The 57,671-nt window shown below is 43.3% G+C and carries 53 protein-coding genes (1 of these 53 running past the window's edge); 31 read left to right on the forward strand and 22 right to left on the reverse strand.

Features of this window, described 5'->3' with window-relative positions; translation table 11 throughout:
- Window positions 1-245: 245 nt before the first annotated feature.
- The 6 genes from HZC34_03390 (at window position 246) to eno (ending at window position 11,184) form a co-directional block, all read left to right on the forward strand.
- Window positions 246-2,915, forward strand: a complete 2,670-nt coding sequence (locus tag HZC34_03390; GenBank protein ID MBI5700876.1) for a hypothetical protein — start codon at window positions 246-248, stop codon at window positions 2,913-2,915.
- 11 nt (window positions 2,916-2,926) lie between these two features.
- Window positions 2,927-4,897: an S-layer homology domain-containing protein gene (locus tag HZC34_03395; protein ID MBI5700877.1), complete on the forward strand. Its 1,971-nt coding sequence runs from the start codon at window positions 2,927-2,929 to the stop codon at window positions 4,895-4,897.
- A 96-nt stretch (window positions 4,898-4,993) separates the two neighbouring features.
- Complete coding sequence (locus HZC34_03400; protein MBI5700878.1) at window positions 4,994-5,767, forward strand: hypothetical protein; 774 nt, start codon at window positions 4,994-4,996, stop codon at window positions 5,765-5,767.
- 18 nt (window positions 5,768-5,785) lie between these two features.
- A complete protein-coding gene (locus tag HZC34_03405) occupies window positions 5,786-8,674 on the forward strand; it encodes a hypothetical protein (GenBank protein ID MBI5700879.1) in 2,889 nt (962 codons plus the stop codon).
- A 352-nt stretch (window positions 8,675-9,026) separates the two neighbouring features.
- On the forward strand, window positions 9,027-9,905 hold the full coding sequence (locus HZC34_03410) for a hypothetical protein (protein MBI5700880.1): 879 nt from the start codon (window positions 9,027-9,029) through the stop codon (window positions 9,903-9,905).
- 4 nt (window positions 9,906-9,909) lie between these two features.
- On the forward strand, window positions 9,910-11,184 hold the full coding sequence (gene eno / locus HZC34_03415; protein MBI5700881.1) for a phosphopyruvate hydratase: 1,275 nt from the start codon (window positions 9,910-9,912) through the stop codon (window positions 11,182-11,184).
- Window positions 11,185-11,240: 56 nt separating this feature from the next.
- Here the strand turns inward: eno and HZC34_03420 are convergent, their stop codons facing one another.
- From HZC34_03420 to HZC34_03435, 4 genes are read right to left on the reverse strand one after another with little or no spacing between them, the layout of a single operon-like run.
- Window positions 11,241-11,690, reverse strand: coding sequence for a GatB/YqeY domain-containing protein (locus HZC34_03420; protein ID MBI5700882.1), 450 nt, complete (start codon window positions 11,688-11,690; stop codon window positions 11,241-11,243).
- Between the two features lie 5 nt (window positions 11,691-11,695).
- Complete coding sequence (locus HZC34_03425) at window positions 11,696-12,028, reverse strand: nucleotidyltransferase domain-containing protein (protein MBI5700883.1); 333 nt, start codon at window positions 12,026-12,028, stop codon at window positions 11,696-11,698.
- Complete coding sequence (locus HZC34_03430) at window positions 12,001-12,399, reverse strand: HEPN domain-containing protein (protein MBI5700884.1); 399 nt, start codon at window positions 12,397-12,399, stop codon at window positions 12,001-12,003. The genes HZC34_03425 and HZC34_03430 overlap by 28 nt, the downstream gene beginning before the upstream one ends.
- A 36-nt stretch (window positions 12,400-12,435) precedes the next feature.
- Window positions 12,436-14,112 (reverse strand): hypothetical protein, encoded by a 1,677-nt coding sequence (locus HZC34_03435; GenBank protein ID MBI5700885.1) that lies wholly within the window; start codon window positions 14,110-14,112, stop codon window positions 12,436-12,438.
- A gap of 110 nt (window positions 14,113-14,222) precedes the next feature.
- On the opposite strand from HZC34_03435, the gene HZC34_03440 reads away from it, so the two are divergent.
- Window positions 14,223-14,837: a hypothetical protein gene (locus tag HZC34_03440; protein MBI5700886.1), complete on the forward strand. Its 615-nt coding sequence runs from the start codon at window positions 14,223-14,225 to the stop codon at window positions 14,835-14,837.
- A gap of 10 nt (window positions 14,838-14,847) precedes the next feature.
- Window positions 14,848-15,834, forward strand: coding sequence for a hypothetical protein (locus HZC34_03445; GenBank protein MBI5700887.1), 987 nt, complete (start codon window positions 14,848-14,850; stop codon window positions 15,832-15,834).
- A 1-nt stretch (window position 15,835) separates the two neighbouring features.
- Here the strand turns inward: HZC34_03445 and HZC34_03450 are convergent, their stop codons facing one another.
- From HZC34_03450 to HZC34_03460, 3 genes are read right to left on the reverse strand one after another with little or no spacing between them, the layout of a single operon-like run.
- Window positions 15,836-16,915 carry an isocitrate/isopropylmalate dehydrogenase family protein gene (locus tag HZC34_03450; protein ID MBI5700888.1) on the reverse strand — a complete coding sequence of 360 codons (1,080 nt, stop codon included), beginning with the start codon at window positions 16,913-16,915 and terminating at the stop codon, window positions 15,836-15,838.
- A 2-nt stretch (window positions 16,916-16,917) separates the two neighbouring features.
- Window positions 16,918-17,151: a DUF2283 domain-containing protein gene (locus HZC34_03455; protein ID MBI5700889.1), complete on the reverse strand. Its 234-nt coding sequence runs from the start codon at window positions 17,149-17,151 to the stop codon at window positions 16,918-16,920.
- On the reverse strand, window positions 17,135-17,410 hold the full coding sequence (locus tag HZC34_03460; GenBank protein ID MBI5700890.1) for a DUF4258 domain-containing protein: 276 nt from the start codon (window positions 17,408-17,410) through the stop codon (window positions 17,135-17,137). Before HZC34_03460 ends, HZC34_03455 begins: the two co-directional genes overlap by 17 nt.
- A 101-nt stretch (window positions 17,411-17,511) precedes the next feature.
- On the opposite strand from HZC34_03460, the gene HZC34_03465 reads away from it, so the two are divergent.
- The 9 genes from HZC34_03465 to HZC34_03505 all read left to right on the forward strand — a co-directional run bounded on the left by HZC34_03465 (window position 17,512) and on the right by HZC34_03505 (window position 29,927).
- Complete coding sequence (locus tag HZC34_03465) at window positions 17,512-18,447, forward strand: D-alanine--D-alanine ligase (protein MBI5700891.1); 936 nt, start codon at window positions 17,512-17,514, stop codon at window positions 18,445-18,447.
- A 43-nt stretch (window positions 18,448-18,490) separates the two neighbouring features.
- Window positions 18,491-19,204 carry an FtsQ-type POTRA domain-containing protein gene (locus HZC34_03470; GenBank protein ID MBI5700892.1) on the forward strand — a complete coding sequence of 238 codons (714 nt, stop codon included), beginning with the start codon at window positions 18,491-18,493 and terminating at the stop codon, window positions 19,202-19,204.
- Window positions 19,205-19,236: 32 nt separating this feature from the next.
- Window positions 19,237-20,283, forward strand: coding sequence for a cell division protein FtsZ (gene ftsZ / locus HZC34_03475; protein MBI5700893.1), 1,047 nt, complete (start codon window positions 19,237-19,239; stop codon window positions 20,281-20,283).
- A 3-nt stretch (window positions 20,284-20,286) separates the two neighbouring features.
- Complete coding sequence (locus HZC34_03480; GenBank protein MBI5700894.1) at window positions 20,287-20,949, forward strand: energy-coupling factor ABC transporter permease; 663 nt, start codon at window positions 20,287-20,289, stop codon at window positions 20,947-20,949.
- A gap of 36 nt (window positions 20,950-20,985) precedes the next feature.
- On the forward strand, window positions 20,986-22,323 hold the full coding sequence (locus tag HZC34_03485) for a radical SAM protein (protein MBI5700895.1): 1,338 nt from the start codon (window positions 20,986-20,988) through the stop codon (window positions 22,321-22,323).
- On the forward strand, window positions 22,316-23,260 hold the full coding sequence (locus tag HZC34_03490) for a ribose-phosphate pyrophosphokinase (GenBank protein MBI5700896.1): 945 nt from the start codon (window positions 22,316-22,318) through the stop codon (window positions 23,258-23,260). The genes HZC34_03485 and HZC34_03490 overlap by 8 nt, the downstream gene beginning before the upstream one ends.
- Window positions 23,256-24,533: a homoserine dehydrogenase gene (locus HZC34_03495; GenBank protein ID MBI5700897.1), complete on the forward strand. Its 1,278-nt coding sequence runs from the start codon at window positions 23,256-23,258 to the stop codon at window positions 24,531-24,533. The genes HZC34_03490 and HZC34_03495 overlap by 5 nt, the downstream gene beginning before the upstream one ends.
- A 220-nt stretch (window positions 24,534-24,753) precedes the next feature.
- Window positions 24,754-27,417: an ATP-dependent Clp protease ATP-binding subunit gene (locus HZC34_03500; protein ID MBI5700898.1), complete on the forward strand. Its 2,664-nt coding sequence runs from the start codon at window positions 24,754-24,756 to the stop codon at window positions 27,415-27,417.
- Window positions 27,414-29,927 carry a leucine--tRNA ligase gene (locus tag HZC34_03505; GenBank protein MBI5700899.1) on the forward strand — a complete coding sequence of 838 codons (2,514 nt, stop codon included), beginning with the start codon at window positions 27,414-27,416 and terminating at the stop codon, window positions 29,925-29,927. Before HZC34_03500 ends, HZC34_03505 begins: the two co-directional genes overlap by 4 nt.
- Here the strand turns inward: HZC34_03505 and HZC34_03510 are convergent, their stop codons facing one another.
- The 14 genes from HZC34_03510 to HZC34_03575 form a co-directional block, all read right to left on the reverse strand.
- Window positions 29,928-30,263 carry a hypothetical protein gene (locus HZC34_03510; GenBank protein MBI5700900.1) on the reverse strand — a complete coding sequence of 112 codons (336 nt, stop codon included), beginning with the start codon at window positions 30,261-30,263 and terminating at the stop codon, window positions 29,928-29,930.
- Window positions 30,264-30,303: 40 nt separating this feature from the next.
- Window positions 30,304-31,179, reverse strand: a complete 876-nt coding sequence (locus HZC34_03515) for a glycosyltransferase family 2 protein (GenBank protein MBI5700901.1) — start codon at window positions 31,177-31,179, stop codon at window positions 30,304-30,306.
- Window positions 31,172-31,849, reverse strand: a complete 678-nt coding sequence (locus tag HZC34_03520) for a glycosyltransferase family 2 protein (protein MBI5700902.1) — start codon at window positions 31,847-31,849, stop codon at window positions 31,172-31,174. The genes HZC34_03515 and HZC34_03520 overlap by 8 nt, the downstream gene beginning before the upstream one ends.
- 23 nt (window positions 31,850-31,872) lie before the next feature.
- Window positions 31,873-33,240: a glycosyltransferase family 9 protein gene (locus tag HZC34_03525; GenBank protein ID MBI5700903.1), complete on the reverse strand. Its 1,368-nt coding sequence runs from the start codon at window positions 33,238-33,240 to the stop codon at window positions 31,873-31,875.
- Between the two features lie 2 nt (window positions 33,241-33,242).
- On the reverse strand, window positions 33,243-33,644 hold the full coding sequence (locus HZC34_03530; protein MBI5700904.1) for a putative toxin-antitoxin system toxin component, PIN family: 402 nt from the start codon (window positions 33,642-33,644) through the stop codon (window positions 33,243-33,245).
- On the reverse strand, window positions 33,644-33,889 hold the full coding sequence (locus HZC34_03535; GenBank protein ID MBI5700905.1) for a hypothetical protein: 246 nt from the start codon (window positions 33,887-33,889) through the stop codon (window positions 33,644-33,646). The genes HZC34_03530 and HZC34_03535 overlap by 1 nt, the downstream gene beginning before the upstream one ends.
- A gap of 111 nt (window positions 33,890-34,000) precedes the next feature.
- Window positions 34,001-35,251, reverse strand: coding sequence for a hypothetical protein (locus HZC34_03540; protein MBI5700906.1), 1,251 nt, complete (start codon window positions 35,249-35,251; stop codon window positions 34,001-34,003).
- A gap of 1 nt (window position 35,252) precedes the next feature.
- Complete coding sequence (locus tag HZC34_03545) at window positions 35,253-36,422, reverse strand: glycosyltransferase family 4 protein (protein ID MBI5700907.1); 1,170 nt, start codon at window positions 36,420-36,422, stop codon at window positions 35,253-35,255.
- Window positions 36,419-37,435, reverse strand: a complete 1,017-nt coding sequence (locus HZC34_03550) for a glycosyltransferase family 9 protein (protein MBI5700908.1) — start codon at window positions 37,433-37,435, stop codon at window positions 36,419-36,421. The genes HZC34_03545 and HZC34_03550 overlap by 4 nt, the downstream gene beginning before the upstream one ends.
- On the reverse strand, window positions 37,410-38,513 hold the full coding sequence (locus tag HZC34_03555; protein ID MBI5700909.1) for a glycosyltransferase family 4 protein: 1,104 nt from the start codon (window positions 38,511-38,513) through the stop codon (window positions 37,410-37,412). The genes HZC34_03550 and HZC34_03555 overlap by 26 nt, the downstream gene beginning before the upstream one ends.
- A complete protein-coding gene (locus HZC34_03560) occupies window positions 38,510-39,622 on the reverse strand; it encodes a hypothetical protein (GenBank protein MBI5700910.1) in 1,113 nt (370 codons plus the stop codon). The genes HZC34_03555 and HZC34_03560 overlap by 4 nt, the downstream gene beginning before the upstream one ends.
- The gene (locus HZC34_03565; GenBank protein MBI5700911.1) at window positions 39,597-41,336 is read right to left on the reverse strand and encodes an ABC transporter ATP-binding protein; all 1,740 of its coding nucleotides are present in this window, start codon (window positions 41,334-41,336) and stop codon (window positions 39,597-39,599) included. Before HZC34_03565 ends, HZC34_03560 begins: the two co-directional genes overlap by 26 nt.
- Entirely contained in the window at window positions 41,323-42,465 is a 1,143-nt protein-coding gene (locus HZC34_03570) for a hypothetical protein (GenBank protein MBI5700912.1), read from the reverse strand. Before HZC34_03570 ends, HZC34_03565 begins: the two co-directional genes overlap by 14 nt.
- Before the next feature lie 36 nt (window positions 42,466-42,501).
- A complete protein-coding gene (locus HZC34_03575; GenBank protein MBI5700913.1) occupies window positions 42,502-43,554 on the reverse strand; it encodes a threonine synthase in 1,053 nt (350 codons plus the stop codon).
- Window positions 43,555-43,636: 82 nt separating this feature from the next.
- Between HZC34_03575 and HZC34_03580 the strand changes: the two genes are divergently transcribed.
- Genes HZC34_03580 through aspS form a run of 4 tightly spaced genes read left to right on the forward strand, consistent with a single transcriptional unit; the run spans window position 43,637 to window position 47,170 of the window.
- Window positions 43,637-43,930, forward strand: a complete 294-nt coding sequence (locus HZC34_03580; protein ID MBI5700914.1) for a hypothetical protein — start codon at window positions 43,637-43,639, stop codon at window positions 43,928-43,930.
- The gene (locus tag HZC34_03585) at window positions 43,927-44,133 is read left to right on the forward strand and encodes a DUF2283 domain-containing protein (GenBank protein ID MBI5700915.1); all 207 of its coding nucleotides are present in this window, start codon (window positions 43,927-43,929) and stop codon (window positions 44,131-44,133) included. Before HZC34_03580 ends, HZC34_03585 begins: the two co-directional genes overlap by 4 nt.
- Window positions 44,133-45,410: a histidine--tRNA ligase gene (locus tag HZC34_03590; protein MBI5700916.1), complete on the forward strand. Its 1,278-nt coding sequence runs from the start codon at window positions 44,133-44,135 to the stop codon at window positions 45,408-45,410. Before HZC34_03585 ends, HZC34_03590 begins: the two co-directional genes overlap by 1 nt.
- Entirely contained in the window at window positions 45,407-47,170 is a 1,764-nt protein-coding gene (aspS, locus tag HZC34_03595; GenBank protein MBI5700917.1) for an aspartate--tRNA ligase, read from the forward strand. The genes HZC34_03590 and aspS overlap by 4 nt, the downstream gene beginning before the upstream one ends.
- 113 nt (window positions 47,171-47,283) lie before the next feature.
- Here the strand turns inward: aspS and HZC34_03600 are convergent, their stop codons facing one another.
- The gene (locus HZC34_03600; GenBank protein MBI5700918.1) at window positions 47,284-48,693 is read right to left on the reverse strand and encodes an alpha/beta fold hydrolase; all 1,410 of its coding nucleotides are present in this window, start codon (window positions 48,691-48,693) and stop codon (window positions 47,284-47,286) included.
- Between the two features lie 69 nt (window positions 48,694-48,762).
- On the opposite strand from HZC34_03600, the gene HZC34_03605 reads away from it, so the two are divergent.
- From HZC34_03605 to HZC34_03650, 10 genes are all read left to right on the forward strand, one after another.
- Window positions 48,763-50,040, forward strand: a complete 1,278-nt coding sequence (locus HZC34_03605; GenBank protein MBI5700919.1) for an adenylosuccinate synthase — start codon at window positions 48,763-48,765, stop codon at window positions 50,038-50,040.
- A 227-nt stretch (window positions 50,041-50,267) separates the two neighbouring features.
- Complete coding sequence (queC, locus tag HZC34_03610; GenBank protein MBI5700920.1) at window positions 50,268-50,906, forward strand: 7-cyano-7-deazaguanine synthase QueC; 639 nt, start codon at window positions 50,268-50,270, stop codon at window positions 50,904-50,906.
- A gap of 62 nt (window positions 50,907-50,968) precedes the next feature.
- Window positions 50,969-51,211 (forward strand): ribbon-helix-helix protein, CopG family, encoded by a 243-nt coding sequence (locus HZC34_03615; protein ID MBI5700921.1) that lies wholly within the window; start codon window positions 50,969-50,971, stop codon window positions 51,209-51,211.
- Window positions 51,208-51,621, forward strand: coding sequence for a type II toxin-antitoxin system VapC family toxin (locus HZC34_03620; protein MBI5700922.1), 414 nt, complete (start codon window positions 51,208-51,210; stop codon window positions 51,619-51,621). The genes HZC34_03615 and HZC34_03620 overlap by 4 nt, the downstream gene beginning before the upstream one ends.
- 159 nt (window positions 51,622-51,780) lie before the next feature.
- Window positions 51,781-52,536, forward strand: coding sequence for a hypothetical protein (locus HZC34_03625; protein MBI5700923.1), 756 nt, complete (start codon window positions 51,781-51,783; stop codon window positions 52,534-52,536).
- Window positions 52,533-53,525: a hypothetical protein gene (locus tag HZC34_03630; protein MBI5700924.1), complete on the forward strand. Its 993-nt coding sequence runs from the start codon at window positions 52,533-52,535 to the stop codon at window positions 53,523-53,525. Before HZC34_03625 ends, HZC34_03630 begins: the two co-directional genes overlap by 4 nt.
- A 68-nt stretch (window positions 53,526-53,593) precedes the next feature.
- Entirely contained in the window at window positions 53,594-54,412 is an 819-nt protein-coding gene (locus HZC34_03635; GenBank protein ID MBI5700925.1) for a lipid II flippase Amj family protein, read from the forward strand.
- A 1-nt stretch (window position 54,413) separates the two neighbouring features.
- On the forward strand, window positions 54,414-55,286 hold the full coding sequence (ribF, locus tag HZC34_03640; GenBank protein ID MBI5700926.1) for a riboflavin biosynthesis protein RibF: 873 nt from the start codon (window positions 54,414-54,416) through the stop codon (window positions 55,284-55,286).
- Window positions 55,287-55,339: 53 nt separating this feature from the next.
- Entirely contained in the window at window positions 55,340-55,606 is a 267-nt protein-coding gene (rpsO, locus tag HZC34_03645; GenBank protein ID MBI5700927.1) for a 30S ribosomal protein S15, read from the forward strand.
- On the forward strand, window positions 55,603-57,671 hold the 5' portion of the coding sequence (locus HZC34_03650) for a polyribonucleotide nucleotidyltransferase (GenBank protein ID MBI5700928.1). It continues 82 nt past the right edge of the window; 2,069 of the gene's 2,151 nt are visible here — the first part of the coding sequence; the start codon lies at window positions 55,603-55,605; the stop codon falls past the right edge of the window. Before rpsO ends, HZC34_03650 begins: the two co-directional genes overlap by 4 nt.

Here is a 57,671-nt window from a genome sequence, read left to right on the forward strand (position 1 = left end):
CTTACGACGCCTCCGACAGTCTGTGATTATATTGCGCGATTCAATCCTGCTACGCAAAAGTATGAGTCTGTATATTGGAGCCCGTTTGACCCAAGCGACATTTCGAAGGGTGTCTGGAGTTCGGATACTGATGATCCCAATACCGACCCATTGGAAGTCTCTTCGGTTATTATGGGCGAGGGATATGAGATATCTATATTAAAAAATACGGCTTGGAAGCCGTTGATTAAGTGAGGAGGAATAAAATGAAAAAGAAAAAAATATTTGGTTTGTTGTTGGCGGGGGTGAGTATATTATTGTTTGCGAGTGCGGCTCTTGCTGCGGGCGGCAGCCATCCTGTCAAAGGATATATTTTGCCGTTGAACACAAACTATACTCCCGCGACTTACAAAATGTGGCTTTCAACCGATGCAACAAAAACAAGCTCGGGCAATTGTTCGTATAATAACGCAATAACAAGAACGCAATATCAGGATAACATTGGCAATTGGTATGGCAGTTGGAGCAATGGCCAAGTTCTTCTTTCATTGATTGAAAAAGCTGATGCCGCAGAAGCAGGGGCGGGCCTATATGGCAAAAGTTCATTAACTTTGTCTGATGCGACACCTTCTCAAAACTTCGCGGATATCGCTTCATTAGCAGCTATTCCAAAGCCTACGGCTGCAGCTAATGCTGGGACGGGAACCGTTGATCTTTCAGGCCTTCCAGCTCCTGCCGGAACAATTACTGGATACAATATTTATCGCAGCACCGATGGTACAACTTATACAAAAATCGGCAGTACAAATTCAACAACTTTTTCTGATACAACTGGCATAGTCGCAGCAAATTATACATATGCAGTTAAAATAGTATTTACCGGCGGAGTTGAGACGACAAACCGTTCACAAAAATCGAATCAAGTAACTTATCCCGCAAAGCCAGTAGCCCCAGTTTTGACGCTTAATAAATCAAGCGTTGCTTTTAATTTCCAAATTGGCGGATCGGCCCCGGCAAGCCAAACAATCGGCATAAGCAATACAGGGACCGGAACATTGAATTGGACCGCAGCAAAAACGGCGGCTTGGCTCACGATTAATCCAACAAGCGGCTCTCAAACGTCATCAATGACAGTTTCTGTCAATACAACAGGGCTTACAGCAGGGACATATAATGACACAATATCGTTTACATCAAATGGCGGAAGCGGATCGGTTGCAGTATCATTAACAGTTTCTTCATTGCCAGTACCGACGATCGCAATAGCTCCAAGCACGGTCAACGCCGCATGGAAACATTCGGATATGACGATCACGGGCAGCAATACGAATTTTACGAGTTCAAGCACAGTTGTCTTTGATTCAACTGACATTACAATGACTTTAGGAACTTTAAAAATTGATGTTGCCAAACAAATAATTACATTTGGGATTGATTACCCAACAACGTTGAGCGGAGATAAGATTGTTACAGTCAAAACAGCGGGCCAGCCTGATGTTTCGACAACACTAAAAGTTACGGCAGCGGCGCCTGTTATTTCATTACTCTCCGCAACCCCGTCATCCGGCACTCAAGGCCAAACTTTGGCATCAGTTGCTATTGTCGGTTCAAATACCAATTTTACAAATGCATCAGTAGTTGACTTCGGAGCGGGAATTACGGGTGGAACTGTTTCCGTAACCGACGCAACACATATAACTGTTCCAAATGTCGCGATATCCGCAACTGCAACAGAAGGCCTTCGAACTGTTAAAGTTACAACAGGCACAGAAGTCGCTGCGGGCGATGTGTTCACTGTAATTAAATATGCCGCTCCTCCTGCCACAAATGAAGTGGTCATAGACGACATCGAAGGGACTTTGGCTTCAGGCTATTACCAGTTCGGGCCTACGGAAACTTCGAAACCGATAACAACTGTTATCACAACAGATAAATATGAAGGCACAAAATCTATACAGACAACTTATCCATCTGTCACAGACGGATGGAGAGGATGGGGCGCAACGCTTTCAAGCACGAAAGATGTCCTATCCATGGATGACATTTCATTCCGAATGAAAGGCGACGGCTCATCGAATAAAGTTAAACTGCAGGTGAAAGATGCCGACGGCACAAACTTCGCGATGTCGGATACCGATGCATTTGCGCTCACCGGAAATACTTGGGCTGAATATAAGCTTCAAAACTTCAGATCAAAGATGGCTCGCGTTGTAGGTTCTACAACAGGCGACGCCGCTATTGATTGGAGCAAAATAACCGAGTATCAGTTCGTATTTACAGGGCCTTCACAGACAAATACCGGCGGCATCTTGATCGACTATGTCGTCGCAAAGAAAGCGTCCACTGCGGCGGCTGATCCGACGATCATCCAGGTAAGCCCCGCGGAAGCGGTACCAGGCGCGAAAATAACCGTTGCAGGAACATCTTTTGGCTTAAGCGGATCGGTCGGCTTCAATGACGGGTTCACTGATGTTTATACAATAAAGAGTTCCGGAACAGGCGAAGTTACAACGCAATGGATCGATACAAGCGTAACATTTACCCTTCCAAAAGCTCTTCTGCCAGGCAAGAAGAACGTGAAGATCGTAAGGGACGATGGAAAAACAAGCAACCAAATAGTGTTCACGGTCTTGGCGCCGACAGTCACAAGCTCTTCATATAATTACCCGAACCCGTTCAACGCATTGGCCGGCGGCACGACAAAGATCGTGTTCGCGACAAACGGCGCAACCTCCGCCACAGCTTACATCTTTGATACGATCGCACGCGCCGCGGCAAAATTAAGCTGGACTGGAACCGGAGCTAACGGCGAAATATCGTGGGACGGAAAAAATTCTCTCTCTGAAATAGTTGGAGACGGCGCATATTTGTATCGCGTAGTCGACGCGGGCAATAAGACTCTCGGCAAGGGAAAGATACTTGTCGTCAATAAATAGGAGGCCAGCAAATGAAATTCCTAAACAGAATTGACGATAATAGTATAGAGGGCAATAGAATGTCAAATGTCAAATGTCAAATGTTAAATGATTTAAAAGCTGCGAGGAAACCGCGAAGTTTATCTGCCCGTCTGGCAGGCGGGTTCGCAGGTTTCCGAGCTATATTTGCTGTCAGCTGTTTGCTGTTAGCTGTTAGTTCTCCAGTATTTGCCGCCGATAATCTCGTAGTCGTCGACCCCATGTACATAGGCGTAGGCGCCAGGCCATTAGGGATGGGCAAGGCTTATGTAGCAGTAGCCGAAGACGGCGATGCGTTATTTATAAATCCAGCAGGGCTTGGGAAAGCCACAACCCCAAAACTGACCAGCATGTACACAAATCTTTTGGGTGATGTCAATTATATGGTGCTAGGCGGAGTTTATCCGCAAACCCAGAACAGCGCTATCGGCGCGGGAGCCGTCATAAGCTCGATATCAGGCATCGATTTGAGGGATTCAAGCGGCGCATCATCCGGGACTGGCAGTTGGGGGAACAGCGTTTTCTTCCTATCGTACGGCGTCAACCTCGAAGAATCAAATCTACAATTAGGCGGAAGCTTCAAATATTTCTCACAGGGCGGGGCAGGAGCCGCAACAATTGAATCAGCATCGGCATCCGGCATGGGATTTGACCTCGGAGCGGTGTATTCCCCTTCAGAGAATTTATCGCTCGGCGTATCGGCCCAAAACCCGATCGGCACCAAGATGCAGTCGAGCAATAGGATCGAAAATACTATCCCTTCATTATTTAAGGTCGGCGGAAGCTTAAAATTAAAGCCGGCTGAAAGCCAAAAACTTATCATTGCAGCGGATATGGACCTCGCACGCGGCGCGCAATCCGCGATGCATGCAGGGGCGGAATACCAGGCAACCCCGAATATTTCACTCCGCGCCGGGCTCGACCAAAACCCAGTGGCGGGAGGCGTTGAAACAAACCCAACAATGGGGATAGGTATTACGTCTGGCGGCATGCAGTTTAATTATGCGTTCCATCCATACGGGGCGATCGCCGAAAACACAACCCATTATTTTTCAGTATCTTATGTAGGCGTGCCAAAACAAGCCGCAGCTGAAGAAGCTTCTTTGAATATAACCTTAAAAGAACCATCCGACAAAGCCGTGGTTTATGCCGATGCGGTGAAAGTCTCGGGTCTTGCTAAAGGCGCGGCTGTTGTAACTGTCAATGGCGCCAATGTTTTGGTTGAAAAAGACGGGTCATTTACAGCCTCTGTCCCAATCTCAAAGATCGGAAAGAAACTGGTTCTCGTTGAAGCAAAGAATGCGCAAGGAAAATCGGTACAGGAAGCAAGGCGAGTGCTTCGCTTGCTCAATTTTGCCGATGTTCCCGACGGGCACTGGGCAAAACAGCCTATCGAAGGCTCGAGCACGGCAGGATTGGTCCAAGGATATCCCGACGGCACATTCAAGCCTGAAAGGGTTCTTACAAGGGCCGAAATAGCGACGCTTCTTGTGCGCGCAAAAGGTAAAGAATTAACCGAGCGCCCGGCGTCCTCCGTATTCAAGGATGTTAAGGGTGATTTCTGGGCCGCGGCTTATATCAAAGAAGCTGTCGATATGGGGCTTGTCAAAGGATATCCTGACGGCAAATTCCGCCCCAACAAAAGGCTGACAAAAGCGGAAGCGATAACTGTATTGGTCCGCTACGACAAACTGCCGGTATCGGTCGCCATGGAGAACCCATACAGGGATGTTAAGGCGAAACACTGGGCGGCAAAATATGTCCAGGCGGCAAAAGACAATGGGATGCTCTCATACATCGAAGGCGATAAGTTAGGGCTTGGGAATGCCGTAAGCCGCGCCGAATCGGTTGAAATGATGAGCAAGACGACAGTTGCAGGAAAACTTATAAAAGATCTCCTTTCTTTTGAGAAAGGATATGAATATGAGAAGTCAGCGCCTATTATCAAAGCGAGTATCAATTAGTGAAATTAGGGAAGGGTATCAGAGGATCAGGAAATCAGGGCAACAGAGGAAGAAAGTAGAAAAATAACATGATAGATATAATTGGAGGGGAGTAAAATGTTTGGAGTGGGAAAAGTATTTGGATTCGTAACAAGTTTTGCCAGAAAGTATCCTGCCTCCTTTGCTTTGGGCGGGGCATTAGGCGTGCTTGGGGGCTTTGGCGCAGGGTTAACAGCTCTTAAATTAACTTCCCCTACTATTGGTGAAACAAGAACAATGCCAAGTATTGTTGCCCATCAATTGCCAAATCCAGATGCTGATTGGAAGACAGCCGCCGCAATAGTTATGCGCTTTCAGTGCGGAATGCTTACAAATGATCAAGGTACAAATTCTGCTGTTTATGAGAGAATGGGCGAAGAGCTAAGAGAAATGAACTTGGCTGCAGCTAAAAGATTTCCATTTTTATCAAAAGGTGCAGAACGTCCCGATGATGTTGTGCCTCCAATTCTTGAATATTTGAATGGCAGGGAATTTATGGGAGGAAATGATGAAATAGTATTATTTACCCCAGCTTTTTGCGCAAAAGCTCAAGCCGTCATTGATGAAGCTCGTTCCACTAAAGCGCCTGTAGTTCCGCCTCAAGCAACATGTCCGCCAGTGGCTCCAGCAGCTCCAGCTGCGGCGGCACCGCCTCCAATTCCCGTAGAGAGATATAAAGCGAAGACAGAACTGGTCCCAGTTGCTGCCAAATCGAAGCCGAAAGCTCCAGTCAAACCGAAAAAGCCTGCGCCTAAACCGGCGAAGGATGAAGCTAAACCAGGCAAAGCGGATGCTCCGCCTCCGCCACCAAAGAAAAAACCAAGTATCGATTTTGATCCAGGACAGTTTTAATCTGGAGGAACAAATAAAATGTCTGATGTAAAAGCAAGTTTAATAAGGCCGAATTTAGCAGAACATGTTTATCCTAAAATTTCTGCTAGAGCCAAGGATGTCAAAATTGAGGACAAGCCGCTAACTGATCAAGAAGTGGAAATTGTTAAAGCGGTTTTAACTGCGATGATAGATGCGGCAAGTAAGGCGCCACGCGAAGTAATACTTAGAGCAGCAAGAGAAGTCCTTTCACGAGCAATTTATGAGAATAAAATTACAGCGGAAAGAGCGCAACAGGTATTAAGAGCCATTTTCCCAGCTTTATATGATGAAGTCGAAAAACAAGCAATGCAATCTGCTTGCGAAAAGAAAGACAAAAGACCAACTCTAGCCGATAAGATTTACCCTGGTATTTCCGATAAAATAAAAGATATAAAAATTGGGGACAAGCCGCTAACTGATCAAGAAGTGGAAATTGTTAAAGCGGTTTTAACTGCGATGATAGATGCGGCAAGTAAGGCGCCACGCGAAGTAATACTTAGAGCAGCAAGAGAAGTCCTTTCACGAGCAATTGATGAGAATAAAATTATAGTGGAAAGAGCGCAACAGGTATTAAGAGCCATTTTCCCAGCTTTATATGATGAAGTCGAAGCCAATCTGATGGCAGAAGCCTGCAAAGCTGAACCGGCAAGATCGAAATTCGAACTTGCCGCAGCCGTTAAAGCATACCTAAGGACAAAAAGTGACGCAAGGATCGCGGAAGCTACAAAAGAACCCGATACTTGGGGCGATAATTGGGATAAAACTCTTGTGAGAAATCCTGGAATACCAAGACCGTATGTAAGCGTGGGCTTGAGCGGGGCTTTCGCGGGACAAGAATTGCGGGATGCAAGATTAAGGATCGGCGAGTCCGTGAGTTCCGACCTTCCTATACAGCCGGGCGCTACGGCAACTGTTGGCGCTAGGTGGCATGGACGTTCCGGGAATAATATTGTCGAAGTAATGCCTTATTATTCGCATTCATACAATGGCCTCTTTGGCGCGGAAGCATCTGCTCCAAAGGTAAATGGCTATGGCCATGAAAATAGGCTCGGATTGTCGTTATCTTCCACTAACTTCGATCGCCGCAGTTTTATGCCAAGCTTAAGCTTGCGAGCCGAATATTACGATTATTCCACAAATGTTCCCAATTTTCCAAACTATAACCAAGAAAGCTTTAGATTGTCAGCGGGAGCTAACGAATTGATCTCTTCTGGCGAGTATGGAAGATTGTCCGCTAATATCTCAAACGATCTGGGAGCCGGCGATCTTAGCGGCTTGGGATGGACCATGGGATGGACCAGAAATGTATTGAGCGCGGGCGTAAGGTGGAACAGGGGCAATGCATACGCTTTATTAGGCTACAGGAATACCTACGAATCAAACGAGCTTCGCTTTGATCCGTTTACTCCTGAAGGCCAAAGGCAGTATAACAGAGGCCATGGAGTTTACGCAGGCGGCGGATATGATCTTGGCAAGTATGGATCGATAGATTTTGTCGTATATGCGGATTTTATGAGCAAATTCCGAAATCCTGCTTCAGTTGTTTTGCGCTATTCAAGGTCCGAATATTTTGGAACGCCTTACGCTTTATTGAGAGCCGGACAGCAGAATCTAAATAACGGCGTAAGCAGGTTTGCAATGTTTGAAGCCGGGGTGAGGGATATCAGGCTTTCCGGAAGCGAAAAAGACGGATCGGCAGTAATGCTTGATGTTTCAGCTTATGCCGGACAACAATCAATCGAGCGTCCATTCAATTCCGGCAGTGGAGCTGTTGGAGGGGTTAATGTTGCCTTTAGATTTGGGTCAAGGCCTCAAAGCCCAACAGTTAGGGGAAGCATAAGCGATGTTGTCCCAGATTCCGATGCCCATCAAGCCGAATTGAGATTGAGCCGCGCGAGAGTATTGACAGGCAGTGAATCGGCGATTTTTTCCGATCCTCTTGTTGGGACATTGGTCCCGGACTATCCGCTTGACGCGCATGTGATAGCGGCGTATCTTACGGCATTTAAATTAGGCAAATTAGAGCCTAATTATTCTTTGCCGAAAGATCATGGTCTTTCAAATATAATTCTATTGTCAAGAAAAGCGGACGAATCGAAATTCGGTTATGTGCCAGCTGCATCGGACAAAGTTAAATTGGGAGATGTCGCGCCAGTAGCATTTTTTGTGGGCGAGCAAAGTTCGCTTGCAAAACCAGCTGACGAATTGGAAACAGCGAACGATAAAGACATATACAGAATGACGCCAAGCAAAAGGCGCGTTCTAGAAATTGCAGCTTTAAGGAAGACTTTTGCGTTCATTGCCTCTTCGAATGCGGGCACTGAAATCGCAAAAGACCTGCTTGATGCAGTTGAGGCGATACTTGTAAAAGGAGACATGTTCATTCCACCGGATAAAATTTCGGTTGAGGGCCTTAAGAGCGAACTAAAAGCTCAAGTTGTTGGACCAAATGTCATGGCTTATGCAAGAATTGTTTTGGCCGATGTTGCTAAGAAAGTCAAAGCTGACGCAAGCATACAAGATCCTTTATCTGAATTAAACAAGGCGGCAGTTGATGTAATTCGAGCTAGCGCTTATAACGCAAGCAAAAATGATTCCGATCCTAAACAGGAACTTCCTTCTGCAGAAGAAATGAAAGAGATCTTGAGTGGATTGAAGACTGACCCAGTAGAGCCACCTAAGGCTGAGCCACCAAAGGCAGAGCCACCAAAGGCAGAGCCACCAAAGGCAGAGCCACCAGCTAAACCAGGAGCAGCGCCAGCAGACAAACCAGCACCAGCGGACAAGCCGGCAGATGATGCCGCTAGAGGACTAGAAGGCGTTGATCCTAATAAAGGCAAGGGTGGAGCAGGCAATGGGCCGCAAATAGTACCGTCGCCGAAATAATGACCAAATCCCAATGACCAATGACCAACATGGTATTCCGCCTTCGGCGGTTTTATAATTACCAAATTATAACAACCAACTTCCGCAAATGACGAGTTAACAAATCTTTGAAATTAACCTATTTTTCCGCTATAATTACATTAGAATAATCTCACTTTTCTTCAGTGTTGTTTTTAATATAATTTTGGCGAAGCCAAACATTGTTGGTCATTGGGACCTGCCTGCCGGCAGGCAGGTTTGCGTCATTAGTAATTTTTCATATGAAAGGGTGTAAATAAATGGCAAAAATAAAAGCGATAATCGGACGAGAAGGATTGGACTCGAGAGGAAACTCTCAGGAAAGAGAATAAGCATGACGGAGAAGTCATTGGCTATTTTTGAAAACTTTAAAATTCGCCGGCATTACGACGAAAAAACCGAAACTTGGTATTTTTCGGTAATCGATATTATTGCGGCATTAATAGAACAAACCGATTTTAAAAAAGCAAAAAGTTACTGGACAACATTAAAAAATCGCTTAAAACAAGAAGGCAGTGAGTTGGTCACATTTTGTGACCAACTGAAAATGCAATCCGCTGATGGCAAGTTCTACAAAACCGATGTGGCAAAAGTGGAAACTATTCTTCGCCTCATACAATCAGTGCCAAGTAAAAAAGCTGAACCAATTAAATTATGGCTGGCAAAGGTGGGATATGAACGATTGCAGGATATGGGCGATCCTGTCCGTTCACTTGATCGCGCCCGTGAATACTGGCAAAAGCACGGTCGAAGCGAAAAGTGGGTTCAGCAGCGGATGATGGGGCAAGAAATCAGAAATAAATTGACCGATTATTGGAAAGATAATGAGGTGAAAGAGCAAGATGAATACGCAATATTAACAAATATCATCCATGAAGAATGGAGCAGCTTATCGGTGAAAAAACATAAGAACTTAAAGGGTCTTAAAGCTCAAAATCTGCGAGATCACATGTCCGATGCTGAATTGATTTTTACAGCTTTAGCGGAGCTTTCCACTCGGCAAATAGCTGAAACAATGCAAACTAAAGGCTTGGAAGAAAATAAAATTCCGGCTAAAAAGGGCGGTAAAATAGCGAAAAATGCCCGCTTAGAGCTGGAAGCGAAAACAGGGAAAAACGTAATTACATCTGAAAACTATCTTTCGCCAGTGAAGAAACAAGTGCAGATAAAACAAAAATCGGTCAATAGCGGGGATGAAGGAGGGGTGATGTAAAATAATGGCAAAAATAAAAGCGATCATAGGACGAGAAGTATTGGACTCGAGAGGAAATCCCACAGTTGAAGTCGATGTAATATTAAATAACGGGATAAAAGGGAGTGCAATAGTACCTTCAGGCGCATCGACCGGAAGCCGCGAAGCACTTGAGCTGCGCGATGGAAACAAATCAAGATATTTAGGCAAAGGGGTCCTTAAAGCCGTAAAGAACGTTTCGATACTTGCAAAAAAATTGATAGGATTGAATCCAACCAAGCAAGAAAAGATCGATCGCCTCATGATCGAGCTTGACGGGACCGAGAACAAAAGCAAATATGGAGCAAATGCTCTTCTTGGGATATCAATGGCTGTTGCCCATGCGGCGGCTAATTCAGAAGGCTTGCCATTATTCAAATACTTAGGCGGAACAAAAGCAATAACACTTCCAGTGCCTATGATGAATGTGTTGAATGGCGGAGCTCATGCAGGCTGGTCAACAGAGATGCAGGAATATATGATAGCGCCTGTTGGAGCCAAGACATTCCGTGAAGCGTTAAGGATCGGGACCGAAGTTTATCATGCACTAAAAGCCGTGGTCAAAGAAAAGGGATACCCAACAACTGTCGGCGACGAAGGCGGCTTTGCTCCAAAGACCGGATCGAACGAAGGCAATCTTAAGCTCATTATGGAAGCGATCGAGAAGACCGGATATAAGCCTGGAGCCGATATTTGCATTTGCATGGACCCGGCTTCATCGGAATTTTTCAAGAACGGAAAGTATGAATTAAAGACAGAGAGGAAAAACTTATCTTCTGCCGAAATGGTTGACCTTTATGCATCATGGATCGAGAAATATCCCATCGTTTCAATCGAGGACGGATTGGCAGAAGGCGATTGGGAAGGGTGGAAACTATTAACCGATAGGCTCGGAAAGAAGATCCAGCTAGTAGGGGATGACTTATTTGTTACAAACCCTAAGATATTAAAAGAAGGCATACAAAAAGGCGTCGCCAATTCGATCTTGATCAAAGTAAACCAGATCGGGACATTGACCGAAACGATCGAAGCCATAAATATGGCAAAAAAAGCCGGATATACTGCCGTTACATCGCATAGATCGGGTGAAACCGAAGATGCGACTATCGCTGACCTAGCGGTTGCTCTAAACACGGGACAGATTAAGACAGGAGCTCCTGCAAGGACTGATCGCGTTGCAAAATATAACCAGCTTTTGAGGATCGAAGAAGCTTTGGGCAAGAAAGCCAAGTATTTGGGCATCAAAGCCTACGCGAAATGACCTCACCCCCTGTCCCCCTCTCTACGAAGTAGAATAGAAGCCCGACTATTTCCATTTTATTTTAAAAGCTCACGGACAAATTGATTGACGATCTTGCCGTCGATGCCGGGATGCTTTGCCGACACGGCTTTCATGACACTGCCCATATCTTTGATAGTTGTGGCGCCCAATTCGGATATTGCGGCAATAACCGTGTTTTTTATTTCTTCAGGTGAGAGCTGTTTTGGAAGATATTCTAAAACGATCTCGTTCTCTCTGGTTGATTTTGAAGCATCCTGTACGCGGCCGACTTTATTGGCTTCAACGGCCGCTTCCGTTAATTCTTTCGAATATTTTGAGACGATCTTTATGACTTCAGCGTCTGTTAGTTCTCCTCGCGCATTGACATAAAGCACTTTGCTTTTCATCATGCGGAGGACGGAGAGGCGGAATTCATCCCGCACTTTCATTGCCTTCATGAGATCAGAGTTTATTTTAGCTAATAGTTCGCTTTTTGTCTCGGTCATGACTATTAACCCCTATACACTATTTTGCCGTTTTTTTGTATTTCGCTTAAAAAATCTAGTTTCGATGCGGATAGTACTTCTTTTGGCGTAAACCCGATCGCCTCGATCTCGGTTGTTTTTGCTTTCCATGCGAGCTTCCCTAAAAAAACAAGCCGATCGAAAAACCCCTGGTTTTTAAATGAATCGGATATTATGGCAAGATCAATATCGCTCCATTGTTTTTGGGATCCTTTTGCATAGGAGCCGAAAAGAATGGCTTCCTTGATATCGATCGCCTTTCCAGCTTCGGCGATAAACCGGTTGATTATATTTATAGCTTTAGATTTTCTATAAACCATTTGTAAATCCTTTTTGCGTTCTCGTATATGCCTTCCGCTTTTTTAAGATTTTTGATATTTACCGCTTCCTTGTAAGTTGGATATCTTGTGGCAATGTAGTATTTATCGGTTTCAATGAGCTTGTCTAGAATATCCTGCGGCGGGGTTAATTCCAAAAGCTGGCAGAGCCGTTCAAGCTTATGGAGATAAGGCGGTATTTCTTTATGTATTTTTACATATCCCGCCTTGAGGCATTTTTCCAGAGCCTGCTGGCAGATGAACGCGCACCATGTGTACCTATGCGCATCAAGCAAAGCTTTCGCGGATTTTAGGTCTTCTTTTGAAAAATCAAGCCAATATTCCGCGAGCTCTTCGGGATTTTTTGTCATCATATTACAAGCAATTATACAATGTTTAACAGTAAATATCTATGTTTTTCTAAAGTAAATAAGTTGTGATGCGTTACCCCCGCCATTAGCCGGACTTTCGGCCTTAACATCTACCTTGAAATATGAATATGCTGCAGTTGTTGGAGTAAAGATATATGTATATGTCGGCCCAAAAGTTGCATCGGAACTGGATATTAGAGTTGAAGCAGCAGGCCTTAATGCGCCCGCTTGTATCAAAACCGCACCTGTTGCATCGTAATAATTGATCCCGTCAAGGTTATAGTTCATGCCTGTTATTGGGTTTCCCGCGTCATCGCGCGGGACCGTCCAAGTAAATGTGACGGAAGTCCCTTCAAACGTGAATTTGTTCGAGTTGAGCTGGTATACATTCAAATTTAAAGCAGAGCCTTCCTTTGTGGTATATGCGCCGCCGGTAGTATATTTATACGAGGTAAGCCTTGGGATGGAGTGGAATACGTAATTTATTGTAGATATGAATTCTTGCGTGGTGCCGCTTGTCGATGTCACTCTGAATTTAATGATATCCCCAGCTTCGGGGGTGCCGACAGGGATCACATGGACTGTCCACCTGTCGTTGTTCGTACCTTTATATAATTTATAAGAATTGGCGCTCCATAATGTGCCGCTGCTGCCAGCCGGCCCGTCGCCCGAAATTGTCGCGGTTCCGATCCAGGCGGGACCATCAATGACGCGGATTTCCGAAAAATCGTTCGCCGTGTAACCTGTTGCCATGACGACTTCGATCGCCATATTTGTTTTAGCGCCTACAGAAACCGAGCTTGAGTTGACCGCGCCGCTAATATAGGTTGGGTATTCTTCGTAAATTAACGGGAGATTCGAAAAGGCATTAGTATTACTGACGCCCGCAACCTTTACTTCAACTGCCCCTGTTTTTCTCGGGGTGCTGTCAAGCCCATCGACAGAGCCGTCGCCATCGTCATCAACATCGATGACATCGGGTATCCCGTCGCTGTCTTCATCGACAGCGTCTTTTAATGTGCCAGTAAAAGCGGCTTCTCCGGTCCCTCGCCCCAATATTCCCGCACCGACAGGAATAAAAGTTTCGGTGCTTTTCTTTGTCGCAGTGCTTCCGGTATCCAGTTTAGTTGACGCAATTTCCGCCGTCGGGACCGCGGCGCCTTTTGCGCTCTCGTAAACAATTTTTCCAAGATCGATCGGCCCGCCTGTTGATTCCGGGGTTATAGCCATGTATACGCTAGTGGCTGTTCCTCCAAAAGAAACAGGCGCCACGAATTTTTTGCCGCTGTCTATTAGTTCCAGGTAAAAAGATTCGCCCGAAGGGACCGATATCGAAAATGCCCCATCGGTTGCGGCAGTTGTTGTATCAGGGAAATAGACTTTTTTATCGACAGTACCAACAGCTACGACCGTATAACCCGAAAGAGGAGCGGTCGGGTCAGCCATGATCCTGACGCCTGACGCCAACGAACTTAAGGCTGATGTCCTTACAGCGCCGGAATATATATTTCCTTTAATTGAAACAGCCGATGATGTAGTGCCGGCGATCGTTGTGGTCGTAGTTGACGATGTGGTAGTTGTCGTTGTGGCAGCAGTTGTGGACTGCGTGGTACCGCATCCAGCAATTAGCGTTACTGCAAATCCCAATGACGCAAACCTGCCTGCCGGCAGGCAGGTCCCAATGACCAACAATGAAATAATTATATTATTTTTCATGTCCCCCCCATTAATATATTGGAATGATAGTTTTTGGGGAGATAATTGTCAAGAGCGTTTGAAATTTATTATGCCGTGTATTATACTGCTTGGTACTTCAAGGAGGTTCTATGATAAAAAAGACCTTAGCGGCGTTTTTTATTACTGTTCTTGTATTTGCCACCCAATCCTTTGCGGCATTCCATAATTTATTCTTGGAACAAAACCAAAAAGATATAAGTTATTTCGTGCTTCCGCATCTTTCGGGTGGGACGACGGCATCCTCAATTAATTTTGATTATTCGCCGGAAAAAGACAGGAGCGCCGAGATATTTATTATGGGGCTCAACAGCCTGTTAGGCTTCAGTCCTAATTCCGTAACCCAGATTGGATTGCTTGGGAAACAAAAATTGCTGACTGGAGGAAGCTTTTTTTTCTCCGGCATAATCGGTATGGGCGGCCTTTATACTCCGCAATCAGGCTTTGGAATGGCCGGGAACCTGGGCGGAGCTCTTGGATATGCGGTTACGCCCGGCATTAAGATCTCTATTCCAGTTGTCGCTTCTATATTCAAGGACGGAGGATTGATCGATTATTCGGCCGGCCTTTCGCTTTCGATTCCCGGGCAAGGTAATAAGGAGATCGTTGTTGGCGCAAAAGGGACGGCTATGATCGTTTTAACCTCAAGTCTTGCCGCCCTTCAAAATTCGCTGTTTGGCCTTGCCGGGTTCCGCGCATACTTCTAGGAGGGAAATAATGGGAAATAAATTCAGTAATATTAGGATTTTATGGCTTGTGCTTGCGATTTGTTTTGGATTTGGGATTTTGATTTTTGGATTTATGAATATCGGCTGCAGTTCGATCCAGTCGTTCTTAAACCAGGCGAATACAGATATGAAGAGCTCGACTTTTTCGGCCCTTGCGGCTCTCGGATTGAAAACTACAGGCATTGTAACTGTAGGAGGCGCATCCTATTGGGGTGTAACGCCTTCCAAGATCACCGGAAAAGTTGCAACTGTTTTTTTTCCCATAAACAATACCGAAGATGAAGGGGTTGTAGTTTTCGGCTTTTATCGTCCTGACCTTGCGACAAGTCTGACGGAACTCAAGGATTTTGACCTGTCCCAGACTACAAGGTTAAAAGGCATAATGAGCAAAAAGCCCGGCTATATTGGAGGGCCCGCATCAATGATACTTATGATGTACGGGTATTTCAACGTCTACTTCAACCAAGGGTCGCCTGAAGCCGAGCGCGTGTTAAGGTATGCCTATGCTACAACAGGCGATTATACCAAAGGCGATATATTATTAAAAAATTCGACAACAGGAAACTTTGAATGGCTTAATTCGTCGACGGGATCGCTTGATTCAACCCGCCCGTCATCGCCTGTTGCAAATTCGACGATCAAGAATTGGACCGATTCAACGCATCCGACAATGGTATTTTTCCCTCTTTTAGCAAAGGTCACTCCTGAAGCGGCAACTTTTACCGCCGCATTGATCGATAATAACAATTTGACGATCACTTTGGACTTTAATTATGCGAATTCACTTTTGTTCGATGGCGTTACGACCGAAGCGCAATTCAATAGTTTGGCCCCGCGGGACCTTATAGGCAAGTCTTCCAGTTCAACTTGGACCGACAGGTGTTTTATGAGGCAGATGAGGACTGCATGGAATGGGCCTTCAACAACAGACCCCGGGGTTTATGTGACAGTAAGCGTTGAAGCGACGCCAAGATAATTTATAAAGCCGCTATTATCGCGTCGGCCATTTTGGAGGTTGAAACCGCTGACTTGTCGTTTCGATCAGGCTTTAGATCATAGGTAACGCTCTTTCCTTCGGCTATTACTTTTTCTACAGCTTTTTCCAATCTCTTTGCCGCATCTTTTTCACCGATATAATCGAGCATTAGTACAGCTGAAAGTATCATTGCTGTTGGGTTGACTTTGTTCTGTCCCGCGTATTTCGGGGCTGATCCGTGTATCGCTTCAAATACCGCGATCCCATTGCCAAGATTTGCCCCGGGCGCTATGCCTAATCCGCCGATAAGACCGGCGCAAAGGTCGGAGAGGATATCTCCGTATAGATTCGGCAAGCATAATACATCATATAGTTCAGGTTTCTGCACCAACTGCATGCACATGTTGTCGATCAATCTTTCTTCGTATTCGATCTTGCCCGCGTATTCTTTGGCAACTTCGCGGGCAGAGGCAAAGAATAGGCCGTCAGTATATTTCATAATGTTAGCTTTAGAAATAGCTGTTACTTTCTTTCTATTATTCTTGACCGCGTATTCGAACGCGTATTTTGCAATTCTTTTAGAATTGGTTGCCGATATTGGTTTGATCGAAATGCCGGAATCTTTTAAGATATTTTTTTTCGAAAGCTTTTCAATTTCCGAAATTAAAGCCTTAGTTTCAGGTTTCCCTTCTTCGAACTCTATCCCCGCATAAAGGTCTTCGGTGTTTTCACGTACAACAACGAGATCGATGTCGGCAAACCTTGATCTGACGCCTTTAAACGATTTGCATGGCCTCAAGCACGCGTAAAGGTCAAGTTCTTTTCTTATGGCGACGTTTACACTTCGAAATCCTGTCCCAATAGGGGTCGTTAGCGGACCTTTAAGGGCGATCTTGTTTTTTCTTATAGATTCAAGTGTTTCTTTTGGGAGAGGGGTTTTGTATTTTGAAATGATGTCAGCGCCTGCTTCAACGATTTCCCAATCGATCTTAACGCCTGTCGCGTCAACGCAGCGCCTAGCGGCGCCTGATACTTCAGGGCCTATGCCGTCTCCCGGGATCAAGCTTATTTTGTAGGCCATAGTTATTTTGATGCCTTTTTTGTATTTGGCCTTAAAATTTCAAAATTGATGCTTAATAATTTGCTTTTTGGGGCCGGCAGGTTTTTTGAAGCATCTAATATCTCAATTCCAATGACCTTTCCCGACCTATTATAATCAAGGATGATCCCATCTTTGGTTTCATCGCTTTCAAAATATGGTGAATCATTGAAACGTATGTACATTGCGTCCAGTTTTTCGTCATAATTTATTTTCATTCAACTCCCCCTCCCAATATTTTTCAATTTTTGTTGTCCTATAAGCCGTAATGACCAAAAAATCATGCCCTTCTTTCACATAAACCACTCGATATAGAAATTTTATCTTCGAACGGAAAATGATTTTTTGAGCTATTTTTCGCCCTTTTGTTTTGGCGGAAACCAGTTGATCGGGTTTGTTTATAACACTTTCAATATCCTTAAGCGACAAATCCCTTTCATTTAGCTGCCGGTCCGCATGCAATGATAACTTTATCACAAATTGATTATAAATCTTTTTGATGATAAAATCAAATCACCCCCACTTGCCTTACTGTGTTCGGCATTCTCCCTCTTATAAGGGGGGGAGGGGGTTTAGATATGGAAAAAGATCTCAAAAAATTAAAAATAGCAGTTCTTTGCGGAGGCCGGTCTGGCGAGAGAGAAGTATCATTGCGTTCCGGCAAGCGCGTTTTTGAATCTCTAAAGAACCAAGGGTTCAATGTCATCCAATCCGATATCGATGACGATCTCGTGTCGCGACTCAAAAAAAACAAGATCGATGTCGCATATCTTGTTCTTCATGGAAAATACGGCGAAGACGGAACTATCCAAGGGTTATTGGAAATAACGCAGATCCCTTATACGGGGTCTGGAGTTTTAGCATCTGCGCTTGCGATAAATAAAGTGGCGTCAAAAAGGATTTTCCAAGCGATCGGTATCCCAACCCCCAAATTCATCGAAGTCGATCCGCAAGCCGACTTAAAAAATGAGGCAGGAAAAATTTCCGGCATTTTCGCTTATCCTTTAGTCGTGAAGCCATTGAGCGAAGGTTCAAGCTTAGGCGTCACGATTGTGAAAAAAGAAGACGATCTTGAAAAAATATTAAAAGAAACGATCAAAAAACATGGCAACGCTTTCGTCGAAGAATTCATCAAAGGCAAAGAAGTCACAGTTGGAATTCTGGGGAATGAAGCCTTGCCAATACTTGAGCTTGTGCCAAAGTCTGAGTTCTATGATTTTAAGGCGAAGTATACCGAGGGAGGGACCGAGTTTATATTGCCCGCACGGTTATCCCCGCAGCTTGCGAAAAAAGTCCAAGAAATTGCTTTAACCGCGCATCGCGCGTTAGGATGCAGAGCAGTGTCCAGGGTTGATATGATAATCGGGGCCGACAACGTCCCATATGTCCATGATGTTAATACTATCCCAGGGATGACTGAAAACTCCGATCTTCCCGCAGAAGCAAAGCATATCGGGTTAACTTTTGATGAACTCGTCGTAAAAATCCTCGAGATATCGTTAAATGCGGAATAGGCCGAAGAAAAAAACCAAAAAAAGAAGCAGGATGATCCTAAGAATGCTATTGCTTGCTTTATTTCTTGGCGCCATATTGACTTTGATCGCGCTCCTGCCGGTTTTTAAGCTTGAAGAAGTCCAAATATCCGGCACACGCCTTCTTCTGCCGGAAGAAGTGATACGCGAAGCAAAGGTCCCGCTCGGCGGCAGCATCTTTTTTACAAGCCTTTTAAACGCCAAAAAGAATCTCTCAAGAATCGCTATAGTAAAGAAATTAAGATTCAAAAGGGTCCCACCGTCAAAAATATTAATTGTGATAGAAGAGCGGAAAGAAGCCGTGATATGCGTCCTAAAAAATAAGCAGTCCCTTATTTTAGACAAGGACGGCGTGGTGTTGAACCCGCAAATTGCTTCAAACTCTGCCATAGAGTTCCCCGACATCACCAATCTTCCTGTCATGAACGGCCTTGATGAAGCCTGGCTTGAACAAGGCAGGTACATCCGCTCGGATGTGGGTCGCGATGTCCTCAAATTGCTGGCGGAATTTGAAACTTTCATCGCCCCTCAAAAATTGCAGATCGATGTTGCCGACCTGAACGACATAAAATTGCTCGTTGACGACATTTTAAGGGTCAGGATAGGGTCGGTCCAGGATCTCAATTTAAAAATGCGGAACTTCGAGGCTATTTATTCGAAGAACAGGGACCGTAAGAACGAAATTGAGTATATAGATGTCAGCTCGTATTCCTTTCCAGCGGTCAAATACAAGCATTGACATTTAAAGTTTGGATAGGGTAAAATGGCGTCATGATGATGTCAAGCAACGGCAAGAATTTCGCGACCATCAAGGTCTTCGGAATAGGCGGCGGCGGGACCAATGCCGTGAACCGCATGATAGGGTCAGGGGTCAAGGGCGTTGAGTTTTGGGGAGTTAACACCGATCTTCAGGCTCTCTCCGTTTCTCTCGCGGACAACAAGCTTCAAATAGGCGCAAAATTAACGCGCGGACTAGGAGCTGGATCAAACCCTGAAGTCGGACAAAAAGCCGCGGAAGAATCAAGAGAAGAGATCAAGAGCGCGCTAACAGGCGCCGACATGGTATTTATCACAGCCGGCATGGGCGGCGGTACTGGCACAGGCGCCTCATCAGTGATCGCCGAAGTTTCAAAAGAATTAGGCATTTTAACTATCGCAGTGGTCACAAAACCATTCAGGTTCGAAGGTCCGGTTAGGATCTCGCAAGCCGAATCCGGCGTATCACTCCTTAAAGAAAAAGTTGACGCATTAATTGTTATCCCTAACGATAAACTTCTTCAAGTTGTTGAAAGAAAAACTTCAATAATTGAAGCATTTAAAGTTGCGGACGATGTCCTGCGCCAAGGCGTTAAGGGAATATCGGATCTTATAACTGTCCCGGGACTCATCAATCTTGATTTCGCCGATGTTAGGACGATCATGTATGAAGCAGGATCTGCGATGATGGGGATTGGCACTGGATCCGGCGAGAATCGCGCAGTTGAAGCTGCGGAGCAAGCCATCTCGAGCCCTCTGCTTGAAGAAACAATAACCGGCGCCAAAGGCGTCATATTCAATGTCACAGGCGGATCGGATCTAACCCTCTATGAAGTGAACGATGCGGCGGAAGTTATATACAACGCCGTTGATCCCGACGCAAATATTATTTTTGGTGCTGTTATCGACGAAAACCTAAAAGGCGATGTTGTTGTGACAGTTATCGCAACTGGCTTCAGGCCGGGAGCCAAAAAAGAAAAAGAATCAATGCCAACGACATTCCACAGGACGGCATCCCACGGAAAAGAACACATAGAACTGCCGCCATTCATGAGGGTGTGATCCGTGCACATACCAGACGGGTTTCTCGATCCAAAAGTTTCATCGGGGCTAATTGCCGCCGCAGCTGCGGCCCTATCTTATAGCATCTCAAAAGTCAGGGAAGCCGCAACAGTTCTTAAAACTTCAGAAGCTTATGCCTTAGCCGGCAATGCCGCTCAAAATATTTCAAGCAATGCCAAAAAAATATTATCCCGCGACGGGCAAAGATTATTTATTAAAATGGGGATGGTCGCTTCACTGATATTTATCGCGCAAATGATCGATTTCCGCATAGGACAATCGTCATCGGGGCATCTCTTTGGCGGAGTTTTTGCTTCGATCTTGCTTGGTCCATATGCCGGATCGATCGTAATGTCTTTGGTCCTGGCTATACAGGCGATATTTTTACACGATGGCGGACTAATTTCGCTTGGGGCAAATATTATAAATATGGCAGTAATTGGCGCAATGCTTGGTTACGGCATCTATTTTGTTCTCAAAAAAATAATTCCAGAATGGACTGCTATATTAATTGCAGGTTGGGCTTCTGTTGTTATGATGTCTATTGCCGGCGCGATTGAAACAGGAATTTATAGTATAGTCCGAGTTCATTTGGTGATCGGGATCGCCGAAGCGCTGATAACACTTGCGCTTGTAAATATTTTCCGTGCGAAAACCTCGGACTGAATGCCCAAATATTTCATTAAGACGTACGGATGCCAAATGAACAAGAACGATAGTGAACGGCTGGCGGGCGTTTTCGAGTTTGCGGGCTACGCGCCAACCGATGCCATAAAGACGGCTGACCTTGTTCTGGTCAACACTTGTGCCGTTCGCGAAAATGCAGAAAATGTCGCAATGTCTTATCTGATGTCTCTTAAAGGCGACAAGAAGAAAAATCCAAATTTGAAAGTTGTCGCTTCTGGATGTGTGGTAGCAATTCCCGAAGGAAATCTGAAAAAACAATTATCCCATGTCGATCTTTTCATAACACCCTCCGAGTATCAAAAACTTGCCGATTTCTTGGGAGTATCGCCATGTACATTTTCTCCCAAAAGAAGCGGCTCGATAACCGCATGGATCACGATCATGAATGGCTGTGATAACTTTTGCTCATATTGTATCGTTCCATATGTCCGCGGGCGCGAAAGAAGCATTCCTGCAGAGGATATCCTATCGGAAATCAAACAGCTGGGCCCACAATATAGAGAAATTTTCTTGCTTGGGCAGAATGTGAATTCATATAAGTATGGATTCGCTGATCTGATGAAAAGGATAGAGGCAATTATTGAACCTGCGGCTGAACGCCGCGGTTATGTTGGTGAGGAACCGCGAGCCGTGCCTGCCGGCAGGCAGGGTTTACTCGCAGGTTCCGTCAAAATTGATAGAATCCGCTTCATGACATCGCATCCAAAAGATATGTCTGATGAAATTATAGACGCGGTGCACGATCTGCCCCATGTTTGCGAATATTTCCATTTGCCCATCCAGCACGGCGATGATGAAATATTAAAAAGCATGAATAGGGGATACACAGTTTCTGATTATAAAAAAATAGTTGATAAGATCAGGAATAAGATACCTAATGCTGCGATCACTTCAGATATAATAGTCGGGTATCCCGATGAAAATGATAGCCAATTTCAGAATTCCCTAAATATAATAAAAGATATCGGTTTCGACGCTGTAAATACTGCGGTTTATTCTCCACGAGCAGGTGCTAAGTCCTCAAAACTAACAGATAATGTTCCCGCCGATATAAAAGTCCAAAGGCTAGGCGAAATAATGGAAGTTGTCGATGCAGTAGCGCTTGAAAGGAACAGTAAATTAATTGGCTCTGTTCAGGAAATTCTCGTTGAGCCCCCCTCTCTTTCTCCCCCTTATCAAGGGGGAGATGTCCCGAGCTCTGTCGAGGGGCAGAGGGGGTATAAAGGCCGCACCAGGACAAATAAGATAGTAAAACTATTTTCGGATCATTCGGACTTGATAGGCAACCTAGTCAATGTTAAAATAAAATCAGCAAAGAGCTGGATATTACAAGGAGAATTGACAAATGGCTAATTCTGAATTAAACGTTTTCTACGGAACGTCCCATCCCGAGCTTGGCGAGAAAATAACAAAGTATTTGGGTATAAACGCGGGGAAGATCAAGCTTTCGAGGTTTTCCGGCGGAGAAAATTATGTCCGGTTGCTCGACAATGTCCGGGGCCAATCAGCCGTAATAATCCAAACCTGCACCCAAAATGTGAACGACGATCTTATAGAGCTTTTCATTATAATCGACGCGATGAAGAGAGCTTCCGCGAAATCAATTACTGTTGTGATGCCGCAATTTGGATACGCAAGGCAAGACCGGAAAGCGGCTTCCCGCGAACCGGTCTCCGCAAGGCTTGTCGCCAATCTTTTGGAAACCGCGGGCGCCGATAGAATTATCGCAATGGATCTCCATTCGGACCAAATTCAGGGATTTTTTAATATCCCGGTGGATACATTGACCGCAATGCCGCTTTTTACAACATATCTTAAAGAAAAAAATCTTAAAGATATGGTGGTTGTAGCACCCGATACCGGCCGCGCAAAAGTAGCCAAAAAACTTGCCGACCGAATAGGCGCAAATCTCGCTATCCTCCATAAAGTCAGGGCCGAACACCATCAATCCGCCGTAACCCATGTTGTCGGTGAAGTTAAAGGAAAAACAGTGATCATTACGGACGATATGATAGATACAGCCGGAACGATTACAAACGGAGTTGCGGCGCTCAAAGCGGAAGGGTGCAACAAAGATATTTATGTCGTAGCGACACACGGGATATTTTCGGGGCCTGCGGTCGAGAGAATGGAAAAAGCAGGCTTTGCGGAAGTTGTCGTTACCGATTCGGTCCCAATATCCAAAGAAAAGCAATTCAAAGGTTTAAAAATACTGTCTTCTGCAGAGATATTAGGAGAGGCCATCAGGCGCAATTACGAACACAAGTCCATCAGCAGCCTTTTTGATTAATATGAAAAAAGTAAATATCGGAATATTAGGATACGGCACAATCGGTTCGTCCGTTGATAAGTTGGTAAAAGATAACCACGATCTTATCGCTCAAAGGACCGGTCTTGATCTGGAAGTCCTAAATATCTGTGATGTATCGCCAAAACTAAAACACCCCAAACTTGTCCGCGATGCCGGAAAGATCACAAGAAATCCTGAAATTTCCGTCGTGGTCGAATCGATCGGCGGGACAAAACCGGCCTTGGATTTCATATTAACCGCAATTGAAAATGGAAAACACGTTGTAACATCAAACAAAGAAGTTATGGCTCTTTTTGGCGATAAGATAATGGCAGCTGCGGCAAAACATGGAGTAGCGGTCCTCTTTGAAGCGTCCGTTGGTGGTGGTATTCCAATAATTGGTTCGCTTTCTTCGGATCTTGTCGCTAACGATGTGACCGAAGTTTACGGCATTGTAAATGGGACCACAAATTATATTCTCTCCAAAATGGAAAAAGAGGGCAGTGAATTTAGCGATGCCCTTAAAGAAGCCCAAAGCTTGGGGTTTGCCGAAGCTAATCCTAAAAAAGATATTGAAGGGTATGACGCGTCATATAAAGCAGCGATATTAGCTAGCGTAGCATTCCGAAAGATCATTAATTGGAAAGATGTTTATTTTGAGGGTATTACAAAAATAACCAAAGAAGATATAAGCTATGCCAAAGATATCGGATATGTAATCAAGCTTTTGGCAATAGCAAAAAAGACCGGCAATGAGCTTGAGGTCCGCGTCCATCCGACGCTTATACCAATTGATCATGCTCTTGCTTCCGTAAATGGCCCTATGAACGCTATTTATGTTAAAGGAAGTGCGGTCGGGGAGCTTATGTTCTATGGGCAAGGAGCTGGTGGCTTGCCAACTGCCTCTGCGGTGGTTTCAGATATTATAGCGGCCGTCGCAAATGACAAATGTCAAATGGCAAATGTCAAATTATTGAAAGCTAGAATTAAAAATATTGAAGAGATAAGCAGCAGGTATTATATCCGCATGATAACGCCTGACCACCCGGGTGTTCTTGCCCAAATATCAAAGGCATTCGCCGACAATAATGTTTCGATAGCCGCTGTTGTCCAGAAAGAGAATGCCGTGCCTGCCGGCAGGCAGGTTGGATATCTCGCAACTATTGTTATTACGACGCATGAGTCAAAAGATAAAGACCTGAATAACGCACTCGATAAGATCAAAAGATCAAAAATAGTAAAAACTGTATGCAATGTGTTAAGGATAATCTAGAAGGGAGAAATAATAAATGGCTATGATCTGCGACGAATGTCATATAAATCCGGCGACGGTGCATGTTACAAGGATTGTTAACGGAAAAAAAATAGTTAGGCACTTGTGCGCATCATGCGCCGAAAAGCTTGGCTTTATGCCGACAGAGTTCGGATTCCCGGGATTTTTCGAAATACCGGATATTTTTGCATCTCTTTTTAAACGCAGGCCGTCCGAGAGAATTTACGATTATTTCTCCGAATCCGCCCAAAAAGTCGTCCATTTGGCATCGGAGGAAGCTGGCAGGTTAAAACATGACCACCTTACTCCCGAACATTTGCTTTTAGGAATCATAAAAGAAGAGGGATTTGCTTCAAAGATATTGGCTGATCTCGGAATCAATAGTGTTAATCTTTTTTCCGACATTGAATCGCTTATCGGCCATGGCGAGGGCGGTAAAAAAGAAATAAGCTTGTCTCCTCGTTCAAAAAAAGTATTGGAGCTTGCTTATAACGCGGCTCGCGAATTGGGATTTAGCTTTGTAGGTTCGGAACATATACTTTTGGGGATAATCCGTGAAGGCGAATCAATTGCGGCGCAAGCATTGCACAAGAGGAAGATCAATTTTGATAAAGTTGTTACAAAGATAATCGAGAATATCGAAAAAGAACAAAAAGAAGAACCGCCGCAAAGAGAGATAGAGCCATTTGCCCAAGAGTTTGAAAGTCCTGAAGAGCCGGAAGAAGGGGAAGGCGGTCCCGGAATGTTCGGATTCCCCGGATTTGGCGGCGGAATGCCGGGCACTATGATGCAGCCTCCACCGCGAAAAGCTGCTCTTGCATCATTTGGGCGCGACCTGACAGAGGACGCAAAAAATGGAAAACTCGATCCGGTTATAGGCCGTGAAAAAGAGATAGAGCGCATTATCAGGATATTATCCCGAAGGACAAAAAATAATCCCGCACTCCTGGGCGATCCGGGCGTAGGTAAGACCGCGATCGTTGAAGGCCTTGCCGAGCGGATCATAAAAGGCGATGTACCTGATGTCCTAAAAGACAAAAAAGTATTTTCCTTGGACCTTGGCGGTATGGTCGCGGGGACCAAGTATAGAGGCGAATTTGAATCAAGGGTTAAAAAAGTCCTTGATGAAATATTGGCAAAAAAGAGGCAGATAATACTTTTCATAGATGAGCTTCATACTTTAGTCGGCGCCGGCGCCGCAGAGGGTGCGATAGATGCCGCCAATATGTTAAAGCCGGCCCTTGCCAGAGGAGAGCTTCAGGTAATTGGGGCAACAACAGTTGACGAATACCGTAAAAATATCGAAAAAGATGCCGCACTTGAGCGGCGCTTTCAGCCTGTAATGATAACCGAGCCTTCACAAGAATTAACGATCGAAATATTAAAAGGCATCAGGTCTAAATATGAAGAGCATCATGGAGTTAGGATCCCTGATCAAGCAATAATTTCTGCGGTTTCTTTATCCGATCGCTATATTTCCGATAGGTTCCTTCCCGATAAGGCGATCGATGTCATGGATGAGGCGGCAGCAAAAGTTAGGTTGCGATTAATTGCGAAATCTCCAGAATTAAAAGAGATCCAGAAAAAACTCTATGCGCTAAAAAATAAACAGCATGACAGCGTCGGCAAACAAAAATTTGAAGAAGCGGCAACCGACCGAGATGAAATAAAAAATCTGGAGAAGAAACAAAAAGAGCTCGAAGTTGATTGGAATGCGGAGAGAGTAAAACTTCCCGCGATAGTTACAGATGATGATATCGCAGAAGTCGTATCCGATTGGACAGGGATCCCTGTCGTTAAATTAACTCAAGCCGAAACGGAAAAGCTTATTCACATGGAAGAAACTCTCCATAAGAGAATTATCGGCCAAGAGGATGCTGTTGTATCGATCGCTCAAGCGATCAGGCGTGGAAGAGCGGGGCTCAAGCAGCCGGAGCGGCCCGTCGGATCGTTTATTTTTGCCGGACCAACGGGGGTAGGAAAAACAGAGGTCGCAAGGCGTCTTGCAGAATTTATGTTCGGCACAATGGACGCGATGATCCGCATCGATATGTCGGAATACATGGAAAAACATACGGTCTCCAGATTGATCGGAGCGCCTCCCGGATATGTCGGATACGAAGAGGGTGGGACATTGACCGAAGCTGTTAGGCGCAAACCGTACTCTGTTGTTCTTTTTGACGAGATCGAAAAAGCCCATCCGGATGTTTTCAATGTCCTATTGCAAGTACTCGATGACGGCAGATTGACCGATTCAAAAGGCAAAACTATCGATTTTAAAAATACCGTTATCATTATGACAACAAATATCGGGCAGAGAATGATAATTGAACGCGGTGCGATCGGCTTCCTGCCTCAAGAAGACCGCGAGCAGGATTACGAAAAGATGAGGGATATGGTGCTCGATGAGATGAAGAAAGAATTCCGTCCGGAGTTCTTGAACCGTGTCGATGAAACTATAGTTTTCCATCCGTTGTCGGACGAGGAATTAAAGAAGATCGCTTCGTTAATTATTGCCGATGTCGAAAAGCAGATGGAAGGACAGGGCATGCAGCTTGAAATAAATGACGAGGTAAAAGCGCAGATCGTGAAAGAAGGGTACGAACCGAAATTCGGAGCTAGGCCGCTGCGGCGTGCGGTCCAAAAGCTTATTGAGAATCCTTTGAGCAATCAAATTATCGAAGGTAAATTCAAGATCGGAGATAAGATAGGCGCAAAAGTATCCGACGGCAAGATCGTATTCGAAAGAATAGGAACTGCCGACATCAAGCCTAAGGCGAAGAAATCTGAAACGAAAGGCGATTTTCCCGAACCAAAAGTTGAAGAAACCAAAGAAGTTTCCGGCGAAGAGCGCGCAAAAAAGGGCCGAAAAAAGAGCAAATGAGCTCATATAACCCGTTAGATATCGAACCACGTATCCAGGAATTGTGGGAGAAAAATCAATCATACACAGTTTTGGACTCTTCCGATAAGCCAAAGTACTACGATCTAGTCATGTTCCCTTACCCGTCCGGCAATCTCCATATGGGCCATGTCAGGAATTATGCGATAGGCGATGTGATCGCGCGCTATAAAACAATGAAAGGCTTTAATGTCCTTCATCCGATCGGATGGGACGCGTTTGGAATGCCCGCCGAAAATGCCGCCATCAAAAATAATACTCATCCCGAACCATGGACCGACCAGTGTATCGCGCGCATGAAAAAGCAATTGAAACGACTGGGCCTATCATATGATTGGAGCCGCGAAGTCAACACAAGCAAACCGGAATATTATAAATGGACTCAATGGATGTTCCTTTTGATGTATGAGAGGGGCTTGGCGTACAGGAAAGAGGCCGTGGTCAACTGGTGCCCAAAATGTGAAACTGTTTTGGCCAATGAACAAGTAAAAGAAGGAGCTTGCTGGAGATGCGATTCTATAGTTGAAGAAAAACAGCTAAAGCAATGGTTCTTTAAAATTACCGAATATGCAGACAAACTTTTAACCGATATCGATAAATTAAAGGGGTGGCCCGAGCCTGTTAAGATCATGCAAACTAATTGGATCGGGAAATCGGAAGGCTTAGAGATATCTTTTGCCATCACCCCCAGCCCCTCTCCCAATGGGAGAGGGGGGGCCGCGAGCGGAAGCGAGCGGTGGGTGAGGGTTTATACAACAAGACCAGATACGATATTTGGCGTTACTTATATGGTTCTAGCGCCGGAACACCCTATGGTTTCGGACTTATCCAATGGAACCCCATTTGAAAAAGCTGTAAAAGAATATCAAGAAAAAGTTAAACATGAATCTGTCCATGATAGGACCATAAAAGCTGAAAAAGACGGGGTCTTCACTGGAGCTTACGCTATTAATCCCGCGAATAACGAACAGATCCCGATCTGGATATCAGATTATGTTTTGATGGGGTATGGAACCGGAGCCGTTATGGCTGTCCCAGCTCATGACCAAAGGGATTTCGATTTTGCGAAAAAGAATAAACTGCCAATGAAAATCGTGATTTGCCCAAATTATCCCAACCCTATCTGCCCCGTTCTAACCGAAGCTTTTGAAGGGGAAGGGCACATGGTTGACTCAAAACAATTTGATGGGCAGAAAAGCTCGGAAACTCTTGATAAAATTGGGGACTGGTTGGTTGAGAAATGGATCGCTTCTTGGAAAACAAATTATAAGCTTCGTGATTGGCTTATTTCCCGCCAGAGATATTGGGGCGCCCCAATTCCTGTAGTTTACTGCGATAAATGTGCTTCGACAGGCTCAGCACAAGCTGGGATAGTTCCTGTTCCTATTAAAGATCTGCCGGTCAAGCTTCCAATAGACGTAAAGTTTACAGGAGAGGGCGGGTCGCCTTTAAAGAATTCGAAATCGTTCATTGAGACTACGTGTCCGAGATGCGGGACGCGGGATGCGAGACGCGAGACTGATACATTGGATACCTTCAATTGTTCATCCTGGTATTATTTCAGATATTGCGATCCCAAAAATAGCAGTGAGCCATTTAGCCGCGAGCTGTCAGCTAAATGGATGCCGGTTGACCAGTATATTGGCGGTATTGAACATGCCATACTCCATCTCTTATATTCGAGATTTTTTACAAAAGTCCTTTATGACGCGGGCTATTCGAGTACAAATGAGCCATTTACAAATCTTTTGACCCAAGGAATGGTCGTAAAAGACGGCGCCAAGATGAGCAAATCAAAGGGCAATGTTGTAGATCCGGATTATATTATAGAAAAATATGGTGCGGATACCGCGCGTTTATTTATTTTATTCGCATCACCGGCTGAACGCGAGCTGGAGTGGTCTGACGCCGGGGTAGAGGGGAGCTTTAGATTTCTGTCGAGAGTTTGGAGGCTCATAACTGAATTGACCCCATCTGTCCCTCGACAGAACTCGGGACATCTCCCCCTTGGTAAGGGGGAGAATGAGAGGGGGGCAAAAAAGACCCATCAAACGATCAAAGCTATCACTGAAGATATCGAGCGATTTTCTTTCAATACTGCAATTGCAAAACTTATGGAGCTCACGAATTCTTTTTACGAAAACTCTGCAACAGTTACAAAATGGGAACTGGAACAACTTATTTTGATGTTGTTCCCTTTTGCGCCGCATATTTCAGAAGAGTTGTGGAAGATAATGGGACATAGCGACATAGCAACAAAGCAACAGTGGCCTAAATATGACCCAGAGTTAATTATAGATTCGGAGATCACGATCCCAGTCCAAGTTAACGGTAAACTACGAGATACAATTACTTTGACAATTGAAGCATCCGAATCAGATGTTAAAGCGTTGGCCCAAAAGAGCGAAAAAGCGCAGATATTCCTTAAAGATAAGACTATTATAAAAGTGATCTATGTGCAAAAAAAATTAATTAATTTTGTTGTCAAGTAATTAAGCGGGGACTTTTGTTTCCAGGGTTTTGATCCTAACCTCATGATTTTCTATCTTTTCATCATGCCTTTTATATTGGGCATAAGCCATTTTTTGCTCAATAGACATATCTTCGAGCTTTTTAATGATTTTATCTTGGCCGGTAAGCATTTCATTTCTTAACTTTGAAAGGTCATCTTTGGTTGCAAAAGCCTTCAGATCCTCTTTAGTTGCGAAGACGTCCGAGAGTTTTTCAATATCTTTTTTTGTTGCGAAGACGTCCGAGAGTTTTTCAATATCTTTTTTTGTCGCGAAGACGTCCGAGAGTTTTTCAATATCTTTTTTTGTGATCGCCATGTTGCTTATAATTTTAACAACTTAAAAAGTTGTTTGCAAGCTATTTATTGTCTTCCAATCCCTTTCTATACTGAAACTCTTCCCAAATATATCCATAAAAGTTTGATTTCTCGGCTTTTTCTTCTATAAATTTCTGAAGCGTTGGGTGTCTCTTTATTAATCTGTATATTCCCTGCGCCAGCGGGTTCATCCCTAAAAATAACTTAATTTCCGTATTTGGATGCTTTTTGTAAAAGACCGCTGCTGACTTGCCCATGTGGTATTTTCTCTGGAACATTTCTCCTTGTGAGACAGGGTGCATATGGTGATTGACCGCTGTCGGCAAATAATACAATGGAACACCCAGTTTGCTTAAACGATACCCAAGCTCAATATCTTCCCATCCGTATCCCGCGAAATCGGCATCAAACACACCCGCATTTTTTATTATTGATCGAGGGATTGATAAATTACCCGTTAAAAAGTATGAAAACTTTAGTTTCTGCATAGGTTTGATCTTCTCTTTGATATATGGCTTGTTATCCGGATTTATTGTTATGCCTTCAAAGGCAGAATTGGGTTTCTTCCCATGGACTTTCAAATGTTCTTGCAGCAAATTCGCATCGGCGAGCATGTCCGCGTCGGTTAGAAATATTATTTTGCCCTTTGCTTCGTTAATACCTCGATTCCTAGCGCCTGGACGGCCAGTGTTTTCTTGTCTAATGTAAAGTAACGCGGGATGCGAGACGCGAGATGCGCGTGAAGAGTTGATTTCTTCTATCATTATATCTGTGCCGTCGGAGGACATGCTGTCGACAACTATTATTTCATAGAAGTAAGGGGAGAGGGTTTGTTTGAAAAGCGACTCGAGAACTTTTTTTAGATTGTCTTTTTGGTTGTAGGTACCAATAACAACGCTTAACTTTATTTCAGTCATTAAACTTATACCAAATAAGGGTCAAAATTGCGGAGAAGGCATCTTTCCACGAGATCTTTTTCCCTTCAGAAAAAGCCCTTCCTTGATATGAAATCGGCACTTCAAGTATTTTGTAATTTCTTTTTAATATTTTTGCGGTAATTTCCGGTTCCATGTCGAATTTCTTTGATTTGATATCAAGTTTCTTGGCAACATCAGCCGGCATCAGCTTATAGCAAGTTTCCATATCGGTTATTGTGCTTCCATATAGAATGTTTGTAAGTGTTGTCAAAAATTTATTTCCCAAGAAGTGCGATAGCGTCGAAAACGAGTGTTTGCCTAAGAAGCGAGACCCATAAACTACTTTTGCGCGGCCTTCAATTATCGGAAGCATTATTTTTAAGTATTCTTGAGGATCGTATTCGAGGTCAGCGTCTTGGATTATTATATAGTCTCCGGTGGCTTCTGCTATCCCTCGGCTTACGGCAGACCCTTTGCCCTGGTTTTTTTCTTGAAGGATGATCCTAATATCCTCTCCTTGAATCTGAGGATAAATGTCGCGTGTTCCGTCTGTTGAATAATCATCGACAATTATTATTTCTTTCTCAAGATTTACAGCTACTACGCGGTCGATGAGCGTTTTTATGGTATTCTTTTCGTTGTAAACCGGAATTATGACGGATAATTTCATGGTTCAATTATACCATTTCCTCATCATTGGAATCTCCTTTTATATAATTCTATAAGCGAGTTCGTTGAATAGTCGTATCTTGTTCTTTCGTTTATGAGTAATGGGGGAATTGAAAGCGATGGTGTTGCCAATATCTTTGCGATATTAATAGTGTATGGCATATTAAGCCCAACAAAATGGATAATGTTGATATCTTCTTTAATCAGCTGGTTATAAAGCTTGGGTATCGATGTCGCGAGGCCAATATCGACCACGTGATATCCATTTAGTGTCAGCTCTCGGAGGATCTCTTCTTTATTTGTAAAGATATTGACAGATTTCTTGAACCAATCGGCTCTTGATTCGGCAAGCGTATTGTTTCCTTTGCTTTCGATAAGATTTGAAATGGCGTCCAATACTTCTTCCGCCGATATTTCTTTTAAACAGTCATCGAATGGGCAATTTAAGGGGCGGCATTTTTGAGAACAATTAACAGCTTTTCTAATAATTATATGAGGCGTTTGCCATGGGCCCCATTCCGTCGGCTTTACAAATTTTGTTGGGAAAAGTGCAACCGTCGGAACATCGAGCGCTGCCGCAATATGCAATGGCCCTGTATCAACTCCAAGATATATATTGTAGCGCGAGATTATTGCGATCAATTCCGAAAGGGTCGTCCTTTCAACTAGATCGATAGGTTTATTTTTACAGATGCGGAGTATCTGCCTTACCGCTTGAGCTTCATTCTTTGAACCGGTCAAAATCATCTTGATGTTGTTGTATTTTTCGTACAGATGATCGATGACTTTCGCGTATCTTTCGGGAAGCCAAGCTTTGTTCCCGCGTCCGGTGCCCACATGAATGCCCAAAACAAAATCACTTGGACCGATATTGTATTCGCTTATGAATTTATCGACAATCTCTTTCTTAGGCGTTAAAGACATCGGGGGAGGGGTTTGGGGAAGCTCAATTCCCAATGGTTTTAACAATAAAATATTATGTTCAATCTCGTGAAGCGTCAAATCGCCCCATTTGCAATCGCCTCTCAAATTGTAAAATGGCGCAAGGAGCGGCTTTGAAATGTCTCCAACTCGTTGCTTAATGCCTGCGAATCTCGCAAGCAGGGCGTAGGGCAGTTCGTTGTAAAAATGTATGGAACAATCGAAGTTTTTTGATCTTATAAGATCAATATATCTCCTGAAATTATTTATCGATCCTATTTTGTTCAAGGCGAACCAATCTTCGATCACTTCGTCGACATTCTTGTTGCCGAGGAATATTTCTTTTGTATATGGCCTGCAAAGAACGGTTATCTTGGCTTCAGGATATTTCTTTTTTAGAAGATCAATGGCAGGCGTAATAAGAAGGCAGTCGCCGATCATATCGGGGCGGATTATCAGGATGTTTTTCATTGCTATTCGATTTTTGTTAGAAACTGATAAGCTGTTAGGATGTGGATATTTCCTTGTTTCTTCAGGATTAGGATGTGTTTGTCGCCGGTAATTAGGACATCTGCTTTGCCATCAATCGCACAAGCAACAATTAGATTGTCAGCCGGATGTTCCGTAACGAGGTCTACAACAGAAGAAACTTCAACAATTTTGGATAAAGCCAGGATATCCCGTTCGATAATATTTAATCTGGAGTCGGGAATTTTGAATTTATATTTTAGAATCTTCCTAATTTCCCAAAGAATGTATTCTGATATTAAAAGTTCGATCTTTTCGTTTCTAGCCAGTTCTATTATTTCTTTGAGTTTGCCACCAAAAAGAATTGCGGAAATATAAATATTGGTATCAAGCAAAATTCGCTTCATTATCTGGATCTTATTTCTTGGAGTGCCTTAAGGATGTCCTTTGGTTTTATTCTTTTTACTTTAGCAAATTCTTTTCCCCAAGCAAAGTTTTCCTCCCAGTAATCCTCTTTAGGCTTTTCTAATATAAGTTCTTTGCCATTTAATAACCGCACTACAAGCCAATCGCCATTTTTAATAGAAAAATTTCTCAATGTTTCTTTCGGTAATTCTATTATAAACCCTTCTTTAATGCTTGCTTTTTTCATGATATTATCTTAATTCATCTTCTTTGGAAAATCAAGGGCAAAAACCGAATCAAGGAAGCAAACATGCGTTTTATGTCAACAAATAACTCAATCCATTGAGTTATTTGTTCTTCATGCGTGGAGGTGAACGATCGGCAGTGCGCCTTCTATTCTGATCGGCGATTCCGATTTTTGGCGGATCAGAATGAATTGGTTCAACAGGAATATCATGAAAATAATCGCCATAAATATCTTAAATCTTTTCCTGTCGAATAATTTTGAAAAGATCCCGATGAATTGCGGGATCATCGCGCCCAAAAACAGCGTAAAGAAGAACATCGGCAGATAATGATATCTCCCCCAATTCAAAAAGGCATCCGCTTCGATCGCGGCCCGCCCGACAGCAAGCGCGATATAGCATATAATTATTGACGTCGAAGAAAAGGCGATCAGCCCTCTTTCCTTTAAAAGAGGGATTCTATCTTCTTTTTTGTTCAAAATAAAATACAGGAAAATAAAGAGCAAAAAAAACGCCAGCATAAATGCCAAAAAAGCGGCCATGCCTGTGGTATAAGGAAAAACGAGCGTCGAAAAGCCCAAGTTCTTAAAAACAAGTCCCAAAAATCCGAAAACGGCGTAAGAGGCCAGCCTTCCGGCGTCAAATGTCAAATGAGGCGCAGTTCCGGGGCTTAATAGATTGGAAAGGGAAAAAGTAAGATACACGGCAAGATAAGACAGCCAAACTAAAACATACGGCAGAAAAAATAATATTTTTTCTTTTAACGCTTTTTCTTTATCTAAAACTAAAAAGTAGTACAAAAAAATGAACACAATGCCAAGGAACCCGCTCATATAATTCATCGGCATGAAAAAAGAAACGGCGATCGATGCGAAATAAAACCCTTTTTTCTTTTTAATCGCGCTGTGATGAAGCAGCAGGAAAGTGGCCAAGATCGCCAAAAAAGGATATGCCTGTCCCAGAGCCGAGGGCCAATGCAGTATCTCGAAATAGGCCGTATTTAGCGCGTAAAACAAGGTAAGTAAAAAAGCCATGACCGGCCTTGAAGAAAAGACGGCTTTAAGAAAATATAGTACAAGCAGGGAAGCGATCGCATGCATTATTATTGAAAAGCACATAAATGTGAAAATATTGGCACCAAAGATCTTCAGCATCGCGAAATAAACAGCTTTGCCGATCGGGGCAAAATGCCCGTTATCGGGAACAAATAAAGACCCGAAAGAGAAGCTCCCGCTTTGTACCTTGTTTATAAATGTCCAATCATCCATGAAAAAATCGTTGTTAAAAAGGATCGGCCACCAAAATAGTACGATTAAAAAGACGATCGATATAATTTGGAAATAACGATTTGAGAAAACTTTCATATTAGCTAGTATACTCTTTCTTGCAAAATTTATTAATAGAGTCAATGATATTGCCCCAATATAAGTCTGGGCCAAAATCTTTGATGTTTTGTTTTATTTTGTTATAATCTTCCGAATTATCAAGCAATGACAATATTGCGGAAGCATATGCTTGCAGAGCATTTGCGGGAACAACTTTTCCCAAATGATTGTCTTTTACCAATTGGCTTATCGGGTCCCCATCGGTTGTTATAATTGGAAGTCCAGCCCAAATATAATCAAGCGCTCTCGTTCTCCATGCATATCTTGTTTCAATATTATTTTGATGCGATACGATGCCTATATCAGACTCCAGCAGCCAATTTGCTCTTTCGGAATATGGCGTCAATTCGTTAATAAAAAATATTTGTTTATTGAACAATCCAAGCTCTTTTGCCAATTGGATGGCTTTTAGTGCTGATCTTGAAGGGCCTTTAAACACTAATTTGATATCGGATCTAGTTTTCGAAATGATCTTTAAAGCTTTGATCGGAGTTAAAGGATCCAGCCATTCCCATATTCCGCCCCACCAGAGAACAACTTTGTCGCTTTCACTTATTCCGGGAATAATGCCTTTTATTGCTTTTTTTGTTTGATTGGGAGCATCTTTGGGAATACCAATGGGAACGATGCCAACTTTATCGTCCAAGTTCGCGTCGGCAATTCCTGCCATAAGCATCATGCCGATATACATGTCTTTTTGTTTTTCGTTGGCGCAAATAAAGTACTCTCCTGCGAGGAGAAGGTCTTTTATCCCTCTCATACTTTGTTTGTGGTCGATCTTTTTTCCTGAGGCAATATCTTCGATAAACCATGGGCCATAAAGATCGATAATTAGAGGTGTTTTGATCTTAGATAAACCTATTGCGCGCAAAATCCTGCCGTGGGTGATGATAAAGTCATATTGATTTAGCGCTTCAATAAACTCAGGATTGGGAATGGATGCTTTCAGAATAAAATTAATATACTTGAAAGCTGCAATCTTTAAAACTTTGACAGCGGAAGGAGGCGTGAAATCTTTTTCAACATATTCTCCCGACAACGTCACATCGTGGAATTTTGATAATGCTTTTGAAAGTTCATAATATCGAAGGATCGGCCCCGACATGTTATTGCTCAAAGGGAAGTCCACTAATAATAATATTTTACTCATTTTAATAATTCTTTCGCTGCGGCAACAAGTTCTTCTGGTTTAATTACCTCTAGGCAATAGTTTTTTGTGCATTCCCTGTGCGAACATTTCAGCTTACAATCGTTTTTGCTTCTTATAATTATATTCCGATCCATCCAAGGGGACCATCTTATCGGCTTCACGTCGTTTGCGGTATAAATAGCGGCAACAGGAACTTTTAGAGCCGCCGCCGCGTGCATTGGCCCCGAATCAACACCAATAAAAACGTCCATCTTGCTTATTGCAGAGAATAATTCTTGGATCGACAGGTTTGCCACAAGATCAATATGGGGATCCTTTGTGTAATTCTTAATTGTTGTTAGCATCTCCTTTTCTCTTTCTCCGCCGAATAAGAATACTTTGCAGGATAATTTTTCTTGTAATAGGTCGGATATCTTGGCATAAGTTTCGGGAAGCAAGGCTCGATTGCCGCCGCCAGTACCTATGTGAATGCCTATAAACTTTTCATCTATGTCTTTTGGCGGCAATAAGCTTGATATTTTGCTGTCAGCCGATTTGTCGAGATCGATCCTAAGCGGGAAATCGCATTCTGTTATCCCAAGCGAACCTAATAATCTTGAATAAAGTTCGATATGGTGTTTCGTATCATTCCCGGAATTAATATATACGCCATAATTATATATCCATCCGTACAGAAGCCTGTTTTTGTCGCCTATCCTATGAGGGATCCCGGCGAGAAGCATCAATAATGCGTATTCCGGCCTTGGATTGTCCTCGAAATTTATTGCAAGATCAAATGCCTCTTTCTTGACTTCGTTAAGCATAGGAATAAAATCTTGCTTTAACATGAACCCGTCAAAATCGCTGTTATTCTTGATTATTTCCTCCATTGGATGCTGTAAAAGGATATAGACCTTCGTCTTTGGGAATTTTGATTTTATGGCGGAAGCGATAGGGGTTAAAAGGATCGTATCGCCCATCATTTCAGGGCGAATAAGAAGTATTTTTTTAGGATAGGCTTTTATAAGCTTCATATACCTTGTCTGCAACTATCTTCCAGTCAAAAATCTTGCCGCGAGATAGGCCGTTTGTTGTAAGAGAACGCGCTAGTCCCGGATCTTGCCTGATGCTTGTGATCTTTAATGCAAGATCGTTTGGATCTTTCTCTTTGAAGACAAGCCCTGCATTGCCTATTACTTTTGGGATCTCGCCTGACGATGAGCCGATCACGGGAACTCCGCAAAGCATGGCTTCAACCAATACTCTTCCAAATTGCTCTTTCCAATTTTTTGTAGTTCTTGATGGCAATACAAAAACATCCAATGCGGAATAGTATTCGTTGATCTCGTTTGGCGTTACGGCATCGATAAAAGTTGCGTTTTGAGCTATGCTCTTGAAATATTCTCGGTCGGGGCCGTTGCCGATGAACATAAGTTTATAATGGAAAGCAAGTTTTTTGCATGCTGCGATAAGGTCTTCAATTCCTTTTTCTTTGATCATTCTGCCAAAATATCCGATAGTGAATTCTTTTAGCCCAAGTTTATCCTTTATACGAGCAGGGTCTTGCGGTGAGAATAATTTTGTTTCTATCCCGGGATATACCACATGGATAGGTTTTTTGTATCCCCAATGGAGAAGCACATCTTTCATTTCTTCCGCACATGCAATGGCTGCCGACGATCTTTTAAAAGTCCAATTTTGCGTCCGAATCCAGCTTTTTTGGTATTCTTCAACTTGGTTTTGGAATGTTTGGAAAATTAATTTTGCCTTGGGGCATATAATGCTTGACCATAAGTCCATATAGGCCGCTATATTGTGCCATGGCTCTTCGAACATATGGATTATGTCGGGTTTGACCTTGAACAGATAGTAGGGCAGAAGGGGATAGAATCCGATCAAGATATCTTTGGGATAAAAAAGATATCCCACTATGATCTTGTATTTCGCATTTTTTGGGATGAAAGCCTCGACATATCGGCTGCCTTCGACATTTCCTTTCGGCATGAGGAGGGTTATTTCCAGGTCGTTATGCTCGGCAAGTTCCGCGATATATTTTTGATAAGTTTCAACGACCGCGGCATGCCAGATAAATAGTACTTTTGTTTCCCTCACTTTAACATATCCGATATGTCATGAGATATTTTTATAACCGATCCCACAACCCCCATGCGCTTTTGCCCCGTATTCGCCATATATTCCTGCCGCTGTTTGTCGTTTAGTATTTCCCAAACCTCTTCAGCGACTTTTACAGGCTCCCTTTTTGTTAAAGCTAGCGCCTCGCCTAGCAATTGTTTTTGTGCTCGGGCAAATTTCTTGTTGTATTGTGATCCACGACCGACAAATGCCACGACTGGTTTTCCGATCCCTGCCGCTTGTTCGTTCCCCGTCCCTGATAGCCCAATAACTACATCGGAGCTATAAATTACGTCTTCAAAAGGCTTTATGTCAAAACCTGCGACTAAATCCCGATGTGGGAATCGGGACAAGCGTCGCGGTTTCGAGCTTGTTAAAGCCAGCAGAAAGTTGAGCTTATTGTCGATTTTTTTTAATTCAATCAAGATTTTTTCAAAATCTTCAATATTCCTGTCAATATCGGCTTCCCTTGTACCTGGGAGGAATCCAATTACCCTCTCTCTTCTCTCCCCCTTAGCAAGGGGGAGATGTCCCGAAGGGGCAGTGGGGGTAAGCCCATCCATAAGAGGATTTCCCGCATAAATAGCGTTTATTCCATATTTCTTTAGGCTTTCGGCTGTTATTTCATCTCGAGCGTAAACTTTTTTCGCATATTTCTTCAAAATATATTTTTCGAAAAAAGTGTAATTGAATCCCAGAGAGTGATAGTATTCGGATTTGTTGACGCCGACAAAGATAAATGGAGTTCTCGTAAGAAGCGCTCCGACAATTGGGACAAAATCCCCGATCGACACAACAAGGTCGAATTCTCCTCTTAGAGAGATAAGTTTCTTTATTTGCGAATGGAATAAAGTGAAAAGCCCATTAATTAGATCTTTTGGCAGGGCGAAGAAATTCCTTAAAGAAAACCCTCCACCAGGAAGAGCTCGCCTTGGTTCGAGAATTTTCACATTTAGATCTTTGAATTCTAACCCTTCACCTACAAGAGGGTAAACTGAAATATCAAATCCCTGGGGCAGGTTTTTTATTATCCTTGCCGCAGTTTGGTCTTCACCGTGTCCGTTAGTGAGAAATAGAATTTTTTTCATCTTTAAATTGGAGGTCGTAGAGCTTTTTGTAAAGCCCGCCACCTGCTATCAATTCGGAGTGTGTCCCCGATTCAATTATCCTTCCCGAATCCAGAACGATGATCTTGTCGGCATGCTGGACAGTGGACAGCCTATGGGCTATGACAAAAGTCGTGCGGTTTTTCATGAGCTTGTCTATGGCGTCCTGGACAAGCTTTTCAGATTCCGTGTCAAGGGAGGAGGTTGCTTCGTCGAATATAAGTATCCTCGGATCCCTCAAAAGTGCTCGCGCTATTGCGATCCTTTGCTTTTCTCCGCCGGATAGCCTAACTCCTCTTTCTCCGACCAATGTCTCATATTTTTCCTGAAGGGCGCTTATAAAGTCGTGTGCATTGGCCATTTTAGCCGCTTGTTCTATTTCTCTGTCCGTCGCGTCGATCTTTGCATAGAGAATATTGTCCTTTATCGACCCAGAAAATAATATCGTTTCCTGCGGCACAAGGCCCATAAACCTGCGTATATCGAAAATTTTCAGGTCTCGGACATCGTTGCCGTCGATCAATATTTGGCCGGAAATTACATCGTAAAATCTCGGGAGAAGGTTTACCATTGTCGATTTCCCGGATCCGGACCTTCCCACGAGGGCTATTATTTCTCCGGCGTTCATCTTGAAGCTGATATCTTTTAAAACGGGAACTTTGTCGTCATATGAAAAATAAACATTTTTAAATTCGACATTTCCGTCGATGTTTTCGAGATGTTTTGCGTCGGCTTTTTCCACTACTGTCGGCTTGATGTCGATAACCTCAAAAACCCTTTCGGCCGATGCCATTGCCGATTGAATGGATGTTGAAATAGACCCAAGGCGGGAAACTGGATCAGCTAGAAGTGCGATCCCCGTGAAAAAAGCTATTAAGTTCGCGCTTGAAAGTCGTCCTGCGACAACCTCAAGTCCCCCGTACCAGATCAATGTTAGTATCACGAACATTTGGATAAAGGACAGGAGAGGCGTTTGGGTCGCGTATATTTGCGCCTGTTTCATCAGTATCCAGAAATTATTTTCGTTCTCGAGCCTGAATTTTTCGACCTCATGTTTTTCCATCGCGAAAGATTTTACAACTCTAATTCCTGAAACTTTTTCCTGAAGTATAGATGAGACATCGGCCACTTTGCTTTGCGCGCTATGGGAAACTTTGTGCATTTGGTTGCCAAAATGGGTTATGAATAATCCCAAGATCGGGATCACGGTAATTGTAATAAGAGTTAAATGCCAATTTAGGTAGCACAAATATGCCAATACGCCAAAAAGCGTCAAGATATTCGGGGTCATTTCGGTTATAGTGTTAACGATGACTGATTGTATGTTTTGGATGTCGGACAATAGCCTGGACAATAGATCTCCAGTCCGCCATTTAGCGAAAAAATCAAAGGACATATCCTGCATATGGCGATAAACCTGAAGCCTCAAGTCCGTTACGACCCTGTATCCCACAAAATTCATAAGGTATCCTTGCCCGTATGCCGCAAGACCCCTAAAAAAATATACTACAAGGGCCGAAAGCGCTATGATATTTAAAAGGCCAAAATCCTTATTCCCGATCGCTTCGGATATTTTGCCCACCAGGGGAATTATCGAAATGTTCGCCATCGCGAATATTGCCATGCATAGAATAGCCGTGGCTACTTCTTTGTTATAAGTTTTAATATATGAAAGCAGTCTTTTAAAGGTTTTCATTTAATATTGTTTGTACGATCTTCTCGGATGAATTCGACGGCTTCAACAGATCTTTAAGATTACGCGAAGTAGTATCCAAACAATCTTTATCGTTAAGCATTTCTAATATCTTGTCCGCCGTATTTTCTGGGTCGATCTTGCCCCTGATCTCGGGGACAAGCTCGTCATCGGCTAAAATGTTAGGAAGTGCGAAATATTTTGTCCGTGAATTGGCGATTTTAACTAATATTTTCTTTATAGCATACCCTAAAATAGGGATCGATGTTATGTAATGGGCGAGCCCTTCAAGTGGAATATCTTCGGGTTTATCAAGCGGGAAGATGACAAGCATTGGCAATCCAAGGGCCGCAATTTGCGCAGTGTTCGTTCCCGGGATCGTTACCACTAGCTCTGCGGCTGTAATTGAATCAAATGGCGTGAAAACATCGAAAATCGCGTGTTCTTTGAATGATTCGATATCTTTCATTGAAGTGAATGGCGAAACGATAAGCATAAGCAATATATCCGGATCTGTTTTTTTGAGGATCTGTCCGATCTTTGCGTATAATGGCAATAAATGTTTTATTTCCCAAAGTCGGCTCCCAGGCATCATGGCAATAACTTTTCTGGAGCTTTCTATCTTCCATTTTTCTTTGGAAGCTTCTTTTGAAAGAGTCGGCATTGGTTCCGCCATTAGGTCTGATACTTCGATAAGTTTTTGTTCGGGGATCTTGTTCTTGAATAATTTGCGATAGGGGACGAAGAACTTTTCAAAAGCCATTGTCCAAGAAACGGTTTTGTTAGCCAGATACGCGTAGGCTTTGTATCCAAGCTTTTTGGAAATAAGAGTTGCGTGAAGCAAATCTCCGCCCAAAAATAAAACTATGCCCTTATACTTTAAAGAAAGATTATTAGGCAATTGTCCGCCGATCAGCCATTTTTTGTATTGATCGGCCGTAACTATCGCATCGGCTAAAACATAGTTCTTCACATATTCAATCTCGTTGCCCGATGAATATTGGCATGGGGTCAAGAACACTATAATGCGGGCATTATGCGCTTTCTCTTTGAATTTTTGGGCAATTGGCCTTACTAATGCGGAGAGTTCGCCCGGGCTATTTGCGACAAGAATGATATCAATATCTGTCATGTTTATACTCTATATTATACCAAAAAATAGGGGGCTTTAGTAGCTTAATTCGGATACGATAGCTTGAGCTTTGCAAGGGACATTTTTTGGTTTTAATGTTGAATGTTTGACAGCAACGTCTGGGTCTTTAAGCCCATGGCCTGTTAGGATGCAAACTATTACCGATCCATCGGGGATCTTTTTTTCATTTCGATATTTCAGGAGACCCGCGACTGATGCTGCCGATGCCGGTTCGCAAAAAACCCCTTCGGTTGAAGCAATTAAATTGTAGGCTTTGAGTATTTCTTCATCTGTTACCGATGATATTGATCCATTCGATTCCTCGGCGGCGGCGACTGCGCCTTTCCAAGAAGCCGGGTTCCCGATCCGAATTGCAGTAGCTATCGTTTCAGGCTTTTCGATCGGGTGTCCTAAAACGATAGGGGCGGCGCCGGCAGCTTGGAATCCCATCATTTTTGGCAATTTGCTTATTTGCTTTGCGGTATAATATTCTTTATAACCCTTCCAATACGCAGTAATATTCCCCGCATTGCCGACAGGGATAAATTGATAATCCGGAACGGCTTCCAATTGGTCGCAAAGCTCAAACGCTCCGGTTTTTTGGCCTTCTATTCTATAAGGATTGATCGAGTTTACAATCTCTATCGGGTATTTTTCGCCGAGTTCTTTGACCAAATTCAAGGCCTGGTCAAAATTGCCGTCTACTTCAAATATTTTTGCTCCATACATCATAGCTTGAGCTAGTTTTCCAAGAGCGATCTTGCCTTTTGGTATAATTACTACGCAATCAAGCCCGGCTTTAGCGGAATATGCTGCGGCGGATGCCGAAGTATTTCCTGTTGACGCGCAAATGACAGCTTTTCTCTTTTTTTCAAGTGCTTTTGAGATCGCCAGGCACATTCCCCTGTCCTTAAACGATCCCGTAGGGTTTGCGCCCTCGTATTTCAAATAAACTTGGCATCTAGTAGTTTCCGACAGGTTTTTTGCAAAAATTAACGGGGTATTCCCTTCGTAAAATGTAACAATAGGAGTGTCATCCGTAACCGGAAGATATTTTCTATAAGTTTCGACGACGCCTTGGTATCGCATTGTTTCAATTATATAGGGTCAAGGGGCAAGGGGCAAGAGTTTATTGTTCGCCTCGCAATTTCCATGTTATAATCTTTAACAAATGTCCTGGAAAATTAGATATTCAAATCACTTGAGGGAAAGGATAAAGATCAGGGAACTGCCTTACGATTTGGCGAAAGATATTCTGATTTATGCCATTGAACGATATTATGATACAATTACTCATTATTTGATCGCCCTGGGATCAGGAAAATATAAAGGGAAAAAGCGCAATTTTGCGGTAGTTTATAAAGAAGATTTTGAAAATAAGGTCCTCGATGTGGTTACGATCCATCCTTTAAAGCATGGGCAAAAAGAAAATCGGGTTATTAGCAGGAGGTGGGTTAGGAAATGAAAAAACCAAACGTTTATTTTGACAGCGATAGCGATGTCCTCTATATTGTCACCAAAAAAGGCGCAGAAGAAGAGTTTGTCGAAGTTGCCAAGGGTGTAAATGTCGAATTGGATAAAAATAAAAAAGTGATAGGGATCGAAATTCTTGATGCCTCAAGATCTTTAAGCCAATTTATTAAAAAAGCCCATCTAAAAAGAGCATAATGAAATATTCATCACAGCGCGGCACTCGCGACATTTTGCCTGAAGATATGCCCGTTTGGCACGCAATAGAAAATACATGCAAAACTCTCTTTGAATTATACAATTATCACGAGATAAGAACCCCAATTTTTGAAGCGACAGAGTTATTTACGCGCTCAATTGGACAGGAAACCGATATAGTTTCAAAAGAAATGTACACTTTTACCGATAAGGGGGAAAGAAGTTTAACATTAAGACCTGAAGCGACGGCTCCTGTTGTCCGAGCGGCGGTACAAAACAACCTAATTTCGGCAAATAGAATAACCAAACTCTATTATGTCGGCCCGATGTTTAGATACGAGAGGCCGCAAGCAGGGCGTTATCGCCAATTTTACCAAGCTGGTGTTGAGGCATTTGGCCCCAAAGATCCCGCGTTAGATGCCGAAATTATCATCCTTGCGCATGAGATCCTTTCGCACCTTGGCATACAAGACCTCGAAGTTGATCTTAATTCTGTCGGCTGTGAAAAATGCAGACCGGCATATCTTGAAAATGTTAAGAGCCATTTTTCAACCCATCTGGAAGAGATGTGCGAAGATTGCAAGAACAGGGCGGAACATAATCCATTGAGGATTTTTGATTGCAAAAACCCGCAATGCAAAGAATATATAGAAAAAGCTCCGGCAGTATTTGATAGCCTATGTTCCGAATGCAAAGACCATCTTGAAAAAGTTATTTCAAATTTGGACCTATCTAATATCAAGTATAAAATAAACAAAAGATTGGTCCGCGGGCTTGATTATTATACCGGAACTACATTTGAGATAATCTCAAAACAGCTTGGCGCCCAAAATGCCATCTGCGGCGGGGGACGATATGATGATCTAGTTTCAGAACTAGGCGGATCTTCGGTCCCGGCTGTTGGTTTTGCTTTTGGCATCGATAGGCTTGCAGAGATACTAAAAAACGCATCTCTCATCACGCATCACCTGCCTGCCGGCAGGCACGGCGCATCTCGAAAACTAATTTATATTGCAGCGCTTGGAGATGATGCTCAAAAAGCCGCAATGGATCTGTTGCAGAAGATCCGTAAAATGGGAAGGATTGCCGAAATTGATTATTTTTCGCGCAATTTGAAGTCTCAATTGAAAGAAGCCGACAGGTTAAAGGCAAAATACGTGATAATAATTGGGGATGACGAATTAAAATCTGGGAATTTGATCCTGCGAAACATGGAAAAGGCGACCCAGGAATCAATACCCATACCTAAAATGTTGGAAAGGATAAATCTGCTATGAAGCGAACAAATAATAACGGAGAACTAAGATCATCGCATATAGATTCCGAGGTTTATCTTTTGGGTTGGGTCCACAGAAGGCGCGACCATGGCGGACTGATTTTTATCGACCTTCGCGACAGGACGGGGCTAGTCCAAGTTGTTTTTTACGCCAAAGATAAAAAACTAATAGCGGAAGCATCGAAGCTTCGTTCAGAATTTGTTGTGCAAATTAGCGGAAAAGTCGCAGCTCGTGCTCCGGAAGCTGTCAATAAGAATATATTGACCGGCGAGATAGAGGTTATCGCAAGCCATCTTGAAATATTAAACATGTCAAAAACTCCACCTTTTGAAATTGCCGATGCGACAACCGAGCCCGATGAAATGGTCAGATTGAAATATAGATATCTTGACCTTAGAAAAGACAAAATGCGAGAGAATTTGATCTTCCGCCACAGGATAATAAAATCAATGGCGGATTATCTCGATAACCAAGGATTTTTAGAGATCGAAACCCCATACTTAACGAAATCAACGCCGGAAGGCGCAAGGGATTTCTTGGTGCCAAGCAGATTGAATCCGGGAAAGTTTTTTGCGCTCCCTCAATCGCCCCAGTTATTCAAGCAATTGCTTATGGTGTCCGGCATGGAAAAATACTTTCAAGTTGTCAGGTGCTTTAGGGACGAAGATCTTCGAGCCGACCGCCAGCCCGAATTTACACAATTAGACATCGAAATGTCGTTTGTTACCCGCGAGGATGTCATCAACGTTATTGAAGCGATGATGAAGCATACGTTTGAAAAAATCGGAAGAAAGATCGAGCTTCCGTTCCCTCGATTGACTTGGGATGACGCGATGAATAAATACGGATCGGATAAGCCCGATACCCGCTGTGGAATGGAGCTCGTCGATATCTCCGACCTTGTCGTTGACACTGGATTTTTAATATTCGCCAAAACCGTTGAAAAGGGCGGGGTTGTTAAGTGTATCAATGTTAAAGGCGGAGAAAAGCTTTTATCAAGGACCGATCTTGAAAAGCTCGAAGCCCATGCAAAAGAATATGGTGCAAAGGGTTTGGCTTGGATGAACCTGACATCAGATGGAGTTAAATCCCCCATAGCCAAATTCTTTAAGTCGGAAGAATTAGAATTGATATTTACAAGGGCAAAAGCTGAAACAGGCGATGTTCTTCTATTCGCGGCGGATATATTTGAGATAGCGTGTTCTGTTCTTGGCGCTGTTAGATTAGAACTCGCTCGAAAACTGGATCTTCTAGATAATACAAAATTTAATTTCTTATGGGTCATCGATTTCCCGTTGTTTGAACACTCGGATGTCGAAAAACGATGGGTTTCGCGCCATCATCCTTTCACGCTACCTCAAGGGACCCTTGATGATATTGAAGAAAGGTTTGCAAAAGATCCATCAAAGATGAGGGCGCAGGCTTATGATTTCGTATTGAACGGAATTGAGCTTGGCGGCGGGTCTATTCGTATCCATAGGACAGATATCCAGCAGAAAATACTCAAGATCTTGGGATTTTCCGAAGAAGAAGCCCGCAGAAGATTTGGATTTCTTCTGGAAGCGCTGGAATTTGGCGCTCCTCCACACGGCGGCATTGCTTTAGGTTTAGATCGAATGGTCATGATGCTGGCGGGTATGGATTCGATAAGGGATGTAATTGCTTTCCCAAAAACACAATCGGCAAGCGATCCTATGAGCGGCGCACCGGATATTGTTGATCCGATGCAGTTAAAAGACGCCCATATCAGATTGATATAAACTCTAAATACTAATATCGAAATACTAAACAATATTCAATTCAAAAATTCAAATCTTCAAAACAGTTTTGGTCATTAGATAGTATGATTTGGGGTTTGTTTAGGATTTCGGATTTAGATATTAGGATTTATTTTTAAGTAATATGCGTCTTTCGATTTTTTAAGCTTTCCAATCTTCCACGCATAGTTTAGCGGCATTGTGCTTTCCTTGAAATCGGGCATTTTGTTTAAAATGTCAGCCCAAGCATTTCTTGACAATTTGTGCTCGAATATCTTGTCTATTGGCTCTGTTGTAATTACCATGTCTCGGCCGTCGCTTGTAATTATCCGAAAAGAAGCAAAAATCGGCGATGAGTTCTGAGCCCCCTTTTTATCGAATGCCGCCGCATAAAAAATGATTTCCGGATAAAGAGTTTTGATAGGGATGCTTACAACATATTTTCCGTTAATGGTACTGGCTTTTATCGATCTCCAAACTTTTGCCGTCCATCGGTCGACACTCGAAACCGAATAAAATAATTTAACCGATGTTATCTCATCCGACCCATCCGCTGATAATTTAAATATGACGTTGTTCCCGGACCTGAAAACATTCTCGATCGAAATCGTCGGGAACCCTTTCCCCCCTTTTAATTTGTGATCGACCCACTTAAATATCGTATTTTTCATGTTTGGAAGGATATTATGTTTAATGTTCGCAAATAAAGACAAAGTACATTCGACTTCGATCGACTGGTAGGATCTGATAAAATTTGGCAAATAAAAACAATGGTCGTTGGTACCTGTAATATAGTAAAGGGGTGCGTGCTGGGTTTTTAAATATTGCCTAGCGTCAAAGCTGCTGTTGTAAATTTTTAATTCTGTCGAGGTTAATCTTTTATCGAACCATTCCTGCCAAGTTGACCCTTCATCCAAGAATCCCGACCCGAACACCGGGACAGCCGCCGCCAAACGGTCATCCGTCCCATTGGATAAAAGAGTGATCACTCCGCCCCAAGATACGCCTACCATTGCAATTCTCTTATTCACAAAGGATTGTTGTTCCAAGAAAGTTATGCCGCATCTCGCGGCGCGCACCGCATGATACAGGTAATTATATGAAAGGTCGGGTTCTACCCTGAATAATATCGGGACGTCCATGTCGGGACCCGTTGACCTTGATGCTTTTCTTCTAAATCCATGGCCCGGAAGGTCGATCGAAAGTGCCGCGTATCCTCTTTTTGCCAAACTAACAGCGTATGAAGCATCCGCTCCGCCTGCGCCTCCGTGGACCAATACAACTCCTGGCATACCCCAAGGCCGAAGTTTTTTTGGATAACAGAAATAACCAAATATTGTTACCGGCTTGCCTTCAAAAGAACTGCTGACGTAGGTTATTTCATTTATTGATATCCCGTTTTTAACTTTACTGAAAAGTATCTTTGAATTGATATTTTGGGGCAGGTTCCACAAGCTTTTGTCATAGGCAAAGCTTCCCATGCCGGTTATCAATACAAATATCGCGGCGAACAATATCTTTTTCATTGGTTTTATTCTAGCACGGCATAATCATAAATTGACCAGTGTATTTATTATTGTTAGAATGGATGTTATATGACAGTAACAATCGTTGTCGGGTCGCAATGGGGAGACGAAGGGAAAGGGAAGATAACAGACCTATTATCCCATGATATGGATATGGTCGTCCGCTACCAAGGCGGGAACAACGCAGGCCACACGGTTGTGATCGGCGAAGCGGTTTTCAAGCTCCACTTGATCCCATCGGGCATCTTCTATAATAATGTACTCTGTGTAATAGGAAATGGCGTTGTGGTCGATCCAGCTGTCCTTCTTGAAGAAATCGATTTCCTTAAAGGAAAAGGATATTCTTGCGAGAATCTTAGGATCTCGTCGCAAGCCCACGTTATTCTTCCATATCACAAAGATATGGATATCGCACAAGAAAAGAAGCATGAAGCGGGGAGAATTGGAACTACTTGCCGCGGTATTGGACCTTGTTATGTGGACAAATTCAACAGGCGCGGGATCAGGATCACAGATCTTTACAACCATAAAGTCCTCAAAGAAAAACTCGAGTGGAACTTATCCGAAAAAGGCTTCTTGCTCAATAATTTCTACAACATGAAAGTTAAGTATAACTTAGAGGATATTCTAAACGAATATTTGGGATACGCTCATGCTATTAAACAATATGTCACGGATGATTCAACTTTCTTGGTCAATGATGCGGTTGCAAAGAGAAAGAATATTCTTCTCGAAGGCGCGCAGGGGACAATGCTCGATGTAGACCATGGAACATATCCATATGTAACATCATCTAGCCCGACATCAGGTGGCGCGTGTACAGGGTCAGGGGTAGCGCCAACCGCGATAAATGAAGTTCTCGGGATAGTCAAAGCTTATGTGACACGTGTTGGCGGCGGGCCGTTCCCGACCGAGATTGAGGGTGGGGACGGTGAAAAACTTCGCGAGATCGGCCATGAGTATGGCGCCACAACCGGTCGTCCAAGACGATGCGGTTGGTTTGATGGTGTTGTTCTCCGCCATGCGGCACGAATAAACGGATTAACACAGCTTGCTATCACAAAACTCGATGTCTTGGATCGTTTTGACATGATCAAGATATGCAATTCGTATGAAGTTGACGGTAAAGTTACAAAAAACTTCCCAACAGACATTTTTGCGCTGGAGAGAAGCAAACCTATATATGAAGAAGTCCCCGGATGGAAGCATGAGATAACAAAAGTGACGGATTATAGCCAACTGCCTATCCATGCAAAGAAATATTTAGATCGTTTGGCCGAAATATCCGGCGCCAGGATCTCACTTGTAAGTGTTGGGCCCGAACGAAGCCAGATAATTAAAATTTAGTTATCTAAAATAGCCTCTCTTTAACTGAAATTTCAATCAATTCCTTCGGATATAAAATGAGAATAGTTATAAATTTGATGTTGCATATCTGCTGATAGCCAAAACCACAGGCTTGGACTCGAGGATTTCAGTTGATGGTCCCGAACCCGAATCTGGCCAGGCGATGGTCTATTTAAAACCTGCATCACTGAAGATTTAATATAGTTTTTAATATATAATATTCCAATATGAAAGTGATCATTTTACTCTCCGGCGGCCTTGATTCGACAACTACATTATATTATGCCATTCGCCACGGCTATGAATGCTTCGCGTTAATATTTGATTACGGCCAGCGGCACGCTCGAGAACTGCGAAGCGCGGTTGCGGTTGCCAAAAGAGCGAATGTCAAATGTCAAATGACAAATGTCAAATTACCCTGGAAGGGATCAGCACTTCTTGATAAAAACATTAAGATCCGAGAGACAAAGAACCATAGCGACATAGGGACAGATATTCCCTCGACTTACGTTCCCGCTCGAAACACAATATTTTTAAGTTTTGCCTTATCTTATGCTGAAGCGATAGGCGCGAAGAAAATATTTATCGGCGCAAATGCGGTTGATTATTCCGGTTATCCCGATTGCAGGCCTGAATTCATCGATGCGTTTAATGCTCTTATCAAAAAAGGGGCTCGCGACAACAAGATCAAGATCGAAGCGCCGCTTATTAGATTAACTAAGCCACAAATAATAAAATTGGCATTAAAGCTTAAAGCGCCGATCGATCTTACATGGTCCTGCTATAAAGGCGGAAAGAAACCGTGCGGCGTTTGCGACAGCTGTGTTATCCGCCAAAAAGCTTTTGATGAGCCTAGATCGCGTTGACAATCGACGGGTTATAGGGTAACATGCACATAAACATGCACATATAAGGGGGGGGTAAGTATATGTTGTCAAAACGGATACAGGTGCTTTTAGACGAAAAAGAATACAAACGCCTGAAAAAAGCGGGAGACAAGTCTCATAAATCTGTAGGGGAAATATTTCGTGAGGCCGTAAAATTATACGGGGAAAGGTTATTGAGCCAATCTGGCAGGGTGAAAATAGTTGAACAAATGGCGAAGCTTAAAGCTCCGGTGAAAGATTGGGCAAAGATGGAAAAGGAGATTTTTAAAGCGCGCGCCTCATGAAATACTTTTTTATAGATACGAACATAATAATTTACGCGCAAGGGGCGCAGCATAAATATAAAAGCCCATGCCAGACGATCATGCGGCTAATAGCTTTAAATGAGATATTTGGTGCAACAAATACGGAAGTGCTGCAGGAGGTTTTATATCGCTACTCTGCTATCGGGAAAAAACAGCTTGGCATTCAAATGGTCGAAAATACGCTTAATATCATGCATGAGGTCATTTCGATAGAACGGGCGGATATTATTTTAGCAATGGAACTCCTAAAAAAGCATTGTGAAATAAATGTCAGAGATGCAATACATGCCGCATCCGCAATAAGAGGGAATTTTAAATATATTTTAAGCGTAGATAAGCATTTTGACCGCATTAAAAATCTGCAAAGAGTCGATCCTTTTAATTTGTAGCAAAGGCGGAAAGAAACCGTGCGGCGTCTGCGACAGCCGTGTTATACGAAAGAAAGCTTTTGATGAATTGGGACTAGCCGAGTAAAGTTTCAAAAAAATTATTCCCTCCAACCTGAAATTCCCCAAAATAGGCGGCGATAAGTATCAGGGTAAGATAACATGTCAATTTCAAGTATTTTTAGAAGTGATTATAAGAAATGCAGTTTTGGCCTTCCGTCGGGAAACAAGGTAAAAGTCTATGTTAAAAGAGAACTTTTATCTCCAAGCGGTGAAATTGCGGGTATCTTGCACCTTAACGGAACCAAAGTATATCTGCCAAAAGGCGAAATATTAACATTTGGCAATGCGGGGAAAGCCGAGATTAGAATCGCTGATCGGTCGCTTGTTGGCTCCGCTTTGCTTATTGATGCTTTAGGCGATAATTTGAAATTATCGTCCGTTTCAGGCAGGACTTTAAAGATAGCCGTAGCAGATATGTTAACAACTGACCTAATCCCCACATCCGAGGAACCAATAGACATTACTCGCGATGTTTCAATCGGTTTCAGGCTATCTGGCCTAAACAGTAATTTAGTGATGCGGCTTGAGATACCAACAAGCCCGGAAGTGGGGCTCCATGAAGCGATGGGCGTTTCTGCTGCAAGACCGAAGATAGATGAAGTCCCGCCAGAAAAAATTGGCGTTACCCCATCATCAAAAGCAATAGATTGTATTGGCTTGCGGCTAACGAAAATTATCAAGATATTTGGCGATCCTTTATCTTTTTCTTTTTCGCTACCCGATCCACCAAGACGAGTAAGGGTTAATAAATCTACGGGTGAAATTTATCTTGCTTATGGCGACAGGATCGTTAAATTAAATAGAAATGGCCAGGAAAACCTGTCATTTGGGAATAAAGGGAACGGCATCTTTTGAAAGTAGTCGGGCGGGGAGGGGAGAAGGAATTTTTCTTTCGGCGCGCCCGCGGAATGGATTTAGATGAAAAAGGCGATTTATATATTTCCGACGAAGAAGACGGAAAGCCGTGTTTAATGGTTTTGGATAGCAATTATAATTATCTTAAAAAGATCAGTTTTGATGATGGGGAAATTAAACCAAATAGTTGGATATTGGTGCGGCAAGGGAATATTTATGTGGCCAGTATGCAATTCGGCGCACTAATCGAAAACCCACCTTATCCTTATAGTGCTGCTAACATAGAGCTATATTCGCTTGCAGAGAAGAAAAGTGCAATGTTTTGTTTGAAAGTAATAGTTTATCCTATCCCTCCGCATTCAAATGCATTTACTAAAGAAAACATTGCAAATGCTATCGACTTTAGCACGGATAAAGCAGGGAATATTATAATTATGAGCCCCTGGAAAATATTAATCTTGAATAAAGGACTAACCTGTATTCAGGAGATTTATGGTGATGATATTTCTAAAGAAAATGATTTTTTAATTTATGATATACCTGGCACTGGCTATACCAACCAAAACCTTTTGGGTCGCTTCCAAAGTGTTGCCATTGATAGGGATGACTGTATTTTGGTTTGTGGCGGCAGATTACTATTTGTTCTTGATGCAAAAGGAGCGCTGGCAGTTGCCAAGCCTGTTCGCGAGACTCTTGCCGAAATACATAGAGCTCCTTCTTTCTTTGGTTGGTTTTTCCGTGATAATGATTATATGGCAATGTCCGAAATATTGGGAGGAGGCATTGCTCTTCTTTCTGGTGTGTTCGGTGGATTATCATTTATCGGAGCCATAGTTTGCGGCTTATCGTTTGGGGCTATATGCGCATTTATTCTTAGAGTGAAAAATTGGTTTAAGCCAAAAGGTAAAGATTTTGAAAATATGCAAAAAAGAAAACAAGTTAAATCCCTACCCATTATCCCCGGCACCGAAATTGTAAAACGAAAATAACCATTTGCGTAGTTCGCGCACCAAAAAGCTTTTGATGAGCTTGGGCTAAAAGAGTATAATACAAAGATATGACCGCACTTTTTGTCGTTTGTTTCTTTACCGCGATAATCCATTTGGCCGAAACATCTTCTTCCTGCCTTAGGTTGGCGGGAGTTAGGACCGGCAGGATAGCGACCGCGCTATCGTTTGTTAACGCGACGCTTCTTGTCTCACGGCTTTCAAATATGTTCCAAGCCCCGTTCCTTGGGGGAATGGTAGATACGGCGATACTTCGCGGGAACCCCGAGACGCTTATTTATAATTTCAGGATGATAATATTTGCCGCGTTCATAGGCAATCTCCTTGGCGCAATAATGTCCCCATTCTTTATTTCATTGTATACACGAGCTATTTATAGGTTTGATAAAACAGGATCAGTCCCACGCCTTATCGTGCTATCTTTTCATCCAAAAAACATGCTCGGGTTCATAAAAATATTTAAACTTCCCAAAAAGTCTTCATTTCAAAATATTTCCCTAAAAAATATTCCCAAGACTTTTCTTGTATTGAACGTTCTAATGGTCTCGATCTACGCGATCGGCGTTTTGTCCTCGATGCTTGCGGGGGCGATGGTTCCCGAATACCGCGTCACAGCAACACAGCTTTCCGCGATAGTTAACGGCATGGCTACAATACTATTGACTCTTATGGTCGACCCGACCGCTGCGCTTATAACCGACCAAGCTGTAAGGGGAAAAAGGCCGGAGTCCGACGTACGATCAATGGTTTTTTATATTATCGGCGGAAGGATCCTTGGGACATTGCTTATCTCCCAGCTTCTTCTTCTTCCGGCGGCTAATTATATCGAATCCGTGACCCATATGGTCCGCGCAATGTTCGGGCATTAATATGCAAGGTTCAGTCGTCGCCCTCGGAACTTTTGACGGAGTGCATCTTGGCCACCAGCGAATAATTAAAGACGCGTTGAACTATTCTAAAAGAAAAGGCCTTCGATGTGTTGTTACGACTTTTGATCCCCATCCACAGCAATTCATAGCGCCGGAGCGCGGTTTGAAATTATTGACAACGTTGGAGGAAAGAAGATATCTCTTTAAAAGTTTTGGCATACCGAATATCTCCGTTCTTAAATTCAATGAAAAACTTTACAAATTAAATTATAAGGATTTTGCCGAGAAATATCTTGTTGAAAAATTAAATGCGGCAATTATTTTTGTCGGTTATGATCATGCATTCGGCCATGGAAGGCGGGGCGGCATAAAAGAACTAAGAGCGCTTGGGAGGGAATACGGGTTCCAAGTCAAAATGGTCAAGCCTTTCAAAAGCCATGGCCATATCGTCAAATCAAGCATCATTAGAAAATTTATCGCGGAAGGTAAATTCAACAAGGCTATCCATTTTTTGGGCCACTCATATCCATTAACAGGGAAAGTCGTAAGAGGCGAAGGCATAGGCGCAGGATTAGGATATCCAACCGCGAATTTAAAAATCGGTTTTCATAAGCTCATCCCAGCTCCCGGAGTATATATAGGAAGGGTTCACGGGAAAAGGGCTTTAATCAGCATTGGAACACGCCCGACTTTTGGCGGCGGCCACGTTGTAGTCGAGGTGCATATCCCGCAATTCCATAAAAATTTATACGGCCTGCCGCTTCGGGTAGAGATAAAAAGGCAATTGCGGCGTCAAATAAAATTCACAAATGCAATCCATCTCAAAAAGCAAATAGCTAAAGATGTTGCCAAGTGTTTGAGGTCTGTGATATAATAAATACAATGTTGAGATTTGGAAGTTTGAAATTGGGAGTTGGAAGTTAAAAAATGGCATTAGAAAAAAGTTTAAAGAGCAATATAATCGAAATGAACAAGCTTCACGATACCGATTCCGGTTCGACTGAAGTACAGGTTGCGCTTCTGACGCAGAGGATCAACCAATTGGTCGAGCACTTGAAAAAGCAGAAAAAGGACCATTCAAGCAGGCGCGGCTTATTGATCTTGGTCGGACAAAGGAAAAGGCTAATGACTTATCTTGAAAGGACAGATATCAAGCGTTACGAAAGCCTCGCCCAAAAAATCAAATCAAAATGACAATCGAAAAAGTCGAACTCGGCGTTTTGCCTTCACAAACATTATCCATTGAAACCGGAAAAATAGCTTTGGAAGCTGGCGGGTCCGTCGTCGTGCGCCTTGGCGACACGATAGTATTGGCCACAGCCACCGCATCCGCGGCTCCTCGTGAAGGAATAGACTTTTTCCCCCTGCTTGTCGATTTCGAGGAAAAACTTTATGCGGCGGGCCGCATCCCCGGCGGATTTTTCAAGAGAGAGGGAAGGCCATCTGAAAAATCAATATTAAATTCGAGAAAAGTCGACCGTCCAATACGTCCGCTTTTTCCTGACGGATATAAAAATGATGTCCAGATTGTCGTGACCCCGTTATCTGTCGACCAAGAAAATCCTCCTGATATCATAGGCATAATTGGCGCTTCAGCGGCCCTAACTTTATCAAGCATCCCGTTTGAGGGCCCGATAGGCGCCGCAAGGATTGGGCGCATAAATTCACAACTGGTCATTAATCCTACTTTAAGCCAAATGAGGGAATCGGATATAGATATTGTTATTGCCGGTACAAAAGACAAAGTGCTTATGATCGAAGCCCAAGCAAACGAAGCAACTGAAGCAGATGTATTTTCTGCAATAAAGGCCGGCCATGTATTTGTAAAACAAGTGATCGAGCTTCAAGAAAAACTCGTTAAAAAAGCGGGCAAACCAAAGATTGCAGTCGAGCCGCATAAGGTCAATCAACATATCGAGCAATTCATAGCTAAGTCTTTTAAAAAGAAGATCGAAGAGGCATTAAAAATATCAGATAAAAACACCCAAATAGGCGAGATAAAAAAGATCGAAGATGAGATCAAAGCCGGTCTTGAAAAAGACAGCGGTCTTAAAGAAGTATATTTAGCTAATCCAAAAGACATCAAAAAGGTCATAGAAGAGATCGAATATGACTTTATAAGGGATATGATCCTAAATCAAGGCAAGCGTGTTGACGGCCGCGGACTTAAGGATATCAGGAAATTAAGCTGTGAAGTAGGCGTTCTGCCTCGGGCGCATGGCTCATCGTTGTTCTCACGCGGCCAGACCCAGATATTAAACATAGTAACGCTTGGGTCCGCCGGTGAAGAGCAGATGCTTGAAGGGCTCGACCTTGAAGAGACAGGCAAGCGCTACATGCACCATTATAATTTCCCCGCGTTCTCTGTCGGAGAAGTAAGGCCGCTTAGGGGCCCTGGAAGGCGGGAGATCGGCCACGGGGCATTAGCTGAAAAAGCTTTGCTCCCGGTGCTTCCTACTGAAAAAAAATTCCCTTATACGATAAGATTGGTTTCCGAAACTATGGGCTCTAACGGATCGACATCAATGGCCTCAACTTGCGCGTCCACTCTGGCGCTGATGGATGCTGGCGTTCAAATATCTTCTCCGGTCGCAGGAATTTCTATCGGACTTATTACAAGCGACCCCTCGACTTCGCTCGGGGCAAGTAAAAAATGGGTAACGATCACCGATATCCAAGGCCTTGAAGACCATTTGGGCGATATGGATTTTAAAGTTACAGGAACAAGAAAAGGCATCACCGCGATCCAGGTTGATATAAAGACCAAAGGTTTAAGCTTTGAAGTTGTTGAAAAAGCTTTAACAGAAGCCAGAGAAGCAAGATATGTAATACTTGATAAAATGGCTGAAGCGATAGCAAAGCCTCGTGCTGATCTTTCTCCTTATGCGCCAAGAATCATCTCGATAAAGATCAATCCCGAAAAGATCGGGATGGTGATAGGTCCCGGCGGGAAGAATATCAAAAAACTTATTGAAGAAACCGGCACCCAGATCGACATCGAAGATGACGGCACAGTCCTAATAACTACTTCCGACCCTGAAGCCGCAAAAGCGGCGAGATCTGCGATCGAAGCCATGACTTTTGAACCAAAGATCGGAGATGTATTCTCCGCAAAGATAGTCCGGATCATGCCTTTCGGCGCATTTGCCGAGATACCCGGCGGGAAAGACGGCCTGGTGCATATAAGCCAGTTATCCGACCGGCGCGTCGCCAAAGTTGAAGATGTAGTAAACCTTGGCGATGAAGTGATAGTCAAAGT

The organism is Candidatus Saganbacteria bacterium (assembly GCA_016223245.1).
Taxonomy (GTDB): domain Bacteria; phylum Margulisbacteria; class WOR-1; order XYC2-FULL-46-14; family XYC2-FULL-37-10; genus JACRPL01.

Bases quoted from the DNA above. Each gene is read 5' to 3' on its own strand.
- HZC34_03440 (MBI5700886.1), top strand. From the start codon at position 14,223: ATGATAAAAAAGACCTTAGCGGCGTTTTTTATTACTGTTCTTGTATTT.
- HZC34_03560 (MBI5700910.1), bottom strand. From the start codon at position 39,622: ATGAAAAAAATTCTATTTCTCACTAACGGACACGGTGAAGACCAAACT.
- HZC34_03550 (MBI5700908.1), bottom strand. From the start codon at position 37,435: ATGAAGCTTATAAAAGCCTATCCTAAAAAAATACTTCTTATTCGCCCT.
- HZC34_03405 (MBI5700879.1), top strand. From the start codon at position 5,786: ATGTCTGATGTAAAAGCAAGTTTAATAAGGCCGAATTTAGCAGAACAT.
- HZC34_03580 (MBI5700914.1), top strand. From the start codon at position 43,637: ATGTCCTGGAAAATTAGATATTCAAATCACTTGAGGGAAAGGATAAAG.
- HZC34_03435 (MBI5700885.1), bottom strand. From the start codon at position 14,112: ATGAAAAATAATATAATTATTTCATTGTTGGTCATTGGGACCTGCCTG.
- aspS (MBI5700917.1), top strand. From the start codon at position 45,407: ATGAAGCGAACAAATAATAACGGAGAACTAAGATCATCGCATATAGAT.
- HZC34_03470 (MBI5700892.1), top strand. From the start codon at position 18,491: ATGCTATTGCTTGCTTTATTTCTTGGCGCCATATTGACTTTGATCGCG.
- HZC34_03520 (MBI5700902.1), bottom strand. From the start codon at position 31,849: ATGAAATTATCCGTCATAATTCCGGTTTACAACGAAAAGAATACCATA.
- HZC34_03535 (MBI5700905.1), bottom strand. From the start codon at position 33,889: ATGAAAAAAGCAAGCATTAAAGAAGGGTTTATAATAGAATTACCGAAA.
- HZC34_03400 (MBI5700878.1), top strand. From the start codon at position 4,994: ATGTTTGGAGTGGGAAAAGTATTTGGATTCGTAACAAGTTTTGCCAGA.
- HZC34_03525 (MBI5700903.1), bottom strand. From the start codon at position 33,240: ATGAAAAACATCCTGATAATCCGCCCCGATATGATCGGCGACTGCCTT.
- HZC34_03515 (MBI5700901.1), bottom strand. From the start codon at position 31,179: ATGACTGAAATAAAGTTAAGCGTTGTTATTGGTACCTACAACCAAAAA.
- HZC34_03545 (MBI5700907.1), bottom strand. From the start codon at position 36,422: ATGAGTAAAATATTATTATTAGTGGACTTCCCTTTGAGCAATAACATG.
- HZC34_03455 (MBI5700889.1), bottom strand. From the start codon at position 17,151: ATGAAAATAAATTATGACGAAAAACTGGACGCAATGTACATACGTTTC.
- HZC34_03570 (MBI5700912.1), bottom strand. From the start codon at position 42,465: ATGACAGATATTGATATCATTCTTGTCGCAAATAGCCCGGGCGAACTC.
- ftsZ (MBI5700893.1), top strand. From the start codon at position 19,237: ATGATGATGTCAAGCAACGGCAAGAATTTCGCGACCATCAAGGTCTTC.
- HZC34_03530 (MBI5700904.1), bottom strand. From the start codon at position 33,644: ATGAAGCGAATTTTGCTTGATACCAATATTTATATTTCCGCAATTCTT.
- HZC34_03590 (MBI5700916.1), top strand. From the start codon at position 44,133: ATGAAATATTCATCACAGCGCGGCACTCGCGACATTTTGCCTGAAGAT.
- HZC34_03430 (MBI5700884.1), bottom strand. From the start codon at position 12,399: ATGATGACAAAAAATCCCGAAGAGCTCGCGGAATATTGGCTTGATTTT.
- HZC34_03605 (MBI5700919.1), top strand. From the start codon at position 48,763: ATGACAGTAACAATCGTTGTCGGGTCGCAATGGGGAGACGAAGGGAAA.
- rpsO (MBI5700927.1), top strand. From the start codon at position 55,340: ATGGCATTAGAAAAAAGTTTAAAGAGCAATATAATCGAAATGAACAAG.
- ribF (MBI5700926.1), top strand. From the start codon at position 54,414: ATGCAAGGTTCAGTCGTCGCCCTCGGAACTTTTGACGGAGTGCATCTT.
- HZC34_03635 (MBI5700925.1), top strand. From the start codon at position 53,594: ATGACCGCACTTTTTGTCGTTTGTTTCTTTACCGCGATAATCCATTTG.
- HZC34_03485 (MBI5700895.1), top strand. From the start codon at position 20,986: ATGAACAAGAACGATAGTGAACGGCTGGCGGGCGTTTTCGAGTTTGCG.
- HZC34_03585 (MBI5700915.1), top strand. From the start codon at position 43,927: ATGAAAAAACCAAACGTTTATTTTGACAGCGATAGCGATGTCCTCTAT.
- HZC34_03425 (MBI5700883.1), bottom strand. From the start codon at position 12,028: ATGGTTTATAGAAAATCTAAAGCTATAAATATAATCAACCGGTTTATC.
- HZC34_03615 (MBI5700921.1), top strand. From the start codon at position 50,969: ATGTTGTCAAAACGGATACAGGTGCTTTTAGACGAAAAAGAATACAAA.
- HZC34_03465 (MBI5700891.1), top strand. From the start codon at position 17,512: ATGGAAAAAGATCTCAAAAAATTAAAAATAGCAGTTCTTTGCGGAGGC.
- queC (MBI5700920.1), top strand. From the start codon at position 50,268: ATGAAAGTGATCATTTTACTCTCCGGCGGCCTTGATTCGACAACTACA.
- HZC34_03600 (MBI5700918.1), bottom strand. From the start codon at position 48,693: ATGAAAAAGATATTGTTCGCCGCGATATTTGTATTGATAACCGGCATG.
- HZC34_03390 (MBI5700876.1), top strand. From the start codon at position 246: ATGAAAAAGAAAAAAATATTTGGTTTGTTGTTGGCGGGGGTGAGTATA.
- HZC34_03620 (MBI5700922.1), top strand. From the start codon at position 51,208: ATGAAATACTTTTTTATAGATACGAACATAATAATTTACGCGCAAGGG.
- HZC34_03420 (MBI5700882.1), bottom strand. From the start codon at position 11,690: ATGACCGAGACAAAAAGCGAACTATTAGCTAAAATAAACTCTGATCTC.
- HZC34_03575 (MBI5700913.1), bottom strand. From the start codon at position 43,554: ATGCGATACCAAGGCGTCGTCGAAACTTATAGAAAATATCTTCCGGTT.
- eno (MBI5700881.1), top strand. From the start codon at position 9,910: ATGGCAAAAATAAAAGCGATCATAGGACGAGAAGTATTGGACTCGAGA.
- HZC34_03625 (MBI5700923.1), top strand. From the start codon at position 51,781: ATGTCAATTTCAAGTATTTTTAGAAGTGATTATAAGAAATGCAGTTTT.
- HZC34_03510 (MBI5700900.1), bottom strand. From the start codon at position 30,263: ATGGCGATCACAAAAAAAGATATTGAAAAACTCTCGGACGTCTTCGCG.
- HZC34_03410 (MBI5700880.1), top strand. From the start codon at position 9,027: ATGACGGAGAAGTCATTGGCTATTTTTGAAAACTTTAAAATTCGCCGG.
- HZC34_03540 (MBI5700906.1), bottom strand. From the start codon at position 35,251: ATGAAAGTTTTCTCAAATCGTTATTTCCAAATTATATCGATCGTCTTT.
- HZC34_03445 (MBI5700887.1), top strand. From the start codon at position 14,848: ATGGGAAATAAATTCAGTAATATTAGGATTTTATGGCTTGTGCTTGCG.
- HZC34_03490 (MBI5700896.1), top strand. From the start codon at position 22,316: ATGGCTAATTCTGAATTAAACGTTTTCTACGGAACGTCCCATCCCGAG.
- HZC34_03450 (MBI5700888.1), bottom strand. From the start codon at position 16,915: ATGGCCTACAAAATAAGCTTGATCCCGGGAGACGGCATAGGCCCTGAA.
- HZC34_03505 (MBI5700899.1), top strand. From the start codon at position 27,414: ATGAGCTCATATAACCCGTTAGATATCGAACCACGTATCCAGGAATTG.
- HZC34_03395 (MBI5700877.1), top strand. From the start codon at position 2,927: ATGAAATTCCTAAACAGAATTGACGATAATAGTATAGAGGGCAATAGA.
- HZC34_03565 (MBI5700911.1), bottom strand. From the start codon at position 41,336: ATGAAAACCTTTAAAAGACTGCTTTCATATATTAAAACTTATAACAAA.